55 protein-coding genes, 1 tRNA gene, 2 pseudogenes and 1 riboswitch (2 of these 59 running past the window's edge) are annotated in these 56214 nt (G+C 60.2%); of the genes and pseudogenes, 27 read left to right on the forward strand and 31 right to left on the reverse strand.

Annotation, left to right across the window (positions count from 1 at the left end; translation table 11 throughout):
• Positions 1-740: the 3' portion of a helix-turn-helix domain-containing protein gene (locus JUI81_RS29150; RefSeq protein WP_019582368.1), read on the forward strand. Its footprint begins 31 nt before the window's first position; only the last 740 of its 771 coding nucleotides appear in the window; its start codon lies beyond the left edge, outside the window; it ends in the stop codon at positions 738-740.
• A gap of 13 nt (positions 741-753) precedes the next feature.
• On the opposite strand, the gene JUI81_RS29155 is transcribed toward JUI81_RS29150, so the two are convergent.
• A complete protein-coding gene (locus JUI81_RS29155) occupies positions 754-1383 on the reverse strand; it encodes a LysE family translocator (protein WP_019582369.1) in 630 nt (209 codons plus the stop codon).
• Between the two features lie 91 nt (positions 1384-1474).
• On the opposite strand from JUI81_RS29155, the gene JUI81_RS29160 reads away from it, so the two are divergent.
• From JUI81_RS29160 to JUI81_RS29170, 3 genes are all read left to right on the forward strand, one after another.
• A complete protein-coding gene (locus JUI81_RS29160) occupies positions 1475-2440 on the forward strand; it encodes a 2-hydroxyacid dehydrogenase (RefSeq protein WP_204125520.1) in 966 nt (321 codons plus the stop codon).
• A 33-nt stretch (positions 2441-2473) separates the two neighbouring features.
• The gene (locus JUI81_RS29165) at positions 2474-3472 is read left to right on the forward strand and encodes a class I SAM-dependent methyltransferase (RefSeq protein WP_019582371.1); all 999 of its coding nucleotides are present in this window, start codon (positions 2474-2476) and stop codon (positions 3470-3472) included.
• Positions 3473-3524: 52 nt separating this feature from the next.
• Positions 3525-3647, forward strand: a riboswitch (yybP-ykoY riboswitch).
• A gap of 92 nt (positions 3648-3739) precedes the next feature.
• Positions 3740-4324 carry a TMEM165/GDT1 family protein gene (locus JUI81_RS29170; protein WP_026286682.1) on the forward strand — a complete coding sequence of 195 codons (585 nt, stop codon included), beginning with the start codon at positions 3740-3742 and terminating at the stop codon, positions 4322-4324.
• 48 nt (positions 4325-4372) lie between these two features.
• On the opposite strand, the gene JUI81_RS29175 is transcribed toward JUI81_RS29170, so the two are convergent.
• Positions 4373-5191, reverse strand: coding sequence for a M48 family metallopeptidase (locus JUI81_RS29175; protein ID WP_204125521.1), 819 nt, complete (start codon positions 5189-5191; stop codon positions 4373-4375).
• Between the two features lie 1363 nt (positions 5192-6554).
• Here JUI81_RS29175 and JUI81_RS32330 point away from each other — a divergent pair.
• Positions 6555-6752: pseudogene (locus JUI81_RS32330) on the forward strand (HAMP domain-containing protein); the annotation flags it as partial.
• Positions 6753-6863: 111 nt separating this feature from the next.
• Positions 6864-7607, forward strand: a complete 744-nt coding sequence (locus JUI81_RS32335; RefSeq protein WP_371917774.1) for a methyl-accepting chemotaxis protein — start codon at positions 6864-6866, stop codon at positions 7605-7607.
• A 48-nt stretch (positions 7608-7655) separates the two neighbouring features.
• On the opposite strand, the gene JUI81_RS29185 is transcribed toward JUI81_RS32335, so the two are convergent.
• The 3 genes from JUI81_RS29185 to JUI81_RS29195 are packed head-to-tail and all read right to left on the reverse strand — an operon-like array spanning position 7656 to position 8770.
• Positions 7656-8279, reverse strand: coding sequence for an SOS response-associated peptidase (locus JUI81_RS29185; RefSeq protein ID WP_007939796.1), 624 nt, complete (start codon positions 8277-8279; stop codon positions 7656-7658).
• 35 nt (positions 8280-8314) lie between these two features.
• Entirely contained in the window at positions 8315-8575 is a 261-nt protein-coding gene (locus tag JUI81_RS29190; RefSeq protein WP_007939795.1) for a putative signal transducing protein, read from the reverse strand.
• Positions 8576-8587: 12 nt separating this feature from the next.
• Positions 8588-8770, reverse strand: coding sequence for a CPXCG motif-containing cysteine-rich protein (locus tag JUI81_RS29195; protein ID WP_018929594.1), 183 nt, complete (start codon positions 8768-8770; stop codon positions 8588-8590).
• Positions 8771-8908: 138 nt separating this feature from the next.
• Between JUI81_RS29195 and JUI81_RS29200 the strand changes: the two genes are divergently transcribed.
• Positions 8909-10075, forward strand: a complete 1167-nt coding sequence (locus tag JUI81_RS29200) for a 1-acyl-sn-glycerol-3-phosphate acyltransferase (RefSeq protein WP_033047169.1) — start codon at positions 8909-8911, stop codon at positions 10073-10075.
• Positions 10076-10254: 179 nt separating this feature from the next.
• Here the strand turns inward: JUI81_RS29200 and JUI81_RS29205 are convergent, their stop codons facing one another.
• Positions 10255-10533 (reverse strand): hypothetical protein, encoded by a 279-nt coding sequence (locus tag JUI81_RS29205; RefSeq protein WP_007939791.1) that lies wholly within the window; start codon positions 10531-10533, stop codon positions 10255-10257.
• A 194-nt stretch (positions 10534-10727) separates the two neighbouring features.
• Here JUI81_RS29205 and JUI81_RS29210 point away from each other — a divergent pair, with 194 nt between their 5' ends.
• Positions 10728-10934 carry a hypothetical protein gene (locus JUI81_RS29210; RefSeq protein WP_018929592.1) on the forward strand — a complete coding sequence of 69 codons (207 nt, stop codon included), beginning with the start codon at positions 10728-10730 and terminating at the stop codon, positions 10932-10934.
• 78 nt (positions 10935-11012) lie between these two features.
• Here the strand turns inward: JUI81_RS29210 and JUI81_RS29215 are convergent, their stop codons facing one another.
• Entirely contained in the window at positions 11013-11597 is a 585-nt protein-coding gene (locus JUI81_RS29215; protein WP_007939787.1) for a YajG family lipoprotein, read from the reverse strand.
• A gap of 185 nt (positions 11598-11782) precedes the next feature.
• On the opposite strand from JUI81_RS29215, the gene JUI81_RS29220 reads away from it, so the two are divergent.
• Together JUI81_RS29220 and mqo are read left to right on the forward strand one after the other, a co-directional pair.
• The gene (locus JUI81_RS29220; protein ID WP_028939858.1) at positions 11783-12016 is read left to right on the forward strand and encodes a hypothetical protein; all 234 of its coding nucleotides are present in this window, start codon (positions 11783-11785) and stop codon (positions 12014-12016) included.
• 741 nt (positions 12017-12757) lie between these two features.
• Complete coding sequence (gene mqo / locus JUI81_RS29225; RefSeq protein WP_204125522.1) at positions 12758-14266, forward strand: malate dehydrogenase (quinone); 1509 nt, start codon at positions 12758-12760, stop codon at positions 14264-14266.
• Positions 14267-14332: 66 nt separating this feature from the next.
• Here mqo and JUI81_RS29230 read toward each other — a convergent pair whose 3' ends face one another.
• Both JUI81_RS29230 and JUI81_RS29235 read right to left on the reverse strand, forming a co-directional pair.
• The gene (locus JUI81_RS29230; RefSeq protein WP_018929588.1) at positions 14333-14620 is read right to left on the reverse strand and encodes a PA4642 family protein; all 288 of its coding nucleotides are present in this window, start codon (positions 14618-14620) and stop codon (positions 14333-14335) included.
• Between the two features lie 63 nt (positions 14621-14683).
• Positions 14684-15169, reverse strand: coding sequence for a hypothetical protein (locus JUI81_RS29235; RefSeq protein WP_019582378.1), 486 nt, complete (start codon positions 15167-15169; stop codon positions 14684-14686).
• 151 nt (positions 15170-15320) lie between these two features.
• On the opposite strand from JUI81_RS29235, the gene dauA reads away from it, so the two are divergent.
• Positions 15321-17042 (forward strand): C4-dicarboxylic acid transporter DauA, encoded by a 1722-nt coding sequence (gene dauA / locus JUI81_RS29240; RefSeq protein ID WP_019582379.1) that lies wholly within the window; start codon positions 15321-15323, stop codon positions 17040-17042.
• 37 nt (positions 17043-17079) lie between these two features.
• On the opposite strand, the gene JUI81_RS29245 is transcribed toward dauA, so the two are convergent.
• Positions 17080-17637 carry a hypoxanthine-guanine phosphoribosyltransferase gene (locus tag JUI81_RS29245; protein WP_007939779.1) on the reverse strand — a complete coding sequence of 186 codons (558 nt, stop codon included), beginning with the start codon at positions 17635-17637 and terminating at the stop codon, positions 17080-17082.
• A 176-nt stretch (positions 17638-17813) separates the two neighbouring features.
• On the opposite strand from JUI81_RS29245, the gene upp reads away from it, so the two are divergent.
• Positions 17814-18452, forward strand: coding sequence for a uracil phosphoribosyltransferase (gene upp, locus JUI81_RS29250; protein ID WP_007939777.1), 639 nt, complete (start codon positions 17814-17816; stop codon positions 18450-18452).
• A 2-nt stretch (positions 18453-18454) separates the two neighbouring features.
• The gene (locus tag JUI81_RS29255; RefSeq protein WP_018929585.1) at positions 18455-19729 is read left to right on the forward strand and encodes a uracil-xanthine permease family protein; all 1275 of its coding nucleotides are present in this window, start codon (positions 18455-18457) and stop codon (positions 19727-19729) included.
• 177 nt (positions 19730-19906) lie between these two features.
• On the opposite strand, the gene hemH is transcribed toward JUI81_RS29255, so the two are convergent.
• Positions 19907-20929, reverse strand: a complete 1023-nt coding sequence (gene hemH, locus JUI81_RS29260; RefSeq protein ID WP_019582380.1) for a ferrochelatase — start codon at positions 20927-20929, stop codon at positions 19907-19909.
• A 13-nt stretch (positions 20930-20942) separates the two neighbouring features.
• Positions 20943-21845 (reverse strand): TIGR01777 family oxidoreductase, encoded by a 903-nt coding sequence (locus tag JUI81_RS29265; protein WP_026346026.1) that lies wholly within the window; start codon positions 21843-21845, stop codon positions 20943-20945.
• Positions 21846-22041: 196 nt separating this feature from the next.
• Between JUI81_RS29265 and JUI81_RS29270 the strand changes: the two genes are divergently transcribed.
• From JUI81_RS29270 to JUI81_RS29295, 6 genes are all read left to right on the forward strand, one after another.
• Positions 22042-23028: an NAD(P)/FAD-dependent oxidoreductase gene (locus JUI81_RS29270; RefSeq protein ID WP_019582382.1), complete on the forward strand. Its 987-nt coding sequence runs from the start codon at positions 22042-22044 to the stop codon at positions 23026-23028.
• 155 nt (positions 23029-23183) lie between these two features.
• Entirely contained in the window at positions 23184-24146 is a 963-nt protein-coding gene (locus JUI81_RS29275) for a DUF523 and DUF1722 domain-containing protein (protein WP_018929581.1), read from the forward strand.
• Positions 24146-25087 (forward strand): MerR family transcriptional regulator, encoded by a 942-nt coding sequence (locus JUI81_RS29280; RefSeq protein ID WP_019582384.1) that lies wholly within the window; start codon positions 24146-24148, stop codon positions 25085-25087. The genes JUI81_RS29275 and JUI81_RS29280 overlap by 1 nt, the downstream gene beginning before the upstream one ends.
• 20 nt (positions 25088-25107) lie before the next feature.
• Entirely contained in the window at positions 25108-26556 is a 1449-nt protein-coding gene (gene phrB, locus JUI81_RS29285) for a deoxyribodipyrimidine photo-lyase (RefSeq protein ID WP_204125523.1), read from the forward strand.
• A 67-nt stretch (positions 26557-26623) separates the two neighbouring features.
• Positions 26624-27397 carry an SDR family oxidoreductase gene (locus JUI81_RS29290; protein ID WP_204125524.1) on the forward strand — a complete coding sequence of 258 codons (774 nt, stop codon included), beginning with the start codon at positions 26624-26626 and terminating at the stop codon, positions 27395-27397.
• Between the two features lie 60 nt (positions 27398-27457).
• Positions 27458-27763 carry a YkgJ family cysteine cluster protein gene (locus tag JUI81_RS29295; RefSeq protein ID WP_019582387.1) on the forward strand — a complete coding sequence of 102 codons (306 nt, stop codon included), beginning with the start codon at positions 27458-27460 and terminating at the stop codon, positions 27761-27763.
• A 69-nt stretch (positions 27764-27832) separates the two neighbouring features.
• On the opposite strand, the gene JUI81_RS29300 is transcribed toward JUI81_RS29295, so the two are convergent.
• The 6 genes from JUI81_RS29300 to hemA form a co-directional block, all read right to left on the reverse strand.
• Entirely contained in the window at positions 27833-28351 is a 519-nt protein-coding gene (locus JUI81_RS29300) for an acyloxyacyl hydrolase (protein ID WP_019582388.1), read from the reverse strand.
• Between the two features lie 116 nt (positions 28352-28467).
• Positions 28468-29259: a glutamate racemase gene (gene murI / locus JUI81_RS29305; protein WP_204125525.1), complete on the reverse strand. Its 792-nt coding sequence runs from the start codon at positions 29257-29259 to the stop codon at positions 28468-28470.
• Positions 29252-30007, reverse strand: a complete 756-nt coding sequence (locus JUI81_RS29310; RefSeq protein ID WP_204125526.1) for a molybdopterin-synthase adenylyltransferase MoeB — start codon at positions 30005-30007, stop codon at positions 29252-29254. Before JUI81_RS29310 ends, murI begins: the two co-directional genes overlap by 8 nt.
• The gene (gene prmC, locus JUI81_RS29315; protein ID WP_028939864.1) at positions 30001-30831 is read right to left on the reverse strand and encodes a peptide chain release factor N(5)-glutamine methyltransferase; all 831 of its coding nucleotides are present in this window, start codon (positions 30829-30831) and stop codon (positions 30001-30003) included. The genes JUI81_RS29310 and prmC overlap by 7 nt, the downstream gene beginning before the upstream one ends.
• A complete protein-coding gene (gene prfA, locus JUI81_RS29320) occupies positions 30832-31914 on the reverse strand; it encodes a peptide chain release factor 1 (protein ID WP_007939759.1) in 1083 nt (360 codons plus the stop codon).
• Complete coding sequence (gene hemA / locus JUI81_RS29325) at positions 31911-33200, reverse strand: glutamyl-tRNA reductase (protein WP_007939757.1); 1290 nt, start codon at positions 33198-33200, stop codon at positions 31911-31913. The genes prfA and hemA overlap by 4 nt, the downstream gene beginning before the upstream one ends.
• A gap of 235 nt (positions 33201-33435) precedes the next feature.
• Here hemA and JUI81_RS29330 point away from each other — a divergent pair, with 235 nt between their 5' ends.
• The 8 genes from JUI81_RS29330 (at position 33436) to ychF (ending at position 40355) form a co-directional block, all read left to right on the forward strand.
• The gene (locus JUI81_RS29330; RefSeq protein WP_019582392.1) at positions 33436-35160 is read left to right on the forward strand and encodes a tetratricopeptide repeat protein; all 1725 of its coding nucleotides are present in this window, start codon (positions 33436-33438) and stop codon (positions 35158-35160) included.
• A gap of 4 nt (positions 35161-35164) precedes the next feature.
• Positions 35165-35782, forward strand: a complete 618-nt coding sequence (lolB, locus tag JUI81_RS29335) for a lipoprotein insertase outer membrane protein LolB (RefSeq protein WP_019582393.1) — start codon at positions 35165-35167, stop codon at positions 35780-35782.
• Positions 35783-35784: 2 nt separating this feature from the next.
• On the forward strand, positions 35785-36636 hold the full coding sequence (gene ispE / locus JUI81_RS29340; RefSeq protein ID WP_026331940.1) for a 4-(cytidine 5'-diphospho)-2-C-methyl-D-erythritol kinase: 852 nt from the start codon (positions 35785-35787) through the stop codon (positions 36634-36636).
• A 37-nt stretch (positions 36637-36673) separates the two neighbouring features.
• Positions 36674-36748 (forward strand) — tRNA-Gln (locus JUI81_RS29345).
• Between the two features lie 46 nt (positions 36749-36794).
• Positions 36795-37736 carry a ribose-phosphate pyrophosphokinase gene (locus JUI81_RS29350; RefSeq protein WP_003171603.1) on the forward strand — a complete coding sequence of 314 codons (942 nt, stop codon included), beginning with the start codon at positions 36795-36797 and terminating at the stop codon, positions 37734-37736.
• 142 nt (positions 37737-37878) lie between these two features.
• Positions 37879-38478, forward strand: coding sequence for a 50S ribosomal protein L25/general stress protein Ctc (locus tag JUI81_RS29355; RefSeq protein ID WP_018929567.1), 600 nt, complete (start codon positions 37879-37881; stop codon positions 38476-38478).
• A gap of 169 nt (positions 38479-38647) precedes the next feature.
• Positions 38648-39232 (forward strand): aminoacyl-tRNA hydrolase, encoded by a 585-nt coding sequence (pth, locus tag JUI81_RS29360; RefSeq protein ID WP_008074178.1) that lies wholly within the window; start codon positions 38648-38650, stop codon positions 39230-39232.
• A gap of 22 nt (positions 39233-39254) precedes the next feature.
• Positions 39255-40355 (forward strand): redox-regulated ATPase YchF, encoded by a 1101-nt coding sequence (gene ychF / locus JUI81_RS29365; protein WP_018929566.1) that lies wholly within the window; start codon positions 39255-39257, stop codon positions 40353-40355.
• 242 nt (positions 40356-40597) lie between these two features.
• Here the strand turns inward: ychF and JUI81_RS29370 are convergent, their stop codons facing one another.
• From JUI81_RS29370 to bcsE, 13 genes and pseudogenes are all read right to left on the reverse strand, one after another.
• Positions 40598-41221 carry a glutathione S-transferase family protein gene (locus tag JUI81_RS29370; RefSeq protein WP_086946018.1) on the reverse strand — a complete coding sequence of 208 codons (624 nt, stop codon included), beginning with the start codon at positions 41219-41221 and terminating at the stop codon, positions 40598-40600.
• Between the two features lie 151 nt (positions 41222-41372).
• Positions 41373-41694: pseudogene (locus JUI81_RS29375) on the reverse strand (LysE family translocator); the annotation flags it as partial.
• A gap of 258 nt (positions 41695-41952) precedes the next feature.
• A complete protein-coding gene (locus tag JUI81_RS29380) occupies positions 41953-42840 on the reverse strand; it encodes an AraC family transcriptional regulator (RefSeq protein ID WP_204125527.1) in 888 nt (295 codons plus the stop codon).
• Positions 42841-42888: 48 nt separating this feature from the next.
• Positions 42889-43176, reverse strand: coding sequence for a putative quinol monooxygenase (locus tag JUI81_RS29385; RefSeq protein WP_204125528.1), 288 nt, complete (start codon positions 43174-43176; stop codon positions 42889-42891).
• Between the two features lie 119 nt (positions 43177-43295).
• Positions 43296-46772: a cellulose synthase complex outer membrane protein BcsC gene (gene bcsC / locus JUI81_RS29390; RefSeq protein ID WP_204125529.1), complete on the reverse strand. Its 3477-nt coding sequence runs from the start codon at positions 46770-46772 to the stop codon at positions 43296-43298.
• Complete coding sequence (gene bcsZ, locus JUI81_RS29395; protein WP_204125530.1) at positions 46760-47875, reverse strand: cellulose synthase complex periplasmic endoglucanase BcsZ; 1116 nt, start codon at positions 47873-47875, stop codon at positions 46760-46762. The genes bcsC and bcsZ overlap by 13 nt, the downstream gene beginning before the upstream one ends.
• Positions 47876-47879: 4 nt before the next feature.
• Entirely contained in the window at positions 47880-50162 is a 2283-nt protein-coding gene (gene bcsB / locus JUI81_RS29400; RefSeq protein WP_204125531.1) for a cellulose biosynthesis cyclic di-GMP-binding regulatory protein BcsB, read from the reverse strand.
• The gene (gene bcsA, locus JUI81_RS29405) at positions 50159-52753 is read right to left on the reverse strand and encodes a UDP-forming cellulose synthase catalytic subunit (protein ID WP_204125532.1); all 2595 of its coding nucleotides are present in this window, start codon (positions 52751-52753) and stop codon (positions 50159-50161) included. Before bcsA ends, bcsB begins: the two co-directional genes overlap by 4 nt.
• Positions 52750-53472: a cellulose biosynthesis protein BcsQ gene (gene bcsQ, locus JUI81_RS29410; RefSeq protein WP_204125533.1), complete on the reverse strand. Its 723-nt coding sequence runs from the start codon at positions 53470-53472 to the stop codon at positions 52750-52752. Before bcsQ ends, bcsA begins: the two co-directional genes overlap by 4 nt.
• Positions 53469-53711: a cellulose biosynthesis protein BcsR gene (gene bcsR, locus JUI81_RS29415; RefSeq protein ID WP_204125534.1), complete on the reverse strand. Its 243-nt coding sequence runs from the start codon at positions 53709-53711 to the stop codon at positions 53469-53471. The genes bcsQ and bcsR overlap by 4 nt, the downstream gene beginning before the upstream one ends.
• Complete coding sequence (gene bcsG, locus JUI81_RS29420; RefSeq protein WP_204125535.1) at positions 53681-55309, reverse strand: cellulose biosynthesis protein BcsG; 1629 nt, start codon at positions 55307-55309, stop codon at positions 53681-53683. The genes bcsR and bcsG overlap by 31 nt, the downstream gene beginning before the upstream one ends.
• Positions 55296-55487 (reverse strand): cellulose biosynthesis protein BcsF, encoded by a 192-nt coding sequence (bcsF, locus tag JUI81_RS29425; protein ID WP_204125536.1) that lies wholly within the window; start codon positions 55485-55487, stop codon positions 55296-55298. The genes bcsG and bcsF overlap by 14 nt, the downstream gene beginning before the upstream one ends.
• Positions 55484-56214, reverse strand: partial view of a cellulose biosynthesis protein BcsE gene (gene bcsE / locus JUI81_RS29430; RefSeq protein WP_204125537.1) — the final stretch only. It continues 811 nt past the right edge of the window; only the last 731 of its 1542 coding nucleotides appear in the window; its start codon lies beyond the right edge, outside the window; it ends in the stop codon at positions 55484-55486. Before bcsE ends, bcsF begins: the two co-directional genes overlap by 4 nt.

Genomic DNA, 56214 nt, shown 5'->3' on the forward strand with positions numbered 1-56214 from the left:
TCAGCGCCTATCCGCGAGATTACGTGGACGGTGCTCACCAGGAACTGCATCAACACCGCGAAGCACAGTTGCTGTACGCCGTTTGCGGCACCATGCGAGTGGTCACTGCGCAAGGTGCCTGGGTCATTCCACCAACCCGAGCCGTGTGGATTCCACCATTGGTGGCGCATGAAATTTTCATGTCGGGCGAGGTGCGCATGCGTTCGCTGTTCATTGCCCCCGAACTGTCGCCGCCAACGCTGCAACAGTGCTGCGTGCTGGCCGTCACGCCGCTGCTGCGCGAGCTGATCCTGCGCGCGGTGCAAGGTCCGCGACACGCGAAAAACTCATTGATTCAGCGGCTGATGCTGGAAGAAATCGCCAGCCTGGAAAACCTTCCGCTACACATTCCAATGCCCGAAGATCGACGCCTGCTGGGCATCTGCCTGGCGCTGATGCGCGCACCGGAGCACTCCAACACCCTGGAAGACTGGGCACAGCAGGTCGGCGCCAGTTCTCGAACTTTGGCGCGGCTGTTCCAGCAGCAACTGAAGATGAATTTCAATGCCTGGCGCCAGCAACTGCGCCTGATGGAAGCCCTGCCGCGTCTGCTCGCCGGGGAAAGCGTGCAGAGCGTGGCGCGCGATCTGGGCTACGGCAGTGCTCGGGCGTTCAGCGCAATGTTTCGCCGTTTGCTCGGGGAAAACCCTCGGGAGTACCTGAACGCGCTGAACAAATTGAGCGAACTCAATCCCCCGTAGACGCTCAGCACTGTCAATGCATCTCGGTGAACGCGAGTTTCACGCCGATGGCGATCAGCACCGCGCCCATCGTCCGGTCGAACCAGTGGCCCATGCGGGCGAAACCGGCGCGCACGCGTTGTTGACTGAACAACATCGCCACCAGGCAAAACCAGAGCGCCGTTGCCGCTGCCAGATAGATCCCGTAACCGGCCTGTACCGCCAGCGGCGTGTGCGGGTTGATCACCACGGTGAACAGCGACAGGAAAAACAGCGTGGCTTTCGGGTTCAGGCCATTGGTCACGAACCCCGCAGTGAAGGCGCCCCGCGCGGTGCGCTCACCCGCTTCCTGGTGCAGATCGTCAGCCGCAGGTTTGGCCGGTTGCGCGCGCAGGGCCTTGTAGCCGATGTACAACAGGTACGCGGCAGCGGCCCATTTCAAGGCGTTAAACAGCACGATCGACTGGGACACGATCAGCCCGATCCCCAGCAGCGAATAACCGACGTGAAGGAAAATCGCCGAGCCAACGCCCAGCGCCGTCCAGGTCCCGGCACGGCGACCGTGAGTCACGCTCTCTCGCACCACCACGGCGAAATCCGGGCCTGGGCTTGCAACAGCCAGCAGGTGAATCAGCGCAACGGTCAAGAATTCTGTCCAGTACATGGGGGCTCCTTTTGGCCAAGCGTAACTGCTTGTTTCATCTGGTAGGCTCGGCAGATTACGCCTTCAGTTCAACGCACAAAAGGTACAGTTGATGACGAACTCTCGCCGCGCCGTTTTCCTCGACCATCCGTCCCTGGACCTCGGCGATCTCGACCTCAGCCCACTACGCGAGTGCTTCAGCGACTTGCAGCTGTTCGCCCAGACCACGCCTGCGCAGGTGATCGAACGCCTCAAAGGCGCCACTGTCGCCATCACCAATAAAATCCTGATTGATGCGGCGGCCATGGCGGCCAGCCCCGAGTTGAAGTTGATCCTGATCACCGCCACCGGCACTAATAACGTCGATCTGGCCGCCGCCCGCGCCCACGGAATCACTGTTTGCAATTGCCAGGGTTACGGCACGCCGTCGGTGGCTCAGCACACAATCATGTTGTTGCTGAACCTGGCGACGCGCCTGGGCGACTATCAAAAAGCTGTCGCCGAAGGTCGCTGGCAACAGGCGAAACAGTTCTGCCTGCTGGATTACCCGATCGTCGAACTCGAAGGTAAAACCCTCGGTTTGCTCGGCCACGGTGAACTGGGCGGTGCCGTCGCGCGGCTGGCAGAAGCGTTCGGCATGCGCGTCTTGCTGGGGCAGATTCCGGGCCGCCCTGCCCGCCCGGATCGCTTGCCGCTGGACGAACTGCTGCCGCAAATCGACGCCCTGACCCTGCATTGCCCGCTCAACGAACACACCCGACACTTCATCGGTGCCCGTGAACTGGCCTCGATGAAGCCCGGTGCTTTCGTGGTCAACACCGCGCGCGGTGGCTTGATCGACGAACAAGCATTGGCCGACGCCCTGCGCAACGGCCACTTGGGCGGCGCGGCCACCGACGTGTTGAGTGTCGAACCACCGACTGCGGGCAATCCGCTGCTGGCCCAGGACATTCCACGGCTGATCGTCACCCCGCACAACGCCTGGGGTAGCCGCGAGGCGCGGCAGCGAATCGTTGGCCAGTTGACGGAAAACGCTCAGGCTTACTTCAGCGGTAAAGCGCTGCGGGTCGTCAGTTGATAAACTGCGGCACTTTTTTTCAAGGAGCAGAGTATGGATCCGCGCAGTGAAGTACTGCTTCGTCAGGCCGAGTTGTTCCAGGGTTCGGTGCTGCTGGCCGGTTTGCCCGCCGACGACTTGCTGGGTCGCCTGCCCGATGCCCACGGCTGGTGCTGGCACGCCGGCGATCAAGCAGCACTGGACGCCCGTTTCGCCGAGCGCAGCCATTTTGGCGTGAATGCGCCCGAGCGCGAATTCGACAGCGCCGTGGTGTTTCTGCCCAAGTCCAAGGACCTGACCGACTATATCCTCAACGCCCTCGCCTCTCGTCTGGCCGGTCGTGAGTTGTATCTGGTCGGCGAAAAACGCAGCGGCATCGAAGGCGCGGCCAAGCAGTTGAACCCCTTCGGCAAACCACGCAAGCTCGACAGCGCACGGCATTGCCAGCTCTGGCAGGTCACCGTGGCCAATGCGCCAGAAGCCAAATCGCTGGAAAGCCTGGCCCAGACCTATGAACTGCCATTAGCCGAAGGGCCGTTGAAAGTCATCAGCCTGCCGGGCGTGTTCAGCCATGGTCGACTGGATCGCGGCAGCGCCCTGTTGCTGGAGCATCTGGACAAACTGCCCAGCGGCCACTTGCTGGACTTCGGTTGCGGCGCAGGCGTGCTGGGGGCAGCGGTCAAGCGGCGTTATCCGCACAACCAGGTCACCCTGCTCGATGTCGACGCGTTTGCCGCCGCCAGCAGTCGCCTGACCCTGGCCGCCAACGGTCTGGAAGCGGAAGTGCTGACCGGTGACGGCATCGACGCAGCGCCCATGGGCTTGAGCGCGATTCTGAGTAATCCACCGTTCCATGTCGGCGTACACACCGACTACTTCGCCACAGAGAACTTGCTGCGAAAAGCGGCTAAACATCTGAAAAACGGCGGTGAATTGCGCTTGGTAGCAAACAGTTTCCTGAAGTATCAGCCGCTGATCGAAGAGCACTTGGGCGCGTGTGCGATCAAGGCTGAAGGACAGGGTTTTAGAATCTACCGGGCCAAGCGTGGCTGAAAACGCTTTTGCAAAAGAGGGCTTGCCCTATCGGATTTGCCTAGGCAGAATCCGCTCCGTCCTAGGGGAGTAGTCTCCCACGAGCGCCATGCTCGTCCGGCATACGTCAACATACTTGGTCCTCAGACCATGGCGTATGCGACCCACGCGTCCGCATCAGACGGATCGCAGGGTTTGACAAGACCTATGACACGAACACCTTACCCGGGGCGGGAAGGCTGTACGTGTCATAGCCGTGTCGACCCGCCCCTTAGGAAAACCCTGATGATGCTGGACTCTCTACTCGTTCCCACCGCAATCGTTGCCTTGGCCGAAATCGGCGACAAGACGCAGCTGCTCGCGCTCATTCTCGCTGCCCGCTTTCGCAAACCCTGGCCGATCATCGCCGGCATCGTCGCCGCAACCCTGGCCAACCACGCGGCGGCCGGTGCGGTAGGCGCCTGGTTCGGCAGTTTCTTCTCGAATGCGACGCTTCACTGGATCCTCGCCGCCAGCTTCGCCGCCACCGCGTTGTGGACCCTGGTGCCGGACAAGATGGACGAAGACGAAGCCAGCACCGCCCGCAAGTTCGGGCCGTTCCTGACCACGCTGATTGCGTTTTTCCTCGCGGAGATGGGCGACAAGACTCAGGTCGCGACCGTGATGCTCGCCGCGCAATACCCGGATCTGTGGCTGGTGATCCTCGGCACCACCGCCGGGATGTTGATTGCCAACGTGCCGGTGGTACTGGCGGGTAACTTTGCGGCGGAAAAACTGCCGCTGACTTTGATCCGTCGCCTGGCGGCGTCGGCATTCTTCATCCTGGCGATCGTCGCGGTGTACAAGGCGATGCAGAGCAGTGGCTGGGTTTGAGACGACAACCCGATCATTCCCACGCTCTGCGTGGGAACGATCACTTACTCAGGATTTCCTGGCTCTCTCGTACAACGGCATGACTTTCGGAATCGCCGCCTGCAACGACGCAATCCGACTGGCCGACGCCGGGTGAGTGCTCAAGAACTCTGGCGGCGCGCCTTCCGAGGCTTTGCTCATTTTGTTCCACAGGGTGATCGCAGAGTTCGGGTTGTAACCGGCGCGGGCGGCCAGCTCGAGGCCGATCAAGTCAGCTTCGTTTTCGTTCTCGCGACTGTTGGGCAAGGTCATGCCGTATTTGGCCACGGTGTCTGCCAGGGCCAGGCTGTCCTGCCCCAGACCGAGCAACGCACCGGCGCCCTGCTTGGCCATTTCGAGACCGTAAGCCCTGGACATCGCTTCACGGCTGTGCTCGCGCAAGGCGTGAGCGATTTCATGGCCAATGATGGCGGCGATTTCGTCATCAGTGAGTTGCAGGGTGTCGATCAGCCCGCTGTAGAAAATGATCTTGCCGCCAGGCCCGCAGGAGGCATTCAGCTCGTCGCTCTTGATCAGGTTCACTTCCCATTGCCACTGGGCCGAATCCGGACGAAACACGGGTGCCTGGGCAATCAGGCGATTGGAGATCGCCTGGACTCGCTTCGCATTGTTACTGGATTTATCCAGCACGCCTTTGGTGCTCGCCTCCCCGATGGTCTGTTGATAAGACTGGGCGTACATCTGGTTGACCTCGGAGGTCGACAACATACTGAACATGTATTGCGTGCGCTCAACGCCCACGGCGCCACCGCTGGTGGTGTTGACCGACTGACAACCGGCAAGCAGCAGACTTGCACTCAGTGCACACAAAACCAATGTCTTACTCATCAAGAAGCTCCCTGGAAACATGCCGCGTATCCTAGGTGGGGATTTGTATCGGCGCCAGATACAACGGACGTGTAGCACGTACATTTCAGACAAAGCCCCGATTACCGTAGGAAAAAATTCACACAACAGCGTCCGCCGCGGCTGATCACGGCCAGCAATGATTCATTTACGACATCCAGCACTCTAAAACAGCCAATTCGTTACACCTGGCTCATGCCCCACCGCCCCAGTGCCGATACAGCTCTGCAGACGTCCTCTTGCGTGCGGAGCACCCATGAAATTCAAGTCGATCCAGTTTTCCGTTGCCGCCCTGGCCGGCGCCATTGTGCTCAGCGTTGTCGCAGCCCTGGTGCTGTACGCGCTGTTTTCCGGCGCCCGGACCCAAGACATGGTCCAGCAACGGACTCAGGCGCAGTTCGAGCAAGTCATCGAACAGCGCCTGACGTCGCTGGCGCAAACCCAGGTCAGCCAGATCCAGCGCGAACTCGAAGCGCCGCTGCTGATTGCCGGCGGTCTGGTGCGGGTCAACGCATTGATCGGCACACCGGGCGCCGACGGCCAGCCGCAACTGAGCCTGAGCCGTGAGCAATTGATCAGCCTGATCAAGGAAAACGTCGCCCGGAACCCGAAAATTCTCGGCACCTATATTGGGTGGGAAAAAAACGCCCTCGACCACAACGATGCGGCCTACGTCGACACCAAAGTAGTCGGCATCGACGCCAGTAACGGGCGCTTCCTGCCGTGGTGGTTCCGTAACGAAGACGGCAGCCTGGGCCTGGACAAACTGGTCGACGTCGACGACCAGAAAACCTTGTCCACCGGTGTGCGCGCCAGCGAGTACTACCTGTGCTCCAAGGAAACCAAAAAATCCTGCGTGATCGATCCGGCGCCGTATAAGGTTGGCGACAAGATCGTCATGCTCGCCTCCTTCATTGAACCGATCATGCTCAACGGCGCGTTCCAGGGCATCGTCGGCGCCGATCTGTCGGTGAACTTCATCCAGGAAATGCTGCTGGGGGCGAATCAGAAACTGTACAGCGGCGCCGGGGAAATGGCCCTGATCGGCGGTAACGGCCGAATCGTCGCCTACACCAAAGACCCGAGCAAATTCGGCGAAAAAGTCAGCGACATCCTCGACAGCAAGCAGATTGCCAACATGGCCAATCTCAAGCGCGGCGAAGTGACTTACACCGTCGACAAGGCCCAGGGCCGGATCGAGTTGTACCTGCCCTTCGGCATCGGCCAGACCGACGCCCGCTGGACCTTGATGCTGCAACTGCCGCTGAACGCGGTGATGGCCGACCTGCAAAAACTTCAGGGTGACCTGGACGCACAGCGCAAGTCCGACACCTTTGGCATGGCCATGGTCGGCTTGCTGATCGCCGGCATTGGTTTGTTGGTGATCTGGCTGGTGGGCCACGGCATTGCCCGGCCGCTGAAGCAGATGGTGACCATGCTCGATGACATCGCCCAGGGCGAAGGCGACCTGACCCGCCGTCTGACCAGCGACCGCAGCGACGAACTGGGCTCGATCGCCAAGGGCTTCAACACCTTCCTGGCCAAGTTGCAGGCGATGATTACTCAAGTGGTGACATCGGTGCAGAGCGTCAGCGATTCGTCGGAACACACCGCCGACATTGCCATTCGCACCAACATCGGTGTGCACAAACAAATGGCCGAGATCGATCAGGTCGCCACCGCCGTACACGAAATGACCGCCACCGCCCAGGACGTGGCGCGCAACGCCACCCAGGCCGCGCAAGCTGCCAGTCATGCAGATCAGGCGGCGGCGCAAGGCATGCAAATCGTTCGGGATACGTCGAATTCGATTGGTGTGTTGGCCATCGAAATCGGCAAAGCCGTCGGCGTGGTGCAGACCCTGGCCAAGGACAGCGAAAACATCAATGCGATCCTGACGGCCATTCGCGGCATCGCCGAGCAGACCAACCTGCTGGCCTTGAATGCGGCCATCGAAGCGGCGCGGGCCGGTGAGCAGGGCCGGGGTTTCGCGGTGGTGGCCGATGAAGTACGCAACCTGGCGCAGAAAACCCAGAAGGCCACGGAAGAAATCCAGACCATGATCCAGCAACTGCAGCAAGGCACCCGCGATGTGGTGCGGGTCATGGAAGACAGTCAGAACCGCACCGACGAAAGCGTGCAGCACGCGGCGAAAGCGGCCCAAGCACTGGAAACCATTACGCAAGCGGTGTCGGTGATCAACGACATGAACACCCAGATCGCCAGCGCCGCCGAGGAACAGAGCGCGGTGGCCGACGACATCAACCGCAACGTGATCAACATCGGGCAAGTAGCCAATGAAGTGGCTGGTGGTGCGGATGAATCGAGCGCAGCGAGTGCGGATTTGACCAAGTTGGCGGAACAGCAGCGCCGGTTGATCAATCAGTTCAAGGTTTAGGGTTCAATGATCGTTCCCACGCTCCGCGTGGGAATGATCATTACGCGCTCAGCCCGGGGTCAAACACTCCGGCCCATTGAGCTTCGGATCATTCACCATGTTCGCCAGCACCCGCTCGCGCAGCGCCGCGGGTTCGCTGGCCAGCAGCGCTTGCAAGGCATGTAGCGGGGTTTCAGGATTGAGCCAGGCTTCCTGCCCCGCCGCATCGAGAATCAACGGCCGACGCTGACTCGAAGCAGGTTGGGTGATCACCGCCGTACTCAGCCATACCTGCTCTTGCACTGGATACGCCTCCCAGATCGCTGCGAAGTACAGCGTCGAGCCCTCCCCCGGCGTCAGCCAGTACGGACGTTTGCGCGTAGTGCCGCGCCACTCGTAAAAACCATTGGCCGGCAGCAGACAACGGCGCAGGCGCAAGGCTTCGCGAAACATCGGCTGTTCGGCAACGGTTTCGGCACGGGCATGGGCCGGCGTGCGGGACAGGTCGGTCAGCCACGGCGGCGTCAGGCCCCAGCGGGCGCGGGCCAACTCACGCTGCCCATCTGCACCGGCACGCAGCATCAACACCGAATCGTTGGGAGAAATATTCCACTGGGCCTGCTGATCGGCGGGAAATCCGGGCAGGGCTGCGAAGGCGGGGTTCCAGCGAAACAGGGCATAACGTCCACACATGGGGCAATACGACTCTTGATCAAACGAACGTCAGCCTAACAGACCAGCGTGCCGGGAAAGCTGTCCGGTTCATCGCCGGACAGCGGCAGCGCGGCATTGTACGCGGCGATCAGTTCCCGCGCGTATTGCGCCTGGTCGTTATCGACCGATACACCCAGCAGGCCGAATATCGGCAATTCCCCGGTACCGCCGATCAAATCCCGGCCCACCAGATGCGCCTCGATACCTTCACTGGCCAGCATACTTAGCAGCAATTCGCCTTCCATCAGATTTTCCGGCTCATAGATACGCTGCATGGGTGACCCCCTTCATTCGTTTTCGCTGTAGACGTCGAGGTGCCATTCCTCGCCGTGAACCTGCAAGACAAAGGTAATGGGACGACAACACACCGGACAATCCTCGATATAGGTCTGATCACCGCCAGACAAATCCAGAACAGCCTCGACTTCTTCACCGCAATACGGACATTCATACTGCGCAGTTTCCAGCATCGCGGTCTCCCAGGTGACTTGTGCGTATAATCGCCGGTCTATTTGCAGGGCTATTTTCGTCTGACTACCTTTCAGACCATGCCCCGTTGGTTTTCGATCAATACCTTTACTTACCCTAGCCGTTTCTAACAAGAGAGCATGATGGGCGAATTCGATGCCATCCGACCTTACGACGACAGCGAAGTCCCAGCGGTGCTGGCACGGCTGCTCGGCGACAAGGCGTTTCTAGATATCCTCACCCACTTCCGCTTCCCGCGCTTTGCCGGTGCCTTCGGCTGGATGCTCAAACCTCTTATAGCGCATCGGCTGCGCCGTGAGTTCGCCGACGTCACGTCGGTGGCCACGTTGCAGGACAAAGTCGAGTTTTACGTCGACCACACCATCGAGCGCGCCACGGACGGGGTGACCTACACCGGCGTGGAGCAATTCAAGTCCGGCAGTGCCTACCTGTTCATCGCCAACCACCGCGACATCGTGATGGACCCGGCCTTCGTCAACTACGCCGTGTACCACGCCGGCCTGCCGACCCCACGCATCGCCATTGGCGACAACCTGCTGCAGAAGCCTTTTGTCAGCGACCTGATGCGCCTGAACAAGAGCTTCATCGTGCACCGTTCGATCACTGGTCGACGCGAGAAAATGGCGGCGTATCAATTGTTGTCGGCCTACATCAATCACTCGATCCGCAACGATTGCGCCTCGATCTGGATTGCTCAGGCTGAAGGCCGGGCCAAGGACGGCGACGACCGCACCGAGTCGGCGATCCTCAAGATGTTCCACATGAGCCGCAAGGACGAGCCGTTCGGCGAAGTCATCCGCTCGCTGAACCTCACCCCGGTGTCGATCAGCTACGAATACGACCCCTGCGACCAGGCCAAGGCCCGCGAGCTGTACATCCGCGCCACCACCGGCACCTACACCAAGGCGCCGGGCGAGGATGACGTGAGCATCGCCAAGGGCATTACCGGCTACAAAGGCCGGGTCCACGTGAACTTCGCCGCGCCGATCACCGAACTGTTCGAAGACACCAAGCAATTGGCGATCGAAATGGACAGGCAGATTCTGGGCGGTTACCGGTTATTCCCGGTGCATTACCTGGCGTATGCGCAGTGGAAAGACGCCGACCCGCAATTGCAGGTGCCGAAAGCGGCCGAGCTGTTTGCGGCAGATGAACTGGCCAAGGCTCAGGAAGAATGGCAGCGTCGGCTGGAGGCTTGCCCTGAGGAACATCGTCCGTTCCTGGTGCTGCAATATGCGATGCCGGTGCGTAATCAGTATCGGGTCAAGGCCGGGTTACCTCTTTAGGGTAATGGCTGGATACGACAACGGCGCCTTGTGGCGAGGGGGCTTGCCCCCGTTCGGCTGCGCAGCAGTCGTAGAACCGATGGCAGCGGGCATGTCAGAAAGACCAGCGATTGCCATTTCAGGGCTGCTGTGCAGCCCAACGGGGGCAAGCCCCCTCGCCACAAGTTACCGCGTCGCGATTAGACGCGAGTACTGACCCACGACACCAGCAGCGCCATCCCAAGGCAGGCAAAACCGAAGCGATAGAAAAACCGGTTCATGCGCAAGGTCGCCCAATCGAGCGTCGGCTCTTCGCTGGGTCGGCTCTGGCGCTGGGCTTCGATACTGGCCATCGCGCGTTGTTCACGACGGCGGGTGGCATGCAGCAACCAGCCGCCCGGGCAGGCGAACAGCAAGGCCAGCAGGTTGATCAATTTGGCGGGATGAGCGGTAAAGAGCGAAATCAATTGCAGCGACATCACAAACCTCAGGCAGAACCAGTGTGGCAGACGCCCAACCGACGACCGCGGCGCGAATTCTACCGAAAGCGCACCGGCCTGCCCCGGCTTTCCGACAAATAACGAAACCATTTGACCGATAGCTGTCCTGTGTCACGGCGCCGTCATCTGAATCCGCCAGTCTGTCGCCCTTCGAAACCGACACGGACCCCGTCATGCTCCACGCCGAAAACCAGGATCGTCTTTACCTCATTGCCCAAAGCGACGAACAACAAACCTTAGTCGGCAGCCTCGCCTTCAACGTACAGGACCGGCATTGGCTGGTGTATTGCGCGTTGGGCGGGCATCAACATGCGGATTTGCCGGAGACGGATTTGCTGACCGGGGTGAGTGTTCTGGACTTCTATTCGCAAGCGGCTTGATTTCCCTTGCTGGAGCGGCAGGCACAAAAAACCCGGCGCCATCGCTGGCACCGGGTTCTTTAAACAAGCTGCAAACCGTTACTCGCCAAGCACCTGACCAATCGTCGGGTCCTTGAACAAGCGGGTCAACGCATCACTCAGCACATCACTGACCAGCTTGGTATTGGTTTCCTGATTCGGCGCCATGCCAAAACGCTGATCCAGCGACGCGCCGTAGCGACCGCTGTAACGACGGTTGGCATTCTGCACATCGGAACGGAACGTCGCGCCAATTGTTGCTTCAGTCACATACAAACCTTCTTTGGGCGACTGATACTTCAGCTCGGCCAGGGTCACCGTCAATTGCGGCGCATTGAGCGCATTGGCCGTCGGCGTGAAGCCCAGCAACCGCACGGCCGCCTCAGCCTGAGCCTGCAGCTTCGGCAGAATCTGCGCGCCCTGCACCGTGATCGCACTGGTCTCCGGGTACAGACCGCCACGGGTCCCCAGGGTTGGCGATGGACGACCGTCCACCACACGCACCACCACCGGCTGACCATGGCCGATCGGCGCCAACTGAGCCGTCAGCTTGGGTTCCGGGTTCAGTTGTTGCGGGCTGTGGGCGCAGCCGACGAGGGTCAAACTGGTCACAGTGATCAAACCGAACAACAGGCGTTGCAACATGCTCTTCTCTCCAGAATCAGGCAACTAACAATGCCCGCAGTATAGCGGTGCGCCACTGCGGCGAACTAGCTTCGCGCAACGATTACTGAAATCTCTGACAAACCCGGCGCAGCGCGGTTCCTGTCACACCTTTGTCACCGCCCGCTGGCAACCTTTATGGCAGTCACCCCAAAAGGTACGTTGCCATGCGTTTTCTCATCTCCCTGTTCGCGCCACGCCCGCTGCACCGCAGTTTCGCTCTGCTCGACCACAATGGCCATTGCCAGGCCTTCAAGCAGTGCAGCCTCCAGCCCATGGGCGATGGCTGGGTCGAAATCGAAGAAATTCGCCTCAACTGGCTGCACCATCCCCTGCCCGCCAGCGCCCGTGTCAGCCAGCACCCGCCACGTGCACGCGCGCAGCAACTGCTGACCACCTGACCGGACACCTAATAAAAGTCATTAAACACGACCATTTCCCTGCGTTTCTTAGATACAATCTCCCCCCGATTATAAGGACGTCTCCTGATCGGGCCTCGCAGCATCGTTAATGCCTCGGTATTGACACCCCCGAACCGCCCACAGAGAGCCGCCCACACAGATCGAGTGAAGCTGGCGAGCTTGCTGTTTCTCAAGCACCCCCCCCACTTTTCGCGAATCTGCAGAGCTGTCATTACGCTCGGTCACTGAGCTGTTTGCCCGTTTTTGCCGCCCATGCATCCCATGGCGGCAATCCATCCGGGCGCGGTGCCAGGCTGGGACAGCCCTTTTTTGAGGTTCACGTCTTCAAAAGAGCGTGAAAAAAACGGGTTTTCACAACTTCACAAGAGTGTGGCGAGCAAATGAATAGTTTTGCGTCTGAACATGCACCATTAGCGTCTACAACAGCCCAACGACACAGGACCGAGTACTCCTCGAACACCGGAGCCTGAAGCCTGTCCGCTACGGATTTGGTTGCACAAACGGATGTCTCGACCATAAGTCGAATTGCCAGCCGCGTGCCGAAATGAGTTCATGTGACTCTTGAAGCCAGGCCGCATGCATCCGTCGAAGTTGCGAAAAATTGCGAAGATTCGGACATGGCGATCCTGGCCATGGGTACCTGGGGCATCACTGACACGCCCCGTCACTCCTGGCAGCTATGCCGACAATTTGGTGCTGCAGATTTTGGAGACGCGTTAAATGGCGCATAACGAAGCAGTCGACGTAGTACTGGTTGGGGCCGGCATCATGAGTGCCACCCTCGCTGTACTGCTTAAAGAGCTCGACCCCGCGATCAAGCTGGAAGTCGTCGAGCTGATGGATTCCGGTGCCGCGGAAAGTTCCAATCCGTGGAACAACGCCGGTACCGGTCACGCCGGGCTGTGTGAGCTGAACTACACGCCGCAGGCCGCTGACGGCACCGTCGACATCAAGAAAGCCGTGCATATCAACACCCAGTTCGAGGTGTCGAAGCAGTTCTGGTCCTACCTGACCAAGAAAGGCACCTTCGGTTCGTGCAAATCGTTCATCAGCCCGGTGCCGCACCTGAGCTTCGTGCAGGGTGAGAATGGCGTGTCCTTCCTCAAGGAACGCTTCAAGACCCTGAGCAAGCACCATGCCTTCTCGGACATGGAATACACCGAAGACAAAGCCAAGATGGCCGAGTGGATGCCGCTGATGATGCCGGGCCGTCCGGCTGACGAAGTCCTCGCCGCCACCCGCGTGATGAACGGCACCGACGTCAACTTCGGCGCCCTGACCAACCAACTGCTCAAGCACCTGACCAGCGCGCCCGATGCCCAGGTCAAGTACTGCAAGCGCGTCACCGGCCTGAAGCGTAACAACGGCGGCTGGACCGTCAGCATCAAGGACGTCAACAGCGGCAATACCCGCGAAGTCGACGCCAAATTCGTCTTCCTCGGCGCCGGCGGCGCGGCACTGCCGCTGCTGCAAGCGTCGGGCATCGAAGAAAGCAAAGGCTTCGGCGGCTTCCCGATCAGCGGCCAGTGGCTGCGTTGCGACAACCCGGAAGTGGTCAAACACCACCAGGCCAAGGTCTACAGCCAGGCCGCGGTCGGTTCGCCACCGATGTCCGTGCCGCACCTGGACACCCGAGTGGTCGATGGCAAGAAGTCCCTGCTGTTCGGACCTTATGCCGGCTTCACCACCAAGTTCCTCAAGCACGGTTCGTTCATGGACCTGCCGATGTCGGTCCGCGCCGGCAACATCGGCCCAATGCTGGCCGTGGCCAAAAACAACATGGACCTGACCAAGTATCTGGTCAGCGAAGTGATGCAGTCGATGGAGCAGCGCCTGGAATCCCTGCGTCGCTTCTACCCTGAAGCGAAAGCCGAAGACTGGCGCCTGGAAGTGGCCGGCCAACGGGTGCAGATCATCAAGAAAGACCCGAAGAAAGGCGGCGTTCTGCAGTTCGGTACCGAACTGGTCGCGGCCAAGGACGGTTCTCTTGCCGCTCTGCTCGGCGCCTCGCCAGGCGCCTCGGTGACCGTGTCGATCATGCTGGAACTGATCGAGAAGTGCTTCTCGAACAAGGCCAAGGGCGAGTGGGCTGCCAAACTGGCGGAAATCTTCCCGGCTCGAGAGAAAGTCCTGGAAACCGACGCTGCGCTGTATCGCAAGATCAATGCGCAGAACAACGTCGCACTGGAACTGGTTGAAGCAAGCAGCGAAACCCAAAGCTACGCTTGATTCAGCCGCATAAAAAACGCCCCGTCCTCATTGAGGGCGGGGCGTTTTTTTGTGTGCCTTTTTATCTTAACCGCGAGCCTTGTCGATCAACTCGATGTACTCGGCCGCGTTACGTTGATCCTGAATCAGGGCCACGAAGTCATTGCCGTGCTCATCCTTGCCGTCCAGATCGTAGCCGGCTTCGACAAAGAACGTCAGAAAACGCTCGAAGTCATCGATGCGCAGGCCGCGGTATGCCTTGATCAGTTTGTGCAGCGACGGTGAAGTGGCGTCGACCGGCTCGAAATCGAGGAACAGTTTGATCTGCGCATCGCCGATCTCGTCACCAATCACTTGCTTCTTATCTTTACGCATTGCCGACTCCAGCTCGCAGACATTTCACAGGGCGGGCAGTTTACCCCTGCCTTGATGCCGGGCTCAACGCGGACGAACGCTACCGGTGTGCAGATCGGCCCAGATATGGCCATTGGCGTAACTCAGAAACTGGCAATACACCGTTTCGTTGCGCAACAAGTCGATCACCACCCGGTACTGGGCCAACGGGTAATAGAGCGTTAGCGTTTTGCTTTTGTTGTCGTAGATCGGCTTTTTCAGGCTTTTGCTTTCGCCATCGAAGTTGACCAACACCTGGCTGATAGTCGCGCCCTTATTCAAGGGTTTGCCCTTGAGGCGGATCAGCAACGGTGAGGTGACCGGGATCGGTTGTTGGTTGGACTGACGTTGGCTGCCGAGGACCACCGAATACTCGGTGACCTGCAACAGTTGTTGCTGCTCGGGTTCCGCTTCACGCAGAGTCAAGTCGTCCGGGGGCAAAAACTGCACATGCATCGGTGCCGGGGCAGCGGCCAGGGGTAGGCTGAAGACCAACATCAGGGCGGCGCAGCTACGGATCAAAAGACTCATGACAGGCTCCAGGGACGAGGCCGAGCACTCTAGCATGATGATCAATCGGGCGAATAACCGATCCAGATCAATACTCTCGAAGACAAGGCTGGGCATACTGAAAGAGCCTTCAGCCCTAATTCGACGGCGTGCCGTCTACTGTGGAGTCCCTATGCCATTCTCCATCCCCCCGTTATTCGCCGCCTGGCGTCAAACTCTGCGTGCAGGTTATAGCCTCAGACGCTTGCGCGGCGACATCAGTGCCGGGGTGACGGTAGGGATTATCGCCATTCCCCTGGCCATGGCCCTGGCGATTGCGGTGGGAGTAGCGCCCCAGCAAGGTTTGTATACGGTGCTGATCGCGGCCCCGCTGATCGCCCTGACGGGAGGCTCGCGCTTCAATGTCAGCGGGCCGACAGCCGCGTTCGTGGTGATACTGCTGCCGATCACCCAACAATATGGCCTGGGTGGCCTGCTGCTTTGCACCATGCTCGCAGGGGCAATCCTGATTGCCTTGGGGCTGATTCGGGCCGGGCGGCTGATTCAGTACATTCCTTATCCGGTGACCCTGGGCTTTACCGCCGGGATCGGCATTGTCATCGCCACGCTCCAACTAAAGGATTTGCTGGGCCTGAGTACCACCGGGCATGCCGAACATTACATCGAGCAATTAGGTGCGCTGCTCCAGGCATTGCCCAGCGCCCGCCTGGGGGACGGAATCATCGGTGTCATGTGCCTGGCGGTTCTGATCGTCTGGCCGCGGTTTGTGCCAAGGGTTCCGGGGCATCTGGTGGCGCTGGCCGTCGGCGCAATGTTGGGGCTGGCGCTGGAAAGCGGCGGGTTACCGATTGCGACGCTGGGCGAGCGCTTCAGCTATATCGTCGATGGAGTCAGCCACCCCGGTATTCCGCCGTTTCTGCCGAGCTTCGACTGGCCGTGGAATTTGCCGGGGCCCAATGGTCAGCCGCTGCATTTGTCTTATGACCTGATCCGCCAATTAATGGCGCCAGCGTTCGCCATTGCCATGCTTGGTGCCATCGAATCGCTGTTGTGCGCGGTGGTGGCCGATGGCATGACGGGCAGCAAACATGACCCCAACGCCGAACTCCTGGGTCAGGGCATTGGTAACCTGGTCGCACCGTTGTTCGGCGGTATTACCGCCACCGCGGCGATTGCCCGCAGCGCCACCAACGTACGCAGCGGGGCGTTTTCGCCATTGGCGGCAATTATCCACAGCGCGGTGGTGCTGCTGGCGATACTCGTCCTCGCCCCGCTGTTCAGCTACTTGCCAATGGCCGCGCTGGCGGCATTGCTTGTGATGGTGGCGTGGAACATGAGCGAGGCCCGGCATGTCGTGCACACCTTGCGCATTGCACCACGCAGCGATGTGCTGGTCTTGCTGACCTGCCTGAGCCTGACAGTGCTGTTCGACATGGTGCTGGCCGTTGCCGTAGGGCTGTTGCTGGCCGCCGGGTTGTTCGTCAAGCGCATGAGCGACCTCACGGACACCGCCGAACTGCCTCGAGAGTTCCATCAAGCCTTACAGGATTTGCCGGAGCATGTTCGTTGTTATGCGATACGCGGGCCGCTGTTTTTCGGTGCGGCGGAAAAAGCCCTGGGCGTGCTGCGCAAATTCAGCCCGGAGGTCAAAGTGGTGATTGTCGAGATGAGTGCCGTGTCCATGCTGGACATGACGGCGCTGGCGGCCTTCGACAATATCCTCAGGGATTACCGCACCGACGGCATCGGCCTGATTCTGGTCGGGACGGCTGCGCGCGTGCGCCTGAAACTCAGGCGCGCGGGCATCCATCGGGAACAGCGTCAGTTGGCTTACGTGAACAACCTAGAACAGGCTCGGCAAAAAAGCGAACGCTGGCTCGCCGGACAGGACTGAATGCGCAGTTCAAGTGAACTGCGCACGGCGGGTCCGCTTACAGGCCTTTAACGGCAAAAATCCCGTTCGCGTTACGCCAGTAGCCTTTGTAGTCCATGCCATAACCGAAGATGTAACGGTCAATGCACGGCAGGCCGACGAAATCGGCTTTCAGGTCCGGGCGAGCCTTGCGGTCGTGGTCCTTGTCGATCAGCACGGCGGTGTGCACTTTGCGGGCGCCGGCGTGTTTGCAGAAATCGATGATCGCGCCCAGGGTGTGACCTTCATCGAGGATGTCGTCGATGATCAGCACGTCACGGTCGATGAACGAAACTTCCGGCTTGGCTTTCCAGAACAGCTCGCCGCCGCTGGTTTCGTTGCGATAACGGGTGGCGTGCAGGTACGACGCTTCCAGCGGGAATTGCAGATGGGTAAGCAGCTTGCCGGCGAAAATCAGGCCGCCGTTCATCACACAGAACACCACCGGATTGCTTTCAGCCAGTTGTTCGTTGATATGTGCACCGACGCGGGCGATGGCCGCCTCGACTTCAGCTTCGGTGTACAGGCAGTCAGCCTCTCGCATGATTTGACGGATATGCTCGAGATCAGCGGACATGGCGCTCTCCAAGGGGTTTGAGGGGGAGGGACGGATTCGGAAAAGCGGGCAAAGGTACGCATCCCGCACGGCCAGATCAAGCGTTTGTGGACTAACGTACTGTATGTCTATAGGACAACACCCTCGGATAGATTAATCTAGGCCGGTTTTTTTGCCCGCCGCCGGAGCCTTCCCCCATGCCCATCCGTGAGATCCGCCATCCGCTGATCCGTCATAAACTTGGCCTTATGCGCCGCGCCGACATCAGCACGAAGAATTTCCGTGAGCTCGCTCAGGAAGTCGGCGCCCTGCTGACCTATGAAGCCACCAAAGACCTGCCGCTGGAAAGCTACGACATCGAAGGCTGGTGCGGCACGGTGTCGGTGGAGAAAATCGCCGGCAAGAAAATTACCGTGGTGCCGATCCTGCGTGCCGGTATCGGCATGCTCGAAGGCGTGCTGAGCCTGATCCCGGGCGCCAAAGTCAGCGCCGTGGGCGTGGCCCGTAACGAGGAAACCCTCGAAGCCCACACCTACCTGGAAAAACTGGTACCGGAAATCGACGAGCGCCTTGCGATGATCATCGACCCGATGCTCGCCACCGGCGGCTCGATGGTCGCCACCATCGATTTGCTGAAGAAGGCCGGCTGCAAGGACATCCGCGCGATGGTCCTGGTGGCAGCTCCCGAAGGTATCGCCGCTGTGGAGAAGGCTCACCCGGACGTGACCATCTACACCGCTTCCATTGACCAGAAACTGAACGAACACGGTTACATCATCCCAGGCTTGGGCGATGCCGGTGACAAGATCTTCGGCACCAAGCAGAAGGACGCGTGACCATGCAGCAAGAGTTCAACGATCCGCTCTGGCGCACGGTTCTGTCCGGCGCGCAGATGCTGTTCGTGGCCTTCGGCGCCCTGGTGTTGATGCCGCTGATTACCGGCCTCGACCCTAACGTGGCGCTGTTCACCGCAGGTTTAGGGACGATCCTGTTCCAGATCGTCACCGGGCGTCAGGTGCCGGTATTCCTGGCGTCGAGCTTCGCCTTCATCACCCCGATCATTCTCGCCAAGGGTCAGTTCGGCCTGGCGGCGACCATGGGCGGCGTGATGGCGGCCGGGTTCGTCTACACCTTCCTCGGCCTTGCGGTGAAGATCAAAGGCACCGGGTTTATCGACCGTTTGCTGCCTCCGGTGGTGATTGGCCCGGTGATCATCTCCATCGGCCTGGCCATGGCGCCGATTGCCGCCAACATGGCGATGGGCAAGGCGGGCGACGGTACTGAGCTGATTCATTACCAGACGGCGATGATGATTTCGATGCCCGCGCTGCTGACCACCCTGATCGTCGCGGTGTTCGGCAGAGGTATTTTCCGCCTGGTGCCGATTATCTCCGGTGTGCTGGTGGGTTTTGCCATGGCGTTTTATTTCGGCGTGGTCGATACCGCGAAGATTGCCGTGGCACCGTGGTTCGCGATTCCACATTTCACCGCGCCGGAATTCAACTGGCAGGCGATTCTGTTCATCGTTCCGGTGGCCCTGGCCCCGGCCATCGAGCACATCGGTGGCGTGATTGCCGTGGGTAGCGTGACCGGTCGCGACTACCTGAAAAAGCCCGGCCTGCACCGCACCTTGCTCGGTGACGGCATTGCCACCACCGCGGCCGGTCTGTTCGGCGGCCCACCCAACACCACTTACGCCGAAGTGACTGGCGCGGTGATGCTGACCAAGAACTACAACCCGAAAATCATGACCTGGGCGGCGATCTTCGCGATCAGCCTGGCGTTCATCGGCAAATTCGGCGCGCTGCTGCAAAGCATCCCGGTGCCGGTGATGGGCGGGATTCTCTGCCTGTTGTTCGGTTCGATTGCCGCGGTGGGCATGAACACCATGATCCGCCACAAGATCGACCTGGGCGAAGCACGCAACCTGGTGATTGTCTCGGTGACGCTGGTGTTCGGGATTGGCGGCATGCTGGTCGGCACCGGTACCGGCCAGAACGATTTCGGCCTCAAAGGCATCGCGCTGTGCGCGGTGGTGGCGATTGCGCTGAACCTGTTGCTGCCGGGCAATGACAGCTGGAAGCACAAGAAGGCGGATGAGCCGCTGTTGTAAGCAGGCGACTCAATCCCCTGTGGCGAGGGAGCTTGCTCCCGCTTGACCGGGCTGGCGCACCAGTGCGCAGCACTCACAAAATCTTCATTGACTGCAAAGATTTTGGGGCCGCTTCGCGACCCGGCGGGAGCAAGCTCCCTCGCCACAACCAGCCCACCTTCACTTCAATGTATGTTCCTACAAAGCCAATGGCGCCCTTTCGCACAAGGTGCTCAGCGCCCGCGCCCACTGTGGCTCATCGTTGAGGCAAGGCACCAGCACCAACTCCTCCCCTCCTGCCTCGCGGAATTGCTCCTTCCCGCGATCACCGATCTCCTCCAGCGTCTCGATGCAATCGGCAACGAACGCCGGGCACATCACCAGGACTTTCTTCACACCGCTTTTGGCCAACTCGTCGAGGCGAGCTTCAGTGTAGGGTTCTATCCACTTGGCCCGGCCCAGACGCGACTGAAACGATACCGACCACTTGCCGTCCGGTATGCCCACACGTTTGGCAAACTCTGCGGCCGTGCGCAGGCACTGACCGCGGTAACAGGTCGCGACCACTTCCGGTGGCGCACCGGCGCAGCAATCGCCGCCACCCTCGAAGCTGTGCCCCGGATTGAGCTTTTTCAGGTGACGCTCCGGCAAACCGTGGAAGCTCAGCAGCAGATGATCGAAATCCTGTTGCAGATAAGGCCTGACACTGGCCACCAACGCGTCGAGGTATTCCGGCTGATCGTAGAACGGCTGAAGAACCGAGAACTGCACGTCGAGCTTTTTATCGCGCACCACGCGCTTGGCTTCTTCGATCACCGTGGTCACGGTGCTGTCGGCGAATTGCGGATAAAGCGGTGCCAAGGTCACTTTCTTATGCCCCTGGGCAGCCAACCGCACCAGCGCGGACTCAATGGACGGCTCGCCGTAGCGCATCGCCAGTTCAACAGGCCCGTGAGCCCACTGCCGGGTCATGGCCTGTTGCAGGCGACGGCTGAGCACCACCAGTGGTGAGCCCTCCTCCCACCAGATCGACGCGTAAGCGTGAGCCGATTGTTCCGGGCGCTTGATCAGAATCAACGACACCAGCAAACGCCGCACCGGCCAAGGCAGGTCGATCACGTACGGGTCCATCAGAAATTGATTGAGGTAACTGCGCACATCCGCCACCGAGGTGGAGGCAGGTGAACCCAGGTTGACCAGAAGCAACGCGTGATCGGTCATGCAACGTCCTATTTCAGAGGCGGCCGGACAGATCGTCCAATGCCGCGCGCAAATCAGTGAACCGGAAAGTGAAACCCGCCTCCAGCAAGCGAGCCGGCATCGCCTTCTGCCCCCCCAGCAACAACAATGACAACTCGCCCAGGCCGACCTTCAAGACGAGAGTCGGCATGGGCATGAACGCGGGACGATGCAACACGTCACCCAACGTTTTGGCGAATTCGCGATTGCGCACCGGTTTGGGCGCGCAGGCATTATAGGGACCGCTGGCCCCATTGCGATGCAGAAGAAAATCAATCAGGGCGATTTGATCTTCGATATGAATCCACGACATCCACTGCCGACCACTGCCGATCGGCCCGCCCAGCCCCAGTTTGAACGGCAACAACAGCCGCGACAAAAAGCCGCCCTCGGCGGACAACACCAACCCGGTACGGATGAGAACCACGCGAATGCCCAAGGCCTCGGCACGTTGCGCGGTTTCTTCCCAGGCGATGCACAACTGGCTGGCGAAATCATCGATGACCGGTGGCGATTGCTCGGTCAACTCCCGCTCGCCGCCGTCGCCGTACCAACCGATCGCTGAACCGGAGATCAGCACCTGCGGTTTCTGCTCTCGACTTTCGAGCCAGGCCAACAGGGTTTCAGTCAGGGTGATCCGGCTGCTCCACAACAGCGCTTTGCGTTTGTGGGTCCAGAGCCGATCGGCGATCGGCGCCCCCGCAAGGTTGACAATTGCATCCACCGGTTCTGGCCCAAAATCCTCAAGCCGTGCGATTCCCCGTACCTGAGTGCCGCAGATTTTGGCGACTTTAGCGGGCGTGCGACTCCAGACCGTGAGGTGATGTCCCTGACTCAACCAGTGTCGGCAGAGCTGACGTCCTATCAAACCAGTACCGCCGGTCAGCAATATGTGCATGACATCTTCCTCGCGTGGCGTTTTACCCGGATCACTAGTCTATTTTTATAAGCAGGGATCTTTGGTATCGGGCAGGTTCTGTGTTTAACAATAGGCCAAGCTCTCAGAACGAGAACGCTAAAAGTTATACCAAAAAACAATATTGTACAGGTTTGAACCACGGCGTAGTCTGTACAGAAAGGCAAACGAGGCCCCTATGACTGTACCTATCGCAATCATCGGCACCGGCATCGCCGGACTCTCAGCCGCCCAGGCCCTTACGGAGGCCGGGCATGTCGTTCATCTGTTCGATAAAAGCCGCGGCAGTGGCGGACGCATGTCAAGCAAGCGCAGCGATGCGGGTGCTCTGGACATGGGCGCGCAATATTTCACTGCCCGCGACCGTCGCTTCGTCACCGAAGTCCAGCGCTGGCAAGCCAACGGTTGGGTCGCCGTGTGGACACCGCAGCTCTATACCTACCACGGCGGCCAACTCAGCCCCTCGCCGGACGAACAGACACGCTGGGTCGGCACGCCGCGTATGAGCGCCATCACCCGTGCGCTGCTCGGTGACCTGGAAGTGCAGTTCAGCTGCCGGATCACCGAGGTCTATCGTGGTGAAGAGCACTGGCATCTGCAAGACGCCGAAGGCTTCACCCATGGGCCGTTCAGTCATGTGGTGATTGCCACGCCAGCCCCTCAGGCGACCGCGCTGCTGCCCGCCGCGCCGAAACTCGCCGGGGCCGCCGCCGGGGTAAAAATGGAGCCGACCTGGGCGGTCGCCCTGGCTTTCGACACACCATTGGATACCCCGATCGAAGGCTGCTTCGTGCAGGACAGCCCCCTCGATTGGCTGGCGCGCAACCGTAGCAAACCGGGACGCGACAACACCCTCGACACGTGGGTGCTGCACGCCACCAGCGCCTGGAGCCGGCAGCATATCGATCTGTCCAAGGAAGCGGTGATCGAGCAATTGCATGGTGCCTTTGCCGAACTGCTGCACGACGCCATGCCTGCACCGACTTTCAGCCTCGCTCACCGCTGGCTTTACGCCCGTCCGGCCAGCAGCCATGAGTGGGGTGCCCTGGCTGATGCAGATCTGGGCTTGTATGTATGCGGCGACTGGTGCCTGTCCGGCCGTGTCGAAGGCGCCTGGCTCAGTGGCCAGGAAGCGGCCCGCCGTCTGCACGAACACCTGCAGTGAACCGCCTCGATTCGAGCACATTGCTGCTGTCGACACGGACAGCAGCCCTGAAAAAACCTATACAAAAAAAATTGACTTGTACACCTTTGAATCTATGCTGAACGAATGTTGTACAGATTTAACAATCCGTACAGGTCTGGATTCGAGGTGCCCCGATGCCTGCACAATCAACGACCCCACCCAAAATCGCCATCAGCGCCTGCCTGATGGGGGCCGAGGTGCGCTACAACGGCGGGCACAAGACGTCACGGCTGTGCAGCCACATCCTTTCCGATTATTTCGATTTCGTCCCGGTGTGCCCGGAAGTTGCCATCGGCCTGGGTATCCCTCGCGAACCGATCCGCCTGGTCGGCAACCCTGAACATCCGCAGGCGGTCGGCACGGTCAACCCTGAAAACAACGTCACCCGGCCGCTGGCCGAATATGCTCGGAAAATGGCTTTGGAACTGGGCGACATCTGCGGCTATATCTTCATGCAGAAATCCCCTTCGTGCGGTCTGGAGCGGGTCAAGGTCTACCACGCCAACGGCGCGCCGGTGGACGGCGGTAGCCGTGGCATTTACGCCCGGACCTTCTGCGCGCTGCATCCCGATTTGCCGGTGGAGGAAGAAGGCCGGCTCAACGATCCGGTGCTGCGGGAAAACTTCCTTACCCGCGTATTCGCCTACAGCGCCTGGCAGCAGTTGCTGCAAACCGGCCTGACCCGGCGCGGCCTCACGGATTTTCACTCGCGCTACAAATACCTGTTAATGGCCCACAACCCGGTGCAATACAAAACCCTGGGAAACCTGCTCGGCAACATGGGCCGGACCGCCCCTGAAGTCATCGGCCCGCGCTATTTCAGCGAGCTGATGGCGGCCTTGAAAAAATGCGCCACGCGCCGCACCCACACTAACGTCCTGCAACACCTCAGCGGCTATCTCAAACAGGCCATCAGCACTGAAGACAAACAGGAAGTGCAGCATGTGATCAGCCAGTATCGTCACGGCATCGTGCCGCTGGTGGTACCGCTGACGTTGCTCAAACACTACTTTCGCCAGCACCCGGATCCATACATTGCGCAACAGGTTTACCTGCAACCGCACCCGGAAAACCTCAGCCTGCGAAACGCAATCTAATGAAAACCCCACCGGACACCAGCGCCAGCGAAGACCTCGGCACCGATTTCAAAAAGGCCCTGGACGCAGGCTGGCTGCCCATCCGTGAAGTGGCCCGGCAGACCGGGGTGAATGCCGTCACCTTGCGCGCCTGGGAACGGCGCTATGGGCTGATCGTGCCTCAGCGCACTCCCAAGGGGCATCGGCTGTTCTGTGCCGAACACGTTCAACGCATCCTGACGATCCTCACCTGGCTCAATCGCGGCGTGGCGGTCGGTCAGGTCAAGCAACTGCTCGACACGCCTCAGGTACTTGCCGAGCCCGTCGGAAACGATTGGCTGGTGTTGCGCCAGACACTGCTGCAAGCCGTTACCCAACTGGCCGAACGCACCCTTGATGACACGGTGAACCAGGCGATGGCGCTGTATCCGCCACGCACCTTGTGTGAACACCTGTTGATGCCGTTGCTGGCGGAACTGGAGCAACGCTGGCAAGGCCAGTTCGGCGCGCAGATGGAGCGGGTGTTTGTCTATTCCTGGTTGCGCAGCAAATTCGGCGCAAGGGTCTATCACAACAACCGTCAGTTGCGCACCGCGCCGCTGCTGCTGATCAATCACTCGGACCTGCCTCTGGAGCCTCATCTATGGCTCACCGCCTGGCTGATCAGCAGCACCGATTGCCCGGTGGAAGTTTTCGACTGGCCACTCCCGGCGGGCGAACTGACGCTGGCGGTCGATCACCTGCAAGCCCGCGGTGTACTGCTGTATTCCAGCAAAGCCATGAACCTTGCAAAATTGTCGAAACTTTTGAATGGCGTCAGTTGCCCAAAAATGATCGCCGGTCCAACGGTGTGCATCCACCACGCCGACTTGACCGCAAAAAACACCGCCATTGTTGATTTGATCCTGGCCGATAACCCGTTATCGGCCCATCTGGACCTGATTCAGCGCGGGCTCATTTAATGAATCGTACGGATACGACCATGCAATTGATCTGGCTGCGCAGCGACTTGCGTCTACACGACAACACCGCCCTCTCGGCCGCCGCAGCCCGTGGCCCGAGTGTGGCGGTGTATTTGCTGAGCCCGCAGCAGTGGCTTGCGCATGATGATGCGCCGTGCAAAGTGGATTTCTGGCTGCGCAACCTCGGCGAATTACGTCGCGCGCTGGACGCCCTGAACATCCCGCTGCTGATTCGCCAGGCGCCCCGCTGGGATGAGGCGCCCAAGGTTCTGCTCGAACTGTGCCAGCAGTTGAAGATCGACGCGGTGCACGTCAACGAGGAATACGGCATTCATGAGACCCGCCGTGATGCGGCGGTGGCCCAAGCGCTGAAAGCCCGGGGCATCGACTTTTACAGCCACCTCGATCAGCTGCTGTTCAAGCCAGGCACCGTGCTCACCAGAACCGGAACCTACTTCCAGGTCTTCAGCCAGTTTCGCAAGGTCTGCTACGAACGCCTGCACGTTTCATTGCCCGGATTGGTCGCTGCACCCGCCCTTCAGGCTCCATTGCATATCAGCAGCGACGAACCGCCCTCCCGTGTCGAGGGTTTCGATTCTCCCAACGACAGCTTGCGTGCCCTCTGGCCAGCCGGTGAAACCGAAGCCCGGCGCCGCCTCGACACCTTTGTCGACGCCCAGATCGACTATTACCACAGCGAACGCGACTTCCCGGCAAAGCCCGGCACCAGCCAGCTCTCGGCCTATCTCACCGCCGGGGTGATTTCCCCTCGTCAGTGCCTGCACGCCGCGTTGCGAAGCAATCAGGGCGAGTTCGAAAGCGGCAAGGTCGGCGCCATCACCTGGATCAACGAGCTGCTGTGGCGCGAGTTCTACAAACACATATTGGTGGGCTACCCCCGTGTATCCCGGCACCGCGCCTTCCGGCCGGAAACCGAAGCCCTGGTCTGGCGTGACGCCCCGCAAGAACTCAAGGCCTGGCAGCAAGGCCGCACCGGCCTGCCGATCATCGATGCCGCCATGCGCCAGTTGCTGGAAACCGGCTGGATGCACAACCGCCTGCGCATGGTGGTGGCGATGTTCCTGACCAAGAACCTGCTGATCGACTGGCGTGAAGGCGAGCGCTTCTTCATGCGGCACCTGATTGATGGCGACCTGGCGGCGAACAATGGTGGCTGGCAGTGGAGTTCGTCCACCGGCACCGATTCGGCACCCTACTTCCGGATTTTCAACCCGCTGAGCCAGTCGGAAAAATTCGATGCACAAGGGGTGTTCATCAAGCACTGGTTGCCGGAGCTCAACGAAATGAACAATAAAGACCTGCACAATCTGGCCAATCTCGGCGGATTGTTCGGTGTGAGGGGCTATCCGTCGCCTATCGTCAATTTGAGCGCTTCCCGTGAACGGGCCCTGGCCGCGTTCAAGAACTTGCCATCACGACAGGGTTTATCGCCACCGTCATTAAATTGATGCTGCAGCGTTGCGTCATGAACACGGAATTGAGCCAGTGAAATATTGGGTAAATAAGGGGATTGGGATGAGTCGTACACCTCCAAGGCGATACTGGTTGACCGGCGCCAGCAACGGTATTGGTGCTGTGCTGGCTGAAGAAATACTGAAAACCGGGGCTCATCTGGCGGCCAGTTCCCGCTCGGTGGCATCACTGATATCCCTGTCTGAGCGCTACCCCGGTCAAGTGCTGGTGGTCGCGGGCGATTTGACCAACAGCCAAAGGGTGCGCGAAATCGGTGAGCAGATTGCGCAGGAATGGGGCTCTCTGGACACCATGATCCTTAACGCAGGCACCTGCGAATACGTCGACGCCAATCAGCTCGACTCGTCAATCATCGAACACATCATGCGTACCAACTTGCTTGCCAGCAGTTATTGCATCGCAGCCGCCCGGCCCTTGCTGCAGGCGGGCACTGCGCCGCATCTGGTGGGCATTGCCAGTTCGGTGACCTGGTTACCCCTGCCGCGGGCCGAATCCTATGGCGATTCAAAGGCCGGGTTACGTCATCTATTCGAGTCGTTGCGCATCGACATGGCGCCGGAAAACATCGAAATGACCGTGGTCAGCCCAGGGCTTATCGATACGCCTCTGAACGACGGCGCCCCGATACATCTCGACTGGTCGGCAGGCCAAGCCGCGCGATATCTCCTCGACATGATCAGGAATCGTCCACTGGAATTCTCCTTGCCGGAGCTGCTCATGCCTGTTCTTTGGCCCCTGCCGCAACAAACCGACCGGGCGGGACTGGCAATCGACGAACAAACGCGAAACAAGCCGCCGATCAAAGATATGCCGTGAAGCCTGAGCGTCTGTCAGGCCTTTTACACAGCGTGGGCCCACTGCCTTACACTGCGCGCCATGAAAACCATTCCCCACACGCAAGTCACCGAGCCTGCGGTCACCTGCTCGACCTGCGCAGCCTGCTGCTGCCAGCTTGAAGTGATGTTGATCACTGACACCGGCGTGCCCGAACGTTTTATCGATACCGATGATTGGGGTGGTGAAGTCATGCTGCGACTGGATGACGGCTGGTGCGCCGCACTGGATCGCAACAGCATGATGTGCACCATCTATGAAAAGCGTCCGCTGATCTGCCGGGAGTTCGAAATGGGCGCACCGGAATGCATCACCGAACGCCAGGGGATTGCGACGGCGTATCGCTGAGATCGAAGTCACCCGATGCCATGTGAGAGCCCCCGCTACAGGTAGCTCCCACATCCAAACATTGCAGGCTTACAACGGCATCGTGTAATGCAATGCGTAGCTTTCTACACCGTCGTTCGGGGTACTGATCCCGGCATTGGAGTAGTGGGTGGCGCGAATCCCGACTTCATGTCCGCCGGCAAAGCGCAGACCAAATCCGAAACGGTCTTCGAACTGAAAGGCACTGCCGAGCTTGTTATCTTCGTATTCGGTGTTGGCAAACACCGCGATACCGATACCCGCTTCGACGTAGGGCTTGATGGTCTGACCGGCAAACTCGTACACCAGCACCGGCGAGAACGACAAACTGTGATTGCTCGCCGTTTTGTCGCCATCCCAGTAGGTGTAAGCGCCGCTCCAGTAGCCGGTCAAGCGGCCAACATCACTCTGCAACCAGCTCTTGTCCCAATCGAACTGCATGCCCAGTCGATAGGTCATGGTCGAATCGCTAGTCTGGCCGACCCCGAACTCCACCCCTGCCGCCTGCGCGGTAAAACTGTGCCCCATCAATGCGGTCGCAATCGCGGCCAAACAGAATAGTCGCTTCATTAGAAACATCCTTTTCCGAACAATTTAGTATGGTTTTTATGCTGCACAACAAACAAAGCTATAGAAGTCACCGTTTAATCAGAAGCTCACCCCAATTATCCGTTTGCTACGCGTCTCTATCTTTCGAAGCTTCGCACAACCCCAGACATATTCCACAGGATCGGCAAGATATTTCTGAAATGCTCTGGGTCCGCACTCGACCAGAACTGTGCGGGGCGAGCAGGCCCCTCGGCCAGCAATTCACGCTCGGCCAGCAGACGCTGGAGCTGCCGCGCCACAGCGGCACCCGTATCGATCAAGCTGATGCTTTGCGGGAGCATCTGCCTTAGCAGTGGCTTTAAAAAGGGATAATGCGTACAGCCCAGAATGATCGTATCTGCACCTGCAGCCAGCAGCGGCTCGACATACCCTTGCAGCAACTGACGCAATGTCTCGCTGTGCAGATCTCCATTTTCAATCAGCTCCACCAGCCCGGGGCACGGCTGAGTAATCACCCGTACATCGGTGGCGAAACGATCGAGCAAGGCAGCAAACTTGGCACTCTGCAAAGTACCGGTGGTGGCGAGCACGCCGACCACACCGCTGCGCGTCGCCGCAGCGGCCGGTTTGACCGCAGGCTCCATGCCGACGATAGGCCACTCGGGGTAATCGCGCCGCAAGTCCGCAACACCGGCCACCGTCGCGGTGTTGCAAGCCAGCACCAGCGCCTTGGCGCCTTGCTGCTGAAAGAACTGCGCCATGACACTGCAACGCTGGCGGATGAATGCCGGGGTTTTCTCGCCGTAGGGAATATTCCCGCAATCGCCGAAGTACAACAGAGACTCGTTTGGCAGCAACTGCTGGATCTCGGCCAGCACGGAGAGTCCACCGACGCCGGAATCGAACACAGCAATCGGCGCTTCACGCATGGCGCGACCCGCAGACGCTGCAGCCTGGATCACGCTTGACCCGCAATTCACGGAAGCGTGAGCCCAAGGCATCGATCAATAACAGGCGCCCCACCAGCGGCTCGCCGAACCCCACCAGCAGTTTCAGCGCTTCCAGTGCCTGGAGGCTGCCGACCAACCCGACCAAAGGACCGACGACGCCCGCCTCGCTGCAGGTCAACTCGGCCTCGCTGCCGTGCCCGTATAAACAGTGGTAGCACGGGCTCTCTGGACGACGCGGGTCGAACACCGACAATTGCCCTTCCAGGCGAATCGCCGCACCGCTGACCAGCGGCTTGCGCGCAGCCACACACGCAGCGTTGACCGCCTCGCGGGTGGAAAAATTGTCGGAACAGTCCAGCACCAGATCCACCGAGGCAACAGCGGCGGCCAGTGAGTCCTCGTCCAATGCAGTGCGATGGGCGATCAGCTGAATCTCTGGATTGATCGCGGTCAGGCGACGGATCGCCGAATCGACCTTGCTCAGGCCGACGCTGTCGGTGTCGTGAACGATCTGGCGTTGCAGATTGGTCAGGTCGACCGTGTCGAAGTCCGCCAGATGCAACTCACCGACACCAGCTGCGGCCAGGTACAGCGCAACCGGCGAACCGAGGCCACCGAGACCGACAATCAACACACGGCTTTCTTTGAGCCGTAACTGGCCGTCGATGTCGACGTGTTGCAGCAGAATCTGCCGGCTGTATCGCAGCAATTCCTGATCATTCAGCACGGCAAGCGCCCCAGACTGATGCGTTGGTGACCGCCCAGATCGGTGCGGCTATGGACTTCTTCAAAGCCGCGGGTCAGCAGCAAATCGCACACTGCGCAGGCTTGATCGTAACCGTGTTCGAGCATCAACCAGCCACCCGCTTCAAGATAATCCGGTGCCTGGGCGACAATCAGACGCAAATCGTCGAGCCCATCGACACCCGCCACCAAGGCACTGGCCGGCTCAAAGCGTACGTCGCCCTCCACCAGATGCGGATCGGTCGAAGCGATGTAGGGCGGATTACTGATGATCAGTTGAAAGCGCTGGCCCTCCAGGGCACTGAACCAATGACTGCTCAACACCGTGGCATTGTTCAGGTTCAAGCGCTGACGATTGCGCTCGGCCAGGGCCACGGCTTCCAGCACGCGATCCACGGCGGTGACCTTCCAGGCCGGACGCTCGCTGGCCAGCGCCAGGGCAATGGCACCACTGCCGGTGCCCAGATCGAGCACCTTGGCTGGGGTGGCCGGCAACAGTTCCAACGCCGCTTCCACCAGCAATTCAGTGTCGGGACGCGGAATCAACGTGTGGGGCGCGACTTCCAGGTCGAGCTTCCAGAAGCCTTGCTGGCCCAGAATATAGGCCACTGGCTCACCGCTGCGGCGGCGCTGCAAGTACTCGGCAAACTTCAGTGCCGCTTCACTCGGGACGATACGCTCAGGCCAGGTGTGCAGAAAGCTGCGGGACTTGCCCAAGGCCGCCGCCAGCAGCAATTCGGCATCCAGACGCGCGGTGGGCGAATCAGGCAAATCGGCGGCGCGCAGCAAACTGGCAATGATCGTCATTTACTCACCTATCGCTGCCAATTGATCGGCCTGGTACTCGGCCAGCAACGGTTCGATCACCGCATCCACGCCGCCCGCAAGAATTTCGTCGAGCGAATACAGCGTCAGGTTGACCCGATGGTCGGTGACCCGGCCTTGGGCGAAGTTGTAGGTACGAATCCGCTCGGAGCGGTCACCGGAACCGACCAGCAATTTACGCTCGCTGGCGATGGCATTGGCCGCGGCACTGGTCTGCTGGTCGTTGAGCTTAGCCGACAGCCAGGACATCGCCCGGGCGCGGTTCTTGTGTTGGGAACGTTCTTCCTGGCACTCGACGACAATACCGGACGGCAAGTGCGTGATACGAATCGCCGAGTCGGTCTTGTTGACGTGCTGACCACCGGCACCGGAGGAGCGATAGGTGTCGACCCGCAGATCCGCCGGGTTGATCTCGATGGCTTCCTGCTCATCCGGCTCGGGCAATACCGCCACGGTGCAGGCCGAGGTGTGGATGCGACCTTGAGATTCAGTGGCCGGAACCCGCTGCACACGGTGCGCACCGGATTCGAACTTCAGTTTGCCGTAGACGTTCTCGCCTTCGACACGGGCGATAACTTCTTTATAGCCACCGTGTTCGCCTTCGTTCTCCGAGAGAATCTCTACCCGCCAGCCACGCCGCTCGGCATAGCGCGAATACATGCGGAACAAGTCGCCGGAGAAAATCGCCGCTTCGTCACCGCCGGTGCCCGCGCGGATTTCCAGGAACACGTTACGACCGTCGTTTGGATCCTTGGGCAGCAGCATGCGTTGCAGGCTGGCTTCGAGCTCGATCAATCGCTCCTTGGCTTCGCGGACTTCCTCCACGGCCATTTCACGCATGTCCGGGTCGCTGTCCTTGAGCAGTGCCTGTGCGCCTTCGAGGTCGCCCTGCACTTTAAGCAGCTGTTTATAGGTGTCGACGATCGGCTCGACCTCCGCGTATTCCTTGGAATAGGTGCGGAATTTGTTCTGATCGGAAATGACTTCGCCATCGCCAAGCAGGGCGGTCAATTCCTCGAAACGGTCCTGGAGGATGTCCAGCTTATTGAGCAGTGACGCTTTCATTGCGGTTTCTTATCCGAAAAGCTATCCGATGAGCCCTCACCGAGGGCAAAGAGTTCCTGGGCCATGGCCAGCGCATCGAGGCGGCCTTCGGCAGAGAGCTTTTTCAATTGCACGCTCGGGGCATGCAAGAGTTTGTTGGTCAGGCCACGGGCCAGTTGCACCAGCACGTCCTCGGCACTGCTGCCGTTGGCGAGCATGCGCTGGGCCTTCTGCAACTCTTCGTCGCGCAGGCGCTCGCTTTGTTGACGATAAGCCTTGAGCACATCCACCGCCGCCAGTTCGCGCAGGCGAACCATGAAATCTTCGGCACCGACCGACACCATCTCTTCGGCCGCCTGGGCAGCGCCCTGACGGCTCTTGAGGTTTTCGGCGACCACTTCGTGGAGATCGTCGACGCTATATAGGTAAACGTCATCCAACTCGCCGACTTCCGGCTCGATATCCCGAGGGACTGCGATATCCACCATGAAAATCGGCTTGTGCTTGCGCAATTTCAAGGCGCTTTCCACCGCGCCCTTACCGAGAATAGGCAACTGGCTGGCGGTAGAACTGATGACGATGTCGCTGCGCACCAGTTCTGTAGGGATATCCGAGAGCAACACCGCGTGGGCGCCAAACTGCTCGGCCAGGGTGCTTGCGCGCTCCAGGGTGCGGTTGGCGACCACGATTCGCTTCACGCCCAGCTCATGCAGATGGCGGGCGACCAGGGTGATGGTCTCGCCGGCGCCGATCAACAAGGCCTGGCTGCGTTGCAAATCACTGAAAATCTGTTTCGCCAGGCTGACCGCGGCAAACGCCACGGACACCGGGTTTTCGCCGATGGCGGTATCGGTTCGCACCTGTTTGGCCGCATTGAACGTGGCCTGGAACAGCCGCCCGAGCAACGGACCGATGGTGCCGGCTTCGCGAGCCACAGCATAAGCCGACTTCATCTGACCGAGAATCTGCGGCTCGCCCAACACCAGCGAATCGAGCCCGGAAGCGACCCGCATCATGTGACGAACTGCCGCATCATCTTCATGCACATAAGCGCTCGCACGCAGCTCGTCGAGGCTCAAATGATGATAATCGGCCAGCCAGCGCAGCACGATGTCAGCCGAAAGGTGATCCTGTTCTATATACAGTTCACTGCGATTGCAGGTGGAGAGGATCGCAGCTTCGCGGCTGTCGGTGAGTCGGCAGAGCTGCTGCAAGGCCTCAACCAGCTGCTCAGGGGTAAAGGCCACGCGCTCGCGGACGTCTACTGAAGCAGTCTTGTGGTTAATACCGAGTGCAAGGAAGGCCATTCAAGGTCGCTGATGGTGACGTGAAGCCGACAATTGTCCTACTTCGACAGAGCCAGAACAACCACTCGATATCTATCGTCCCGGTTGACGCGGCCGAAGCTGCGATCCGTTCTCGTTTACACTGGCGCCGGGCCTACCGGGATTGCGTGTGCGGGTAAATTGGCCGGGCGGTTATGTTTGGCCGAAGGCTTGTGTCATGATGATCCGACCGCAGGTTAGTCGTCCTCTTCCCTATATGAATAGATCTTCCGCGTTGCTCCTTGCTTTTGTCTTCCTCAGCGGCTGCCAGGCCTTGGCACCCGTTTCGTCGGACGGTACGCCGCCGGTCGAAGACAGCACTCCGGCGCCTGAAAAGCCCAAGGTTTACAGCTCGTTCAGCGAAGAAACAGTCTTCAGCCTGTTGAGCGCCGAACTGGCTGGCCAGCGCAATCGTTACGACATTGCCCTGGACAACTACGTGACCCAGGCCATCAATACCCAGGATCCGGGCATCTCCGAGCGGGCATTTCGTATTGCCGAATACCTGGGCGCCGATCAAGCGGCCCTCGACACCTCGCTGATCTGGGCAAAAAACGCCCCGAACGATCTCGAGGCGCAACGGGCGGCGGCCGTGCAACTCGCCCGCGCCGGGCGTTACGACGAATCCATGGTTTATATGGAAAAAGTCCTGCAGGGCAAAGGCGACACGCATTTCGACTTCCTCGCCCTGTCCGCGGCCGATACCGACCAGGAAACCCGCAACGGCCTGATGAAAGGTTTTGACCGTTTGTTGCAGCGCCACCCGCACAACAACCAGCTGATTTTCGGCAAGGCCTTGCTGTTGCAACAGGATGGCGACGCCAAAGGCGCGCTGACCCTGCTCGAAGACAACCCGCCGGAAGAAGGCGAAATAGCGCCGATTCTGCTGCGCGCACGCCTGCTGCAAGGGCTCAGCCGTGGCGGTGAAGCCTTGCCGTTACTGCAAAAAAGCATCAAGAAATACCCGGACGACAAACGCCTGCGCCTGACCTACGCGCGCATGCTGGTCGAACAGGACCGCATGGACGACGCCAAGGTCGAGTTCTCGAGCCTGGTGCAGCAATACCCGGAAGACGACGAACTGCGTTATTCGTTGGCCCTGGTCTGCCTGGAAGCCAAGGCCTGGAACGAAGCAAAAGGTTATCTGGAAGACTTGATCGCCAGGGAAAGCCACGTCGACTCGGCGCACCTGAACCTTGGGCGTATCGCTGAAGAGCGTAACGACCCCCAGGGCGCGCTGATCGAGTACGCCCAGGTCAGGCCCGGCAACGATTACCTGCCAGCGCAATTGCGTCAGGCCGATATTCTGATGAACAACGGCAGGACCGCCGAAGCCCAAAGCCGTCTGGCGGCCCAGCGCGACGAGCAACCCGATTACGCGATTCAGTTGTACCTGATCGAAGTCGAAACCTTGTCGGCCAACAAACAGGGCGACAAGGCCTGGAACGTCTTGCAGCAAGCCCTGCAGAAATTCCCGGATGATTTGAATCTGCTGTATACCCGAGCCATGCAGGCGGAAAAGCGCAATGACCTGGCGCAGATGGAAAAAGACCTGCGACTGATCATCAAACGCGACCCGGACAATGCGATGGCGTTGAACGCCCTCGGCTACACCCTGTCCGACCGCACCACGCGCTACGCCGAAGCCAAGGCCCTGATCGAACAGGCGCACCAGTTGAATCCGGAAGACCCGGCCGTTCTCGACAGCCTCGGCTGGGTGAATTTCCGCCTGGGCAACCTCGACGAAGCCGAGCGCTATTTGCGCCAGGCGCTGGAGCGCTTCCCTGATCAGGAAGTTGCCGCTCATCTGGGCGAAGTCCTGTGGGCCAATGGCAAACAACGCGAAGCCAAACAAGTCTGGAGCAAGTTCCTCAAGGAGCAGCCCGACAGCCCTACCCTGCGCAGCACCATCAAGCGCCTGACCGGATCAGAGACTCTTTAAGATTATGTTTTTGCGCCACATCATCGTTTTCAGCTTCATCGCCCTGCTCGCCGGTTGCGCGGGCTTCAGCGCCCGCGAATCGGTCGGGGGGCACGGCAACCCGGCCCAATGGCGCGAGCACAAACAACAACTGAGCAACCTCGACGGCTGGCAGATCAACGGCAAGATCGGTATCCGCGCGCCAAAAGATTCGGGCAGCGGCACCCTGTTCTGGCTGCAACGCCAGGATTACTACGACATCCGCCTCTCCGGCCCACTGGGTCGTGGCGCGGCCCGCTTGACCGGGCGCCCCGGCAAAGTCTCGCTGGAAGTGGCCAATCAGGGCCGTTATGACGCGTCGACTCCGGAAGCCCTGGTCGAAGAACAACTGGGCTGGAAATTGCCGGTGTCCCATCTGGCGTGGTGGGTTCGCGGTCTCCCGGCCCCGGACAGCAAAAGTCGTCTGACCCTGGACGTCGACAGCCGCCTGGCCAATCTTGAACAGGATGGCTGGCAGGTCGAGTACCTCAGTTATGCCGAGCAAAACGGCTATTGGCTGCCCGAGCGGATCAAACTGCACGGCACCGACCTTGATGTCACGCTGGTGATCAAGGACTGGCAACCGCGCAAACTGGGGCAATGACGATGACTGCCCCACGCCTGACACTGCCCTCGCCCGCCAAACTCAACCTGATGCTGCACATCCTCGGTCGCCGTGAAGACGGTTACCACGAGTTGCAGACGATTTTTCAGTTTCTCGATTACGGCGATGAAATCACCTTCGCCGTTCGCGACGATGGTGTGATTCGGTTGCACACCGAATTCGCCGACGTCCCTCACGACAGCAACCTGATCGTCAAAGCCGCAAAAAAACTCCAGGAGCAATCCGGTTGTTCGTTGGGCATCGACATCTGGATCGAAAAAATCCTGCCCATGGGCGGTGGAATCGGTGGCGGCAGTTCAAATGCGGCGACCACGTTGCTGGGCCTCAATCATCTTTGGCAACTGGGCTGGGATGAAGACAGGCTGGCCGCGCTGGGTCTGACGCTTGGCGCCGACGTCCCGGTTTTCGTGCGTGGCCACGCGGCTTTCGCCGAGGGCGTGGGGGAGAAACTCACGCCTGTAGAACCCGAGGAACCGTGGTATCTGGTGCTTGTGCCGCAAGTATCTGTAAGTACAGCAGAAATTTTTTCAGATCCGCTGTTGACACGTAACACTCCTCCCATTAAAGTGCGCCCCGTTCCCAAGGGAAACAGTCGAAATGACTGCTTACCGGTGGTAGCAAGACGTTATCCAGAGGTACGTAACGCCTTGAATTTGTTAGGTAAATTTACCGAAGCAAAACTCACCGGAACTGGAAGTTGTGTGTTTGGGGGCTTCCCAAGCAAAGCTGAAGCTGATAAAGTCTCGGCCCTTCTTACAGAGACCCTTACAGGGTTTGTGGCAAAAGGAAGCAACGTTTCGATGTTGCATCGCAAGCTGCAAAGTCTGCTCTAAAAGGAATCGGGTACTGGGTACTCGTAGCAACAGATACAGGGGCGTCGCCAAGCGGTAAGGCAGCAGGTTTTGATCCTGCCATGCGTTGGTTCGAATCCAGCCGCCCCTGCCATTTTCCTATACTCATCCAGGTTACCCTCAGCCTTCAGGTACTGCGCGTGTCCAAGATGATGGTCTTTACGGGGAACGCTAACCCCGATCTGGCTCGGCGTGTTGTACGTCAGCTGCATATCCCTCTCGGTGACATCTCTGTCGGTAAGTTTTCCGACGGCGAAATTACAGCCGAGATCAATGAAAACGTCCGCGGTAAAGATGTCTTCATTATTCAGCCGACTTGCGCTCCGACCAACGATAACCTGATGGAACTGGTAGTGATGGCTGATGCCTTCCGCCGCTCCTCGGCTACTCGTATCACTGCTGTTATTCCTTACTTTGGTTATGCCCGTCAGGATCGCCGTCCGCGTTCCGCACGTGTGGCTATCAGCGCGAAAGTCGTTGCTGACATGCTTACCGTAGTCGGCATCGACCGTGTTCTCACGGTTGATCTGCATGCTGACCAAATCCAGGGTTTCTTCGATATTCCGGTAGATAACATCTACGGCTCCCCGGTACTGGTGGATGATATTGAAGATCAGCGCTTCGAAAACCTGATGATCGTGTCCCCGGACATTGGCGGCGTCGTGCGTGCACGGGCTGTTGCCAAATCCCTGGGCGTGGATCTCGGGATCATCGACAAACGCCGTGAGAAAGCCAATCACTCTGAAGTGATGCATATCATCGGTGATGTCGAAGGGCGTACCTGTATTCTGGTCGATGACATGGTCGATACCGCCGGCACTCTGTGCCACGCGGCCAAGGCCTTGAAAGAGCATGGCGCTGCCAAGGTTTTCGCCTACTGCACGCACCCTGTGCTGTCGGGTCGGGCGATCGAAAACATTGAAAATTCCGTGCTGGACGAGCTGGTGGTGACGAACACCATCCCGCTGTCCGCTGCAGCACAAGCCTGTGCGCGTATCCGCCAACTGGATATCGCACCGGTAGTTGCCGAGGCGGTCCGCCGCATCAGCAATGAAGAATCGATCAGCGCGATGTTCCGTTAAGGGCCCTGCCCTTTTCATTACATCCTGTTGACGAAAAGCGCCCCGCCCCGGCATTCATGTCGGGGCGGGGCTTTTTTGCCCATATCGCCTTTAGCGCTGGTCGCAAACGCTGGGGCGAATGTGGTTATTTTGGAGATACAACATGAACGATTTTACTCTGAATGCTGAAGTGCGTTCCGACCTGGGGAAAGGTGCGAGCCGCCGCCTGCGTCGTCTCGCAAGCCTGGTTCCAGCTGTAGTTTACGGTGGCGAAAAAGCCCCTGAATCCATCAGCATGCTGGCTAAAGAAGTTGCCAAACTGCTCGAAAACGAAGCGGCTTACAGCCACATCATCGAGCTGAACGTTGGCGGCACCAAGCAAAACGTAATCATCAAGGCTCTGCAGCGTCACCCGGCCAAAGGCCACGTGATGCACGCTGACTTCGTACGCGTAGTTGCTGGCCAGAAGCTGACCGCTATCGTTCCAGTGCACTTCATCAACGAAGCTGCTCCGGTGAAGAAAGGCGGCGAGATTTCGCACGTTGTTGCTGAAATCGAAGTGTCCTGCCTGCCGAAAGACCTGCCTGAATTCATCGAAGTTGACCTGGCTAACGCCGAAGTCGGCTCGATCATTCACCTGTCCGACATCAGCGCTCCTAAAGGCGTTGAATTTGTTGCTCTGGCTCACGGTAACGACCTGGCTGTTGCCAACGTTCACGCTCCACGTGTTGCTCCAGAAGCTGCAGAAGGCGCTGCAGAGTAAATTCACTCTGTACGCCGGAGTGACCGGTAACATCGCGGACTAGAGCGTAGCGAGAAAGCGGGCGAGAACGCGGAGTTTACATAATGGTAAATGAGCACTTGTCGTCCACTTTCGCCGCACTCCCTGATGGCGGCGATGTTATCCACCACTTCAAGGAAGGGCCCCTATCGTGACTGCCATCAAACTGATCGTTGGCCTGGGAAATCCAGGCGCTGAATACGAACAGACCCGGCATAACGCAGGGGCCCTTTTTGTTGAGCGCATCGCGCAGGCACAGGGTGTCAACCTTGTGGCCGATCGTAAATATTTCGGCCTGACCGGGCGCTATTCGCATCAGGGTCAGGATGTTCGTCTGCTGATTCCCACCACCTACATGAACCGCAGCGGCCAGGCCGTAGCGGCACTTGCCGGCTTCTTTCGCATAAAGCCGGAAGAGATTCTGGTGGCGCATGACGAACTCGACCTGCCTCCGGGCGTTGCCAAGCTCAAACAGGGCGGCGGCCATGGCGGTCATAACGGGTTGCGCGACATCATTGCGCAACTGGGCAATCAGAATACCTTTCACCGCCTGCGGCTTGGCATTGGCCACCCGGGCGTTGCCAGTATGGTTTCAAACTTCGTCCTGGGTCGTGCGCCACGCGCCGAACAGGAAAAACTCGATGCCAGCATCGACTTTGCCCTCGGCGTGCTGCCGGATATCCTCGCCGGGGAATGGAACCGCGCGATGAAAAACCTGCACAGCCAGAAGGCCTGACTCTTACCCGAGGGGAAACACCATGGGATTCAATTGCGGCATCGTCGGCCTGCCTAACGTCGGCAAGTCCACCCTGTTCAACGCCCTGACCAAGTCCGGGATCGCGGCCGAGAACTTTCCCTTCTGCACCATCGAGCCCAACAGCGGTATCGTGCCGATGCCGGATCCGCGCCTGGAAGCCTTGGCGGCCATCGTCAAGCCCAAGCGTATCCTGCCGACCACCATGGAATTCGTCGACATCGCAGGCCTGGTGGCCGGCGCCTCGAAAGGTGAAGGCCTGGGCAACAAGTTCCTCGCCAACATCCGCGAGACCGATGCCATTGCCCACGTGGTCCGCTGCTTCGAAGACGAGAACGTGATTCACGTCTCCAACAGCGTCGACCCGAAACGCGACATCGAGATCATCGACCTGGAACTGATCTTCGCCGACCTCGACAGCTGCGAGAAGCAACTGCAGAAAGTCGCTCGTAACGCCAAGGGCGGTGACAAGGACGCAGTGGTCCAGAAAGGCCTGCTGGAGCAGCTGATCGCTCACTTCACCCTGGGCAAGCCTGCGCGCAGCCTGATGAAGAACATGAGCACCGACGAGAAGCAGGTGATTCGCGGTTTCCACCTGCTGACCACCAAGCCGGTCATGTACATCGCCAACGTCGCTGAAGACGGTTTCGAGAACAACCCGCTGCTGGACGTGGTCAAGGCCATCGCCGAAGAAGAAGGCGCCGTGGTGGTTCCGGTCTGCAACAAGATCGAAGCCGAAATCGCCGAACTGGAAGACGGCGAAGAGAAAGACATGTTCCTCGAAGCCCTGGGCCTCGAAGAGCCCGGCCTGAACCGCGTAATCCGCGCCGGCTACGAAATGCTGCACCTGCAGACCTACTTCACCGCCGGTGTCGAAGAAGTCCGTGCCTGGACCGTCCGCGTCGGTGCTACCGCACCGCAAGCCGCCGGCGTGATCCACACCGACTTCGAAAAAGGCTTCATCCGCGCCGAAGTCATCGCCTACGACGACTTCATCCAGTACAAGGGCGAAGCCGGCACCAAAGAAGCCGGTAAATGGCGTCTGGAAGGCAAGGACTACATCGTTAAAGACGGCGACGTGATGCACTTCCGTTTCAACGTGTAGCGTTGTTGGCATCGAAGAAGCCGCGTTGATTCGCGGCTTTTTTTTGGGCGTTATATCGACCTGCTATGCGCGACTAGAACAGATAGCCCATGTAGATTGCGGCGCCTCCACCGGCCTGCACACCAGCGTTCATGCCGGCCATGACCACCGCCCCCTTGGCCGACTGCAGCAACTGCCGGTTGACCGTGGAGGAGGCAATGGGAACAAATGTCCCTGGCGCCGCCTGACACCCTGCTGAACTATTACGGAGTCCCGTTTCTTCCATGCAGGAGGTAGCCAGGTCGACGACTCAACCGTTCGTAATAGGCACTTACAGCAGGAAAGTCTGGATGATCGAGCGGTGTTTCAAACCATCGGTTAACCGACAGGCCTATCGGTATGTCTGCGAGAGAAAAACCGTCTTCACTGATGTAGGCTCCTGTTGATTCGAGTTGTCGATTCAGGATCTCCATGTGCCTTGACCACAGGCTGCAAGCGGCTGCCAAGGCTCTGCTGTCCTGATGGTCAGGCGAATGCCTGACCAACGACATGAAGGCATACGTCCACGATCTGTTGAGGTCCGACGCTTGCCAGTCTATCCATTGGTCCACCCGCGCTCTTGCTCTCGGTTGGACCGGGTAAAAATGACCTCCGTTATAGCGAGACGCCAAATACCGAATGATCGAGTTTGACTCCCAGAGCACGAAGTCGTCGTCCAGGATCACCGGCACCGTTGCGTTGGGGTTCAGCGAAATGAATTTGGGCGTGCGCGTCGACTTGAAACCAGCCCCCCAATCCTCTCGCTCAAAGGGGATTTCGATCTCGGCGCATGCCCAAAGCACCTTTCGTACATTGATCGACGATGCCTTACCCAATATGCGCAACATTTCATGTCCTTATCGTTCAGAGTGGTTGGTCAGGGGCTTTCGATAACCCGCTCGGATCTTTTTCTAGTGCGCCTGGCGCGATGCACAGGGGCCGCTCTCAAATCCGGGTGACGCAGGTTTACCGCGCCGCGCCAACCGCAAACAGCCCAGTTCAGCGCCGCCCTTCTACGGCCATGCGCACGGCCAGCTCGCGAGGACCGTCCCCGTCCCCATCAGCCAGCGTTGCACGATCTGCCACACGGGCCTGCTGGCGAGAAATGTCACGATGGCGCCAGCCATGACGGCAATCAGCGCGTTGACGCTCACGCTAATGACGATCTGCGTAAAACCAAGCACGATGGATTGCGCCAGCATGCTGCCGTGGTCGGCATGTTGGACTTGACCGCTTGCCAGGCAAGGTAGAGCAGATAGCGCGCGCAGCCGAGTCGTAGCGCGTCATACGCATAGGGAACCGCCAAGACCAAGGCTGCGATAGTAGGGTGGTCAAAGGGGGAACGTTAGATACAGATTGACTGACAAAACGTCATACAGCGGTCGCAGCACTGGGTATCCGCTCCCTTGGAATACGTTCGACTTCAACGTGAGCAATGGCTTGCCCCAATAGCGCATCCAAACACTCTGACGCAGTCAGCCGCGTGCATTATGGATGAGGGCTTTCGGTCAGGAACCGACTGTTGTGACAGGCCAAACAACACCCTGTCGCGGCAGCGGGGGGCTTGGGCCTTGTCGCGCTACAGTTCTGCTGCGAAGGTCTTGGCTTTCTTCGGCGTGACACCGTACCGTTGCTTGTAGACCTTGATGAAGTGGGAGGTATTTTCATATCCCACCTCCGCAGCCGCGTCGGTGACGGAATAATTTTTAGCCGTCAACAGCTGATGCGCGATGTCGACTTTTTTTTCGATGATCCAGCGGTTCGGGGTGGTGTTGTAGCTGCGCCTGAAGTCGCGGATAAAGGTCGAAACGCTGCGCCCCGTCAGCAGGGCATAGTCTTCGATCTTCAACTTGTGCGAATAGTACTGCTCCATAAAGTCGGTGATGAGACGACGCTTACGGTTGCCGCCGCAGGACAGCTCGCGCAGGAAACGCAAGGACTTGTCCTGAATGGCGATCAGGTGCAGCAGTTCGAGCAGTTTCAACTCCAGCAGCGCGTCGGAGCCCTCCGCGCCCTTGTAGACATAGTCCAGCGAATCGATATAGCGCTGAATCTGTTCGTTGGCGTGCAGGGTATAAGTGCCGTGCACGTTTTTCTGCAGGCCGTCCGTGTGCGACTGGCCTGTACCGGCCGCACGAGACAGGTATTTGGCGATCAGCTTGTCGTCGAGAAATAGCAACACCGCCTCGAAGATATCACTGCCAGTGACGTAGTCCGATACCGTGTAAACGCCCTTGGAGAGGAAAATCAAATGATTCTCGTCGACAACATGGGACATGGCGTCATAGTCGCGAATAATCTGCTTGCCCTGCTTGATGTAGACGATCAACGGCGTGGCGATATAGATCGCCTTGTTTTCCAGGTTCGTTTCAAGCGTTTTATGGAGGATGGACGAGCTACCGTCAGCAAGAATAGGCTTTACATTGCGCATTGAGTAAAGCGCTGCCGGTACTACTTCGAGTGTCATTGCTATGGCTTCTCAATAAATTAGCCGCCCCATTTGGACGTTACAGCATCACATTTCGCTGAAGTAACCGCTGACCGGCTCACTGCTCAGATGCTCGACGATGACGCTCCACTGACCGCTCGAGATCATCTGCTCGACGTGGGCACCGTGCATTTCACGCGAGTCCCAAGCCTCCACCAGCGTGAACGCGAGTGGATCTTCCACGTGGTTGAGAATCTTGACCGTTTGGCAACCGTCCACCTTCGGCAGATTGATCTTCACGTCGCTCATGATGTTCTTGAAGGATTGCAGCTTTTCTTCTTTCACATTGAAGCTGATGACCAGATTGACGGACATACTACTTCTCCATTTTGATTTAACGAAAGCAACGACTATAGAGAGAGTTGAAAAATCAAAATGATTGAAAATAGTTAAAAATGCGCGTTTCCAGTCACTCTTGCGTTTTTCTTGCCGCTCTAGCGCCTATCCGCATACGGCAAGATTGGCTCCACCGGCAGCGGCAGGTTGCCTAGCCAGGGGTCGAAGGTGTAGCGCAAGTACAGCAAGGCGCGGCTTGGGGCGTATCCTTCGCTGTGTTGCCAGGTGATGCCGGTCCCCAGCACCAGGTTCTCGGAAAGACGCCGTTCTAACAGGCCCTGGATGCGGAAGTTGACGCCGTTGCTGCTACTCCCACTCTTGGTCAAGGATGGGCTGTCCACCATGGTCCGGTTCGACTGCGCCAGAATATCTTGCAGGTCGGCCTCACCATTGTCTTTGGGGTAAAGGTCCGTGCCGTCGATTTTTGCGAACGACCAGCCCACCGCGCTTTCGATCAGGACCGACCAGTCAGCGTTGCGCCAGGCATAGTTCACCGGCACGCTGACCGAATAGTATTGCTGCGGACTGTAGTAACCGCCCTGGCCCAGGGTCGATTCGCTGAGGTCCTTGTCGTACCCCATGTACATCAGCGTCAGACCGGTGCGCAGGCGCTCGTCGGCGCGTTCCACCAGGCGATAATAGTAGCCGCCCATGGCCATGCGCCGCTGGTTGCTTTCAGTGTTCTCACCCAGCAGCCAATGGTTGCTCAGGCTCGCCCATACACCGTCATTGCCGCCTGTGTCATGGCTCAGGCCGAGGGTGAAACCGTTGGCCGTGACACCGCCCCAGTGGGTACCGGTGACCGGATCGACCGCACCGGCGTAGGACACCAGCGAATTGGTCAACGGTCGCCGCGATGCCGTCAGGCGATAACCCACGTCATTCCAGTCACCGCTGTAGGTTCCCCCGCCCACCCAGTTCGACACCGTGAACTCCTGCGGCGTATGACCAAGGTCAAAAGCCCAACGGTCATCATGCCAGCCCACGCCCAGCAGCGTGCCGCGCACGCTTTGTGAACCGCCGGCACATCCCCCCTGCACCACCGCGCACAAGCCGAACTGGTCGGTACTGGAGAAACGGCTGACATCCAGGTTGATCTCTTCGGCCTGGACGAAACCCTGCCCCTGCGCCACGGGTGCGTCGATGCGCAGGACGGTGGTCTGGGTGGTCAGGTCCGAGATGCCCGATGCGCTGTTGTCGGTGCGCCAGGCAATGTCGTGGTAGAGGTTCACCGTCGGGTTCTGCTGCTCGTACAGCTCGTCGACGTCGCTGCGGATGCTGCGCTGCAGCCAGTCATCGCTGTCCCTGGCACGACTCGCCCGGGTCATGGCGCGGTTGTCACGCGGTTCGACCTGTTGCGGTTCGATCATCCCGGCTGCGCCCATGCTGCGCGCGTAATGATCCAGCGCGAGCTGCGGTGCCTGCCAAGACAACAGGCGCGCCGCGTCCCGATGCACCAGCGGATCACTTTGCGGGGTCTTGAGCAACTCCTCGAACAGCGCGTTGGCACGTGCCTTGTCACCCAGCCTCGCCCAGGCATTGGCCAGGCGGCGCTGGAACGATGCCTGGGCCGGTACTGGCATGGTCACTGCCATCAGGCTGGCCTTGGCCGCGTTCGGACGACCGCGTTCGATCAGCACTTCGCCCAGGCCCAGTTGCGCTTCGGCATTTTTCGGCTCGCTGGCCAGCAGCTTGCGGTAGCGACTCTCGGCCCGTACCAGATCGCCACGCTGCCGGGCCCAGTCAGCCAGGGTCAGGTAGTCGTCAGGGGTCGGCGCTTCCATCAGCAGCAATTCTGCCTCGGCCTCACGTCCTTCATCATGCAGTGTCCGAGCCTTGGTGAGCAGTTGGCGACGCTGCAGGCTGGCCCACAGCGCGTTCATGTTGTCGTTCCAGACGGCGCGGGGGATCTGTCGCAGGCTGTCCATGGCTTCGCCGTCACGCCCACCATTGGCCAGGAACAGGCCGTGGGCATAGCGCGCCTCGGTGTCCTGGCCCTGGCGTTGCAGCAGCAGGTTGAAGTTTTGATGGGCCTCGGCCTCAATGCCCAGTTCCCGCTGGGCATTGGCCAGGCGGTACACCAGCCAGGGATTGTCCGGGTCCAGTACTCGGGCCTCGTTCAAGATCGTCGCCACCAGGGGCCAATCGCCGCGTCGAGCGGCGCCATCGGCCTGGGTATTGAGGCGCTCCAGCGTCAGGCCCCGGCGCACGCTCTGGAACCCCTCACGTTCCTTGGGCGCCAGGCTGTCGAGGTAGCGCTCGGCCTTCTCCGGTGATTGCGATTGGAACAGGCGGACCATGGCACGCACCACACTCGCGTTGTTCGGATCAAGCTTGCGCGCTTGCACCAACAAGGCTTCGGCGGTGATGTCATCGGATTCGCCCCGGGCAACATAGGACAGGCCGATCAGCGGCGCAGGATCCTTCGGCTGGGTTTTGCGCGCCTGCTGATAGAATTTTTTCGCGACGGGGTAGTCCTTGCGCTCCAGCGCTTCATCGGCCTTTTGCAACAACATCCACTGGTAGTTAATGGTCTTGAGGTCCTGCCACTTGGTCATCCAGTCGGTGTCCTGCTCGATGGCCGAGGCACGGACAAACGCGTTGTATGCCGCTTCGTGCCGGTTCTGGCGCATCAGCGAAATCCCCAGGGAACCAAGCAGGTTGGAGTCTTGCGGATAACGCTTGAGCGCCCGGCGCAACTGAGCTTCGGCACCGACGTTGTCGCCGGCCTCGATCAATGCCTTGCCTTTGACACCCGCTTGCCAGGCCGGATCAGCCAGGTATTGCTCCTGTTCTTGCAACTGCCGGGTCGCGTCGGCGCGAAAGCTGGTGTAGGGGTAGAACGCCAGGAACGTCCGCCAAGCCTGCGCGGTTTCGGGCCCTATCGGCTGTTTAAGCAAATAATTGTATTCGCGTTCAGCGGCGTTGTTGCTGGTGCCAGGATCGCGGGCCAATTGATGCAAGACGTCCAGCGCCTCAGCGTCGCGTTTCTCGGCAAACAGCAGGCCAGCCAGGGTCTGGCGCAACGAGGCATTGCCGGGGTACTGCTGATCCAACTCGCGCAGTTGCTCGATCACGCGCGGGCGCTGCCCCTTGATGCCGCTGCGCACGCTCAGGTATTCCAGGGTGATGGCAAAGTCCGGCATGTCATCGCCGAACAATTGCCGATAGGCCTGGGCGGCGTCTTCAGAACGGCCGGCGGTGACCAGCAAATGCGCTTCTTGCAAAGCCTTCTGGCCCTCGGCACTGTGCATTTTCAGCAAGCTCTCGGCTTGACGCAGCAGCGCCGTGCCAGGCACCTGCTGGCGCAGTTGGGCAACCAGGCGCTCGGCTTGCGAGCGATTCTGTTGCAGCAGCGCCTGGCGGACCTCGATGACTTTCACCTGTGGATCGTCCGGAGCGATCAGTTCCAGGCGTGCCAGCGAGTCACGCACCAGGTCTTCGCGATGCAGCGCCTCTCCCACGCGGATCTGCTCCAACAGCCATTGCTGCTGGTCGGGCGGACTGAAAGGCTGAGCCAGGGCGACGCCGTAAATGCTGCTCAACAACAGCCCAAAACCGTTTACTTTGCGCATGCAGCCGTCCAATCTGGCACGAGGCGTCCATCCTTATCGAAGCGATAACGTTGTTGGTCCCAGCCTTGGCCGAACAGCGCCAACGACTGGTTGTAGTAGTCATCTGCCAACGCTGGCTGTTGTTGCAAGCGTTGGCGCTGGGCCGCAAGGGCAGCCGCACTGTCCGGACTGGCGGCCAGCATGGGCAGCAATGCGGCGCTGAAGCCGACCGGGCCAGTGCCCTTGTCGAGGCCGGTGGCGCTGTCGACGACTTCCGGCACATAGCCCCGGCGCGCGGTCAGATTGACCATGGGCCTGAAATGTTCGATCAGTGCGAAGCGACCCGGTGCGTCCTTGGCCAGCATGCCCGTCCAGAGGTAGACGCGGATGGCGTCATAGCTGCCGACACTGCCCTTCTGGCTGTCGACGACCCACCCCTGCCCGGCTTCCCAGCGTTGCCAGTCGGACGCCAGGCCCTTGGGCGAGCTTTCGATCAACAGGCGCCGGGCGTTGCTGGCCAACTCCTGCCAGACCGATGCCTCCTGGCCGAAGCGCGCCAGCAATTGCGGCGGCAGATAGCTGGCATTCAGGCGCCATTGCCCGGCGCTGTCGAACCCGACATCGCCGGGCAACAACATCACGCCCAGGCCTGGCAGCTTGCGCAAGCTTTGCGCGGCGCTGCGCCAGAGCAGGTTGCGGCCCAAGACCTGGTAAGCCGGTCGATGCCACAGGCGCCCGGCTTCGAGCAGGCTATAGGCGATGAACAAGTCGGCATCGGTGGCGTTGTTGCCATCGAGGACCTGCCAGCGCCCTTCTTTGTCGCGCCCCCACAACCATGCCGGAAGTTGCCGGTCAAAGTTCCCGCCCGCCAGGTTGTCCTGGGTCCAGCGCAGTATCTTGGCGAAGCTTTCAGGGTCGTTGCCCACCAGGGCAAAAAACAGCCCGTAGCTCTGTCCTTCAGACGTGGAGATCAACGCCTCCGAGGAGCGGTCGATGACCCGTCCGTCCGGGCTGAGCATGGCCTGACGATAATTCTCCCAGGCCGGCCAGGCGCATTGGGCAGCCCCGGCAAAGCCGGGCATGGCAAAGATTGCGGTCAGCACCCGCGCGACGACAGCTTTCACCCGGTCACTCCTGGCCAGCCAGACGACGACGGGCAGCCCAACGCAGGGCGCGCCACAGCAGGAAAGCCGTCAGCAGAACGCTGGTGAAGGCCAGGCCCGCCAACAGGACCGGGTGCTCGGACAACTGGTACCAAAGCAGCAGCCACCACGGAAGGCGACCGACGAAGTACTGCTGGCCCACCCAACTGCTGCCAACGCCGCTGCTGCGGATCAGCGTCACGGAGCCGGCCACGGCGTCCATTTTGCCGCTGTCGCCCAAGGTGTCGCGCAGCAGTTGGTAATCGGCCTCATCGCTGGCCAGTAGGGCCACAATGCTGCGCTGTTCATGATGGGGCGATTGCAGGCCGACGATGGCAGCGATCGGTGCCTGGGCGCTGACTTCGACGCGGTTGGTCCCCTGGTCGCGCTCATCGCTGAGCTGGCCGGCCCGGGGTGACTTGCCATTGTGCTCACTGGCAGGTTTCAACAGCCAGTCACGAGTCTGGTCCAGCACCAGGTTGGCATCGGCCCCATTGCCCACTCCCGGCGCCATGGCGCCGAATACGAGCAGGTCGACATCCGCCTTCGCGTCGTCCCAATTGTCCGAGAGGCGCAGGCCGAACGCCGGCAGCCCAGTGCGCGCGGAGATGGCGGCGATGGTCTCGAACAAGGTGCTCAGTTGTACAGGAAGGCTGCGAGCCGGGACCATCACCAGGGTTTCCGACAGGTCGGCCATGCGGCTGTACGGAAAACCGCTGCGGGCAAAGACGCGCAGGTCGGGCATGGCGATGTAGTGATGGTAGCCGGTCAGGTCGATCGTCGATTCTTCATCGATCACCGCCTGGTTGTTCACCGGCAGCGACGTCTGGCAACGATCGCGCTGGGCGCTGCCGAAGGTGCTGGCGAAGTTGAAGTCGAAACGCAAGGTGTTGCGATCGCCAATCTTCAACCCAGGCACCAGCAGCTTTTCGTTGAGGTCAGCCGATTCGCTGGACAACACCGCCAGGCGCAACTCCTCCAGACGGCTGCCGGCCTTGCCTTGCAGTGCCAGGCTGGTGATGAACTGGTTGTTCAGGCTGACGGCCAGGCGCGATTCGTCGTTGACCGACGGTGGCGTGTAACGGAACCGGGTTTGCAGTGCAATTCCCTGGCTGCGCCAGACGAACAGGTCGGGCGGCAGATTCACGTCCACGGTGATCGGCCGTGGCTGCAGGCCATTCGCCTGAAGCTGCTCGGGGTATTTGATCAGCTCGGCGAAGCGCACCGCACGGTCCGTACGCACCCAATTCGGCGCGTCATAAGGCACCCGGGGCTTGAGCTGCCGGACCTGGTTGACGGTTACACGCGAACCACGGAACAGGTCCCCGCCCAAGGCCAGGGCACGGGCGGCCACAGCCAGGTCATCGTCGTTGCGGCCCAATACCAGCAACACCTTGCTGTAAGGGTCCTGGGGGTTGTCGATCATTTGCACCACAGGCGCATCCACGGCCGGGTACGTGTCCATGTCGGCCAGGAAGGACGGGCGGTGATCGTTGGTCGCGAAGACAATGGCCGACGGGGCGCGATTCTGCCCGTCGGCGGGCGGCAACTGGTCGAACAGCACAGGGAACTGTGCACCACGCCAACCGGCCTGGCTGCCGAAGTAGGATGCCAGGATACCGGCAGCACGTTGCTCGCCCAGCGTCGGCGCGTCGGCGAAGACCAGGTTGACAACCGGCTTGCCCTGGCCCCGGATGTCGAAGAAAGGCATCGGGAAATAGGCCAGGTCGTTCTTGAGCGTCAGAGGCTGCTCCTGCACCTGGATCTGACTGCTACGCCCAACGTTCAACCATAACGTGCTGTTGGCCGGATCTTCACAGGTATCGGTGTAATGGCCGACGAACTCCAGGCGCACGCGGTTGAAATCGGAAACCAGGCGCGGATCCAACGCCACCGACTGGGTGACCTTCCTGCCCAACTGGTCTTTCTCGATCGGTACAACGCTCATCAGCACGTCGTTGAGATACACACGCAAGTGCGAGGTCTGGGGCAACAGCGAAGGCGACGGTGTGTATTCCAGCTGCAATCTTGCATCGCTGGCGATGCGGTCGCGGCGCAGGCTGAATTCGATCTGGTCACTGTTACGGATACCCAGCAACAGGTTGTCGGCAGGACGCCCCAGCTGTTCAAAGCTATAGGCGGTGCTCCAGCCCGGTAGGCTGCTGACCGCAGCTGGCATGTCAGGTGTTGGCTCGGTGACTGCCTGGGCGCAATCCATGGTCAGGAGCGCCAGACTGGCAACAAGGTGTTTGCTGAAGAAGCCGCTCATAGTGCGCTCACTGATCGGGAATCGGAAAAAGGGGAAGCCGCTGGCATACGCGGCAGGAAACTGAACACCCCGCGCAACAGGTGCAGCGGCGGGCGGGCGATGCGACGGACCCAGGCAGGCAGGTATTCGTAAAGGCGGTAATAGCCGATGCCGCCAAGCTTGAGGATGTCGACGAAGCTGTGCAGCGGACGATCCGGGGCAAAGTTCTCGCCCCAGTTGAGCCAGGCGTCGGCACGGGCGAAGGTGCACTGCACAAAATCGATCTTCTGCTGCGTACTGAGGGCGGTGAAACTGATACCGACGAAATTCTTGTGGCTGCGGCTGATGTGGCCCGGGAACAGGAACTCGCGATCGCCGCGCTGCATCATCAGCGAGATACGCCCGCCCAACGGCAGCGACAACGAAGCGTCGAGCTGGATGCCCACGCCACCGTCCGAATAGTCCTGCAATGTGCCGGGGTAAGAATGACCACTCTCCAGGCGCACCGCAGCGGGCAACTTGGCGTGCACTCGGTGGGTCTGGCGAACCTGGCGCACTTCAGCGGCCACCGCCACGGCGGCTCCGATGATCAGCAGGTTGTAGATGACCCAGAGAATGCTCACCCACACGGTGGCGATCTCGTTGTCGGGTCCGCAGACCAGACGCCAGGCGGCAAAGCCCAGGCCCGCAACGTTCAACAACGCCAGCAGCAAGTACGGCTGGGCGATTTTCCAGTCGAACTGGTTGCGTTCCATCAGGCCGCCCTTGGCGGTCACGTTGAACTTGCCCTTGCTGGGGTTCAACAGTGCCACCGTGGTGGGGCGTGCGATGTACCAGGCCAGCACGGTCTCGTACACCTCGCCCCAGAACGTCTGGCGATAGGCGCCCTGCATTCGCGAGTTGGTCAGGCTGGCGTGGATCATGTGCGGCAGCACGTACAGCAGGATCATCAGCGCCGGCGCGTAGATGATGTAGGCATGCAGGAACAGAAAAGCCAGCGGCGCCGTGAGGAACACCAAGCGCGGCAGACCGGCCAGGAAATGCATCATCGCGTTGGCGTAGCAGATGCGCTGGAAGAAGGTCAGGCCCTTTCCGAGCAAGGGGTTATCGGTGCGGAAGATCTGCGCCATGCCTCGGGCCCAGCGAATGCGCTGGCCGACATGCGCCGACAGGCTCTCGGTGGCCAGGCCCGCCGCCTGAGGGATCTTGATATAGGCCGAGTTCCAGCCGTTGCGGTGCAAGCGCAGCGCTGTGTGGGCGTCCTCGGTCACGGTCTCGACGGCAAAGCCGCCGATCTCGATCACCGCCGCGCGGCGCAGCACCGCGCACGAGCCACAAAAGAACGCGGCGTTCCACATGTCATTGCCGTCCTGGACCATCCCGTAGAACAGATCGCCTTCGTTGGGGCGCTCGCGGAACACATTGAGGTTGCGCTCGAAGGGGTCTGGCGACAGGAAGTGATGCGGGGTCTGCACCAGCGCCAGTTTCGGATCACGCAAGAAACCGCCAGTGGTCATTTGCAGGAATGAGCGCACGGGCACATGGTCGCAGTCGAAAATGGCGATCAGCTCGCTGTCGAGCAACGTCAGCGCGTGGTTGAGGTTACCGGCCTTGGCGTGACGATTGTCGTTGCGGGTGATGTAGCCGACACCGACTTGCGCGGCGAACTGGCGGAAACTCTCGCGCTTGCCGTCGTCGAGAATGTAGATGTTCAGTTTGTCGGCCGGCCAGTCGATGCCCATGGCCGCATACACCGTGCCCCGCACGATGGACAGATCTTCGTTGTAGGTCGGGATCAACAAGTCGACGCTGGGCCACAGCCGCGTGTCGCGTGGCAGCGGCGCCGGCTTGCGGCCCAAAGGCCAGCAGGTCTGGATGTAACCGAGGATCAACACCACCCACGAATAGGTTTCGGCCACCAGCAGGATCAATCCGCACGCCAGGTCCAGCGGCTGGTTCCAATTCAGGGTGGAGGTGTAGCGCCACCACAGGTAACGGCACGAGACGATGACCGACAAGACCACCATCAGCAATGTCGTAAAACGCCCCGGCACCCGTCGCACAAGCATGGCCAGGCCCCACAACAACAGGACTAAGACCAATTGGGCGAGGTAGCCGAAAGGCTCGGTGATGCACAACAACATCAACATGAAGGCGACGGCCCCAAGGGCCACGTTGATCAGCCGCTGGTTGCGACGGTCCAGCCCCTTCCACCAATGGCTGCCCTGGCGAATCTGCTGGTTGGTCCAGGCGCGCCGGGGTGCGCTTTCCAGCGCCTCCCCCATCCACGCCCCCAGGCGCAGATATCGCCTCCCGAGGGCCTTGAGCCAATCGGGGGACGCCAGTCTCCTGGCCCGCCGCGGTACCGGGCGAACCAGCAGCAGCCAGAGACTTTGCACGGCATAACGCAGCGGGTCGCCCAGCCTCGGTGACCGATGGGCCAGTTGCGGATACCAGCGCTTTGGCTGATCGAGCACATAGCGCCAGCTCGGCGACTCCAGACGAAAGAACATCCACGCCAAGGCGTTCAATGTCGCCAGCAGCAGCGCAACCGGCAAGCCACTGTCATAGCGCCGATACAAGCGGGCAAACGGGAAAATGCGGGCAATCATACGGCCTCCAGGCGTCGAGCCAGGCACCAGGTGGCCAGGCTCAACACGTCCTGGGCCGCCAGGCTGGCCTGGGCATAAGCCCCCACCGGCTTCTTGAAGGCCAGGGCTTCGTGCATGGCTTCATCCCGATGCACGTTGAGTGGCAACAGCCGGTCGCCATATTGTTTGCGCCAGATCAGTTGCAGGTCGCGCTGCAATTGACTGACCGGGTCGAAGCGGTTGATCAGCAGATACTCGCTAGGGTCTTCTTCCTGCTGCAACAGCACATGGCAGGCGGCATCCGCCTCGACAACCTGCAGGCGCAACGCACAAGGCCCGACACGGGAATGACCGGGCAGGCGCAGCGGTACATCGAACAGAATCCAGTCAAAGCGCTCGGCGAGACTGGCCTGTCGGTGAAGCCACAGCTCCGGCGTCTTGCGCAGGTTTTGCTCGACCTGCTCCTGCTCGGCCAGTTTCAGGCGGCCATAAGGCAGCACGTCCAATCCCGGCTGCACGGTCCAGGCCTGGGTGTACCAATCCTCCCCGTCGATCATGGCGCGCGCCCAGCCGCTGCGCTCGCTGACCCGGACATTGAAATGCAGGCGAAGCAGGTTCTGCGGACACATGTCGACCAGCAGTACGCGCTCGCCAAGACGATGCAATGCATGGGCAATGGCCGCCACCAACGCGCTGGTGCCAACGCCCCCGCGCAGACCTCGCAGGCTCAGAGCTGTCACGACAGCGCCTCCTGCTCAGACTTTCGTGTCGGTACCAGGACCGCCGTTCGCAGGCGCTCCACCTCTCCCAGCAGTGGCCAGCGATGCAGGGCCTTCTGCAATTCGATCTGCGCCGAAATGTCCACGTAGTCCAGTTCGGGCAGCTCGATCTCCAGTTTCAAACGGGCGATGTCGTCGGCACGATCCGCACGCGACTGCGCCCTGGCTTTCACTTGAAGCGCTGTGGGTAGGGCAGCCATCCACCTTTCTCCTTGATTCGTACGTAAGGTTTTCCGGCGTAGTCGACGACCACGGTGCCAGCGTTCTCGGAAACTGCCGCCGTCTGCGGCAGGTTGCTCAGCAGGGCCGGCCAGTCGGGACCCTGGCCATCGCCCTGGGGCTGGGCGGTGTAGAGACGGCTGATAATTTCCGACAGGGCCAGGAAACTGCTCGGCTCAGCGATGTGCAGTGGAGCGGAATTGGCGTTGCGCCCCATGCCCACCAACTTGATACCGACCGGCACGTGGGTGATGGACCGGCTTGGGATCTCGCGCATGCCGGAGATCTGCATGCGATCGCCATGCAGCGCCGCACCATGCTCCGGTACGATCACCACGACCACCCGCCGGCCAGTCGACTCCAGTTGCTTGATGAAGCCACTGAGGTCATCGATCAGCCCCTGGGCACGCGGTTTGTAATCGGCGCTCTTGGTGCCGCCATCGGGGGTCAGCGCACGGTTGCCGTCATGCAGCGTGGTGGTGTTGTAGAACAGTGCCACGCGCTCGTTCGTCCCGGCTTCACGGTGCTTCCACCAAGTGTCCAGGACCTGCGAATCGCGCAGGATCGGCGAACCGTCGAAGCCCACCAATGCACGGGGCAGTTTGCTGGTATTCACAGCAGGCCCCGGCAACGAGCCCTGGGCACGGACTTCGTCAAGAAAACCTTCGAACTGGCCGGTGTGGTTGAGCATCACTTCGCTGGCAAAGCCCAGCTTGCTCAGGTCGGCCATCAACATGCACTGCGGTGGCGCAGTGCCGTAGAGCTGCATGTGGGGGACCTGCCCGCAGCTAGCGCGCAACAAACGGATGGCAGCCGGGCCACTGTAGGCGGTGGCCGAGTTGAAGCTGTCGAAAATCACGTCCATTTGCTGAAAGAGTGCGTTATCGCGCAGGCCCACGGCTTCCAGATCATCCCAGGCCATGGAGCAGATATTGATCAGCAACAGGTCGAACGGCTGCGCGGCAGAGGTCGACGGCATGAACTCCACCTGACGCCCGGCTTCGGTGCTGTAGAACTTCTGCAGGTACGCCTCAAGCGTCGCGCTGTCCGGCTCGGCGGAGCTCGCTGCCGCCACGGGGGCGTCGCTGGTCGACGTTGCGGCCGGTTCGCTGCGCGCATGCAGGGCCAGCACATTGGTGCTGGCCAGCCAGGCCAGCCCTAGCACACTCAGGGTAGTCAGGCGCAGCCAGTGACGGGCAAAGGCATAGATCACCACCAGTACGGCCAGCAGTGCACACAGGTTCCAGTCGATGAAACGGCCAGCCAACTCGACCACGTAGGCACCGCTGAAATTCAGCACCCCTGGCTGGTCGAGCAGGCGGCTGAAGGGGGGCAGCCAGGTGTCCTGGTAAAACAGCGCAACGCCCACCGGGATTGCAATGAACGTGCGCAGGTAACGCAGATAACGGTACGGCAACGGCAGCAGCAAGGCAGCCGCGAACACCAGGTTGGGCCATACCTGCAGGTTCAGGTAGCCCGCCCACAGCAGTGCAAACTTGAGGATGAAGTACAGGTTCCACGCCCCCAGGCCCGGCCAGACGGGCACTGGCGTTGGATAAGCGACTTCAGACCGATTCATGGGGCTCACTCCGGGCTGGGGCGCGGCGCCGCACCCCACCGGATTTCAGGTAACGCGGGGGCAAGAAGCCCTGCACAACATCGAGAAGATGGCGCCCCACCCTGGCCAGCACCAGGATCAGCGCCAGGGTCAACAGGCTGCTAAGGCCGATTACCTGAAGCAGTTCGGAATAACTCATGGACAATGCCCCGCAATGGCAAGCGTGATGCGTTCAGGAGAATAAGCGCCACACTCGGCGACGTCGGCAGCGCCAGCGGCCCCGCGTTCTTCTACCGGAGGGAGCCTGGAAGGCAGCGACGCCTGCGCAAGGAAAGCCTCGCGCGGCAAGGCGTCGACGCCGGAGAGAATCTGGATGTCGCTGAACAGATCGCGCCAGGCCAGCCGGCAGATATTCTCCAATGCCGGCTCCAGCCCATCCGCGCGACAGGCAAACAGGAACAGATAAAAAGCCCCATCGACCACGCAGGCGACATCACCGAAACGACGCAGGTCGATCTGATTGAGGTACTGCTCGATCTCCAGGCCACCGCGCGGTGTCAGCCTGAGCATCTGGTGGCTGATTTCACCGGAGGCACCGCCATAGACGCGTTCCACCGTGCTGATGAATTCGCGCGGCAACAACAGACCGCGCTCGGCAGGTGGACGCAGGCGTTTGAACAGCGACTGGAGGTCGGTGGTACGACTGTGACGCCAGGTCTGGCCCTGGGCGCTGTCGATAATGCTGAAGAAGTACGCCAGCGTAGTGCCATAAGGCACCGTCATGTTGGCCCCACAGGACACCAGCAGACGCTCGTCCCGGTAACGCAGGCAGGGCTCCATTTCACGTACGATGATTTTCAGCGCGCTACCGCAGCGCTTGCGCAAGGCATGGATCTGACGGGCCAATTCCTCGACCTGCAAGTTGC

The sequence above is a fragment of the Pseudomonas sp. 008 genome (assembly GCF_016861935.1).
Taxonomy (GTDB): Bacteria; Pseudomonadota; Gammaproteobacteria; order Pseudomonadales; family Pseudomonadaceae; genus Aquipseudomonas.

What these genes read in the sequence shown, in the direction of transcription:
- hemA (WP_007939757.1), bottom strand. Translation starts at nt 33,200, where the DNA reads ATGGCCTTCCTTGCACTCGGTATTAACCACAAGACTGCTTCAGTAGAC.
- JUI81_RS29235 (WP_019582378.1), bottom strand. Translation starts at nt 15,169, where the DNA reads ATGAGTCTTTTGATCCGTAGCTGCGCCGCCCTGATGTTGGTCTTCAGC.
- ispE (WP_026331940.1), top strand. Translation starts at nt 35,785, where the DNA reads ATGACTGCCCCACGCCTGACACTGCCCTCGCCCGCCAAACTCAACCTG.
- JUI81_RS29370 (WP_086946018.1), bottom strand. Translation starts at nt 41,221, where the DNA reads ATGTTGCGCATATTGGGTAAGGCATCGTCGATCAATGTACGAAAGGTG.
- mqo (WP_204125522.1), top strand. Translation starts at nt 12,758, where the DNA reads ATGGCGCATAACGAAGCAGTCGACGTAGTACTGGTTGGGGCCGGCATC.
- JUI81_RS29215 (WP_007939787.1), bottom strand. Translation starts at nt 11,597, where the DNA reads ATGTTGCAACGCCTGTTGTTCGGTTTGATCACTGTGACCAGTTTGACC.
- JUI81_RS29185 (WP_007939796.1), bottom strand. Translation starts at nt 8,279, where the DNA reads ATGTGTGGACGTTATGCCCTGTTTCGCTGGAACCCCGCCTTCGCAGCC.
- JUI81_RS29275 (WP_018929581.1), top strand. Translation starts at nt 23,184, where the DNA reads ATGCCTGCACAATCAACGACCCCACCCAAAATCGCCATCAGCGCCTGC.
- JUI81_RS29385 (WP_204125528.1), bottom strand. Translation starts at nt 43,176, where the DNA reads ATGTCCGTCAATCTGGTCATCAGCTTCAATGTGAAAGAAGAAAAGCTG.
- JUI81_RS29190 (WP_007939795.1), bottom strand. Translation starts at nt 8,575, where the DNA reads ATGCAGCGTATCTATGAGCCGGAAAATCTGATGGAAGGCGAATTGCTG.
- ychF (WP_018929566.1), top strand. Translation starts at nt 39,255, where the DNA reads ATGGGATTCAATTGCGGCATCGTCGGCCTGCCTAACGTCGGCAAGTCC.
- lolB (WP_019582393.1), top strand. Translation starts at nt 35,165, where the DNA reads ATGTTTTTGCGCCACATCATCGTTTTCAGCTTCATCGCCCTGCTCGCC.
- bcsA (WP_204125532.1), bottom strand. Translation starts at nt 52,753, where the DNA reads ATGATTGCCCGCATTTTCCCGTTTGCCCGCTTGTATCGGCGCTATGAC.
- JUI81_RS29230 (WP_018929588.1), bottom strand. Translation starts at nt 14,620, where the DNA reads ATGCGTAAAGATAAGAAGCAAGTGATTGGTGACGAGATCGGCGATGCG.
- dauA (WP_019582379.1), top strand. Translation starts at nt 15,321, where the DNA reads ATGCCATTCTCCATCCCCCCGTTATTCGCCGCCTGGCGTCAAACTCTG.
- JUI81_RS29200 (WP_033047169.1), top strand. Translation starts at nt 8,909, where the DNA reads ATGATGGGCGAATTCGATGCCATCCGACCTTACGACGACAGCGAAGTC.
- JUI81_RS29195 (WP_018929594.1), bottom strand. Translation starts at nt 8,770, where the DNA reads ATGCTGGAAACTGCGCAGTATGAATGTCCGTATTGCGGTGAAGAAGTC.
- JUI81_RS29155 (WP_019582369.1), bottom strand. Translation starts at nt 1,383, where the DNA reads ATGTACTGGACAGAATTCTTGACCGTTGCGCTGATTCACCTGCTGGCT.
- JUI81_RS29255 (WP_018929585.1), top strand. Translation starts at nt 18,455, where the DNA reads ATGCAGCAAGAGTTCAACGATCCGCTCTGGCGCACGGTTCTGTCCGGC.
- JUI81_RS29170 (WP_026286682.1), top strand. Translation starts at nt 3,740, where the DNA reads ATGCTGGACTCTCTACTCGTTCCCACCGCAATCGTTGCCTTGGCCGAA.
- JUI81_RS29220 (WP_028939858.1), top strand. Translation starts at nt 11,783, where the DNA reads ATGCGTTTTCTCATCTCCCTGTTCGCGCCACGCCCGCTGCACCGCAGT.
- prmC (WP_028939864.1), bottom strand. Translation starts at nt 30,831, where the DNA reads ATGACGATCATTGCCAGTTTGCTGCGCGCCGCCGATTTGCCTGATTCG.
- JUI81_RS32335 (WP_371917774.1), top strand. Translation starts at nt 6,864, where the DNA reads ATGGCCGAGATCGATCAGGTCGCCACCGCCGTACACGAAATGACCGCC.
- phrB (WP_204125523.1), top strand. Translation starts at nt 25,108, where the DNA reads ATGCAATTGATCTGGCTGCGCAGCGACTTGCGTCTACACGACAACACC.
- JUI81_RS29355 (WP_018929567.1), top strand. Translation starts at nt 37,879, where the DNA reads ATGAACGATTTTACTCTGAATGCTGAAGTGCGTTCCGACCTGGGGAAA.
- hemH (WP_019582380.1), bottom strand. Translation starts at nt 20,929, where the DNA reads ATGACCGATCACGCGTTGCTTCTGGTCAACCTGGGTTCACCTGCCTCC.
- JUI81_RS29380 (WP_204125527.1), bottom strand. Translation starts at nt 42,840, where the DNA reads ATGACACTCGAAGTAGTACCGGCAGCGCTTTACTCAATGCGCAATGTA.
- JUI81_RS29205 (WP_007939791.1), bottom strand. Translation starts at nt 10,533, where the DNA reads ATGTCGCTGCAATTGATTTCGCTCTTTACCGCTCATCCCGCCAAATTG.
- bcsC (WP_204125529.1), bottom strand. Translation starts at nt 46,772, where the DNA reads ATGCGCAAAGTAAACGGTTTTGGGCTGTTGTTGAGCAGCATTTACGGC.
- murI (WP_204125525.1), bottom strand. Translation starts at nt 29,259, where the DNA reads ATGCGTGAAGCGCCGATTGCTGTGTTCGATTCCGGCGTCGGTGGACTC.
- JUI81_RS29165 (WP_019582371.1), top strand. Translation starts at nt 2,474, where the DNA reads ATGGATCCGCGCAGTGAAGTACTGCTTCGTCAGGCCGAGTTGTTCCAG.
- JUI81_RS29280 (WP_019582384.1), top strand. Translation starts at nt 24,146, where the DNA reads ATGAAAACCCCACCGGACACCAGCGCCAGCGAAGACCTCGGCACCGAT.
- JUI81_RS29160 (WP_204125520.1), top strand. Translation starts at nt 1,475, where the DNA reads ATGACGAACTCTCGCCGCGCCGTTTTCCTCGACCATCCGTCCCTGGAC.
- bcsF (WP_204125536.1), bottom strand. Translation starts at nt 55,487, where the DNA reads ATGAGTTATTCCGAACTGCTTCAGGTAATCGGCCTTAGCAGCCTGTTG.
- JUI81_RS29295 (WP_019582387.1), top strand. Translation starts at nt 27,458, where the DNA reads ATGAAAACCATTCCCCACACGCAAGTCACCGAGCCTGCGGTCACCTGC.
- JUI81_RS29290 (WP_204125524.1), top strand. Translation starts at nt 26,624, where the DNA reads ATGAGTCGTACACCTCCAAGGCGATACTGGTTGACCGGCGCCAGCAAC.
- JUI81_RS29300 (WP_019582388.1), bottom strand. Translation starts at nt 28,351, where the DNA reads ATGAAGCGACTATTCTGTTTGGCCGCGATTGCGACCGCATTGATGGGG.
- JUI81_RS29245 (WP_007939779.1), bottom strand. Translation starts at nt 17,637, where the DNA reads ATGTCCGCTGATCTCGAGCATATCCGTCAAATCATGCGAGAGGCTGAC.
- JUI81_RS29175 (WP_204125521.1), bottom strand. Translation starts at nt 5,191, where the DNA reads ATGAGTAAGACATTGGTTTTGTGTGCACTGAGTGCAAGTCTGCTGCTT.
- bcsR (WP_204125534.1), bottom strand. Translation starts at nt 53,711, where the DNA reads ATGGCTGCCCTACCCACAGCGCTTCAAGTGAAAGCCAGGGCGCAGTCG.
- JUI81_RS29270 (WP_019582382.1), top strand. Translation starts at nt 22,042, where the DNA reads ATGACTGTACCTATCGCAATCATCGGCACCGGCATCGCCGGACTCTCA.
- JUI81_RS29265 (WP_026346026.1), bottom strand. Translation starts at nt 21,845, where the DNA reads ATGCACATATTGCTGACCGGCGGTACTGGTTTGATAGGACGTCAGCTC.
- bcsG (WP_204125535.1), bottom strand. Translation starts at nt 55,309, where the DNA reads ATGAATCGGTCTGAAGTCGCTTATCCAACGCCAGTGCCCGTCTGGCCG.
- upp (WP_007939777.1), top strand. Translation starts at nt 17,814, where the DNA reads ATGCCCATCCGTGAGATCCGCCATCCGCTGATCCGTCATAAACTTGGC.
- JUI81_RS29210 (WP_018929592.1), top strand. Translation starts at nt 10,728, where the DNA reads ATGCTCCACGCCGAAAACCAGGATCGTCTTTACCTCATTGCCCAAAGC.
- prfA (WP_007939759.1), bottom strand. Translation starts at nt 31,914, where the DNA reads ATGAAAGCGTCACTGCTCAATAAGCTGGACATCCTCCAGGACCGTTTC.
- JUI81_RS29330 (WP_019582392.1), top strand. Translation starts at nt 33,436, where the DNA reads ATGAATAGATCTTCCGCGTTGCTCCTTGCTTTTGTCTTCCTCAGCGGC.
- bcsB (WP_204125531.1), bottom strand. Translation starts at nt 50,162, where the DNA reads ATGAGCGGCTTCTTCAGCAAACACCTTGTTGCCAGTCTGGCGCTCCTG.